The sequence below is a fragment of the Embleya hyalina genome, assembly GCF_003967355.1.
GTDB lineage: Bacteria > Actinomycetota > Actinomycetes > Streptomycetales > Streptomycetaceae > Embleya > Embleya hyalina.
Genome location: NZ_BIFH01000014.1, coordinates 457,138 through 512,686 on the forward strand (window position 1 = coordinate 457,138; position 55,549 = coordinate 512,686).

Consider the following 55,549-nt stretch of genomic DNA (forward strand, 5'->3'; position numbering starts at 1 on the left):
CTTGGGAGGGGACATGCCTCGACCACGTCGCCGACGTGCACCGCGGCGCTGGGGAGCGACACGGGCGACCGTGCAGGCCGGGTACGTGCCCGAGCGAGCGAAACACTCACACGGGTGTGGGGCGGCGGAGAAGCGCTCGGCGGCGATCGGCTAGTTCTGGCAAATGCTCGGGGGCCGACGGAATCCCGGATGGCGGATCCGGACGACGGATGACGCCTTCCGGCCGGTTGCCGATGATTAGCGGCGAAATATCGGGCAACTCTCAAGATCCGGCAACCGGGCCGGATCCGGAACACCGTGCGGACCGCCCCGGACCGGACGGGCGCACCGGACCGGGACGGGGCGTACCGAACCGTGCGGGGCGCACCGACCCGTACGGACGTACGGACCCAGGAGGCGACGTTGGCCGGCAGCACAGCGACGACCGGGCAGTCGAGCGGCGGCGGCGACGGGGCCTCGGGCGGAGGTTCCGGCGGCGGCTATTCGGAGAACCTCGGCCACGTCATCTTCATCACGGCCGCGGCCGCCATGGGTGGATTCCTTTTCGGCTACGACAGTTCGGTGATCAACGGCGCGGTCGAGGGCATCCGGGGCAAGTTCTCGCCGGGTTCGAGTCTGCTCGCCCAGGTGGTCGCCGCCGCCCTGATCGGTTGTGCGATCGGGGCCGCGATCGCCGGCCGGATCGCCGACCGGATCGGGCGCATCCGGGTGATGCAGATCGCCGCCGTGCTGTTCGCGGTCAGCGCGGTGGGATCCGCGCTGCCGTTCGCGCTGTGGGACCTGGCCCTGTGGCGCGTCCTGGGCGGTACGGCGATCGGGATGGCCTCGGTGATCGGTCCGGCGTACATCGCCGAGGTCGCCCCGCCGGCCTATCGCGGTCGGCTCGGCTCGTTCCAGCAGGCCGCCATCGTCACCGGCATCGCGGTCTCCCAGTTGGTCAACTGGGGCATCCTCAACCTGGCCGACGGCGACCAGCGCGGCGAGCTGATCTTCGGTCTGGAGGCGTGGCAGGTGATGCTCGGTGTGATGGTGCTGCCGGCCGTGCTGTACGGCCTGTTCACCTTCACCATCCCCGAGTCGCCGCGCTTCCTGCTCTCCGTCGGGCGGGAGGCGCAGGCGAGGAAGGTGCTCGCCGAGGTGGAGTCCGACCACGTCGACCTGGACGCGCGGGTGGCGGAGATCCGCGACGCGATGCGGCGCGAGCACAAGTCCACGTTCAAGGACCTGTTGGGCGGCGGCGGGTTCGTGTTCCTGCCGATCGTGTGGATCGGCATCGGGCTGTCGGTGTTCCAGCAGCTCGTCGGGATCAACGTGATCTTCTACTACTCGGCGTCGCTGTGGCAGTCGGTGGGCATCGACCCGAACAGCTCGTTCCTGTACTCGTTCACCACCTCGATCATCAACATCATCGGCACGATCATCGCCATCTCGCTGGTCGACCGGGTGGGCCGCAAGCCGCTCGCGCTGGTCGGTTCGACGGGTATGGCGATCTCGCTCGGCATGGTCGCGTGGGCCTTCTCGGCGCGCACGGGGCAGGGCAAGAGCATCAAACTCCCGGACACCGAGGGCACCGTCGCGCTGATCGCGGCCCACTCGTTCGTGTTGTTCTTCGCGCTGTCGTGGGGCGTGGTGGTGTGGGTCTTCCTGGGCGAGATGTTCCCGAACCGGATCCGCGCGGCGGCGCTGGGGGTGGCGGCGTCGGCGCAGTGGATCGCGAACTGGGTGATCACGGTGTCGTTTCCGACGTTGTCGGACTGGAATCTGTCGGCGACGTATGTGATGTACGCGTGCTTCGCGGTGTTGTCGATTCCGTTCGTGGTGAAGTTCGTGCCGGAGACGAAAGGGAAGACGTTGGAGGAAATGGGGTAGTGGCGGGGCGGTCGGTGGGCTCGCCGGGGGTCGGTGGTCAGTGGCGGGTTCGGGTTTGGGGTTGGGGTTGGGCTTGGGCTTGGGCTTTGGCTCGGGTTTGGGCTTGGGCTTCGGCTCGGGTTTGGGCTCGGGCTTGGGTTCGGGCTCAGCCGAGGTCGCGGCGGCGTAGGCCGGTCAGGCCCGCGATGGGCAGGACGGCCGCGAGGGCGAGCAGGTAGGCGTACGGCGTGGCGGTGACGTCGGCGCCGGGCAGCTTCGGCAGGTGGGCGAACGGTGATACGTCCAGGAGCGCCTGCGGCAGCTTCAGGGCCGGGCCGAGCCAGCCGAGCGCGATCACCAGGCCGACCAGGCCCCAGACCGCCGGGGTGAGGCGGGGCAGCGCGCCGACGATCAGGACGGCCAGGCCGGTCATCACCCACACGGCGGGCGTCTGGGCCAGGGTGGCGAGCAGGACGCGGGGGAGTTGGCCGGAAACGTCCCCCACGGTGATCCCGTACGACAGACCCATCGCGAGGCCGCCGGCGGCCAGGACGGCGGCCGCGCCGAGGTAGGCGATCACCAGGTGCCCCCCGGCCCAGCGCAGTCGGCCGACCGCGTTGGCGAGCAGTGGTTCGGCCCGGGCGGCGGTCTCCTCGTCGCGCAGGCGCAGGATCGAACCGGCCGCGAACACCACGCAGATCAGGCCGAGCAGGCCGATCAGGGTGGACAGGAACGCGTCGGTCAGGTCGACGTGTCCGCCCATGCGGCGGACCAGGTCACGGGTGCCGTCGTTGTCGCCGACGATGTCCTTGGCGCCGTCGGCGATGCCGCCGAACACCGCGCCGCCGAAGGCGAGGCCGATCGCCCAGGCCGCGAGGGTGCCGCGTTGCAGGCGCCAGGCGAGGCCGTACGCGCCGGCCAACGACGCGGGGGCGTGGGCCGGTCCGGGGCGTGGGCGGATGAAGCCGGCGCCGATGTCGCGCCGACCGGCGAGGGCGTACGCGAGCACGGCGCACCCGGCCGCGAGGGCGGCGGTGGGGAGCAGGGCCCACCAGCGGTCGCCGGCGAAGGGGCGGACGTTTTCGGCCCAGCCGAGCGGGGTCACCCACACGAGTGGATGGCTGCCCCCGTCGGCCGCGGGCCGCGCCGCGTCGCCCGCCGCGCGCAGGACGAAGGCGACGCCCAGGACGGCGACGGCGATGCCGCGGGCGAGGCGGGTGTTCTCGGTGAGTTGTGCGGACACCGCCGCGATGCCGGCGAAGGCCATCCCGGTCAGCGCCACGGACGTGCCGAACGCGAGGGAGCCGGCGGTGGATTGGCCGGCGCCGCGCAGGACGGCGGTACACAGGACCAGGAGCGCGAGGTTGGCCAGGGCGGCGCCGGTCAGGGCCGCGGTGAGGGGCGCACGGCGGCCGACCATCGCGGCGGACAGCGCCTCCTGGCGACCCGTCTCCTCCTCGTCGCGGGTGTGCCGGATCACCACGAGCAGGCTCATCAGGCCGGCGAGGAGGGCGAGGGTGGCGCCGACGCGCCAGACGGTGAGGGCGCCGTAGGAGTCGGCGTAGACCGCGCCGTAAAGGGCCCGGAACGAGCCGTTGGCGTTCATGTCGTGCGCGACGTCGGCGCGTTCGGCGGCGGTGTCGTACAGCTTCTCGAGGGAGCGTTCGGTGCTGGACAGGGTGCCGACCAGGGCCACCACCCAGACCGGGAGCAACACGCGGTCGCGGCGGAGGGCGAGGCGGACGAGGGTGGGGGTGCCGGCGAGGTGGCGGGCCGACGCGGTGGGGGTGGGGGCGACGGCGGTGGCGGTCATCGGGTCACCGCCGCGCTCTCGGCCGCGGGCCGGGTGTCCTCGGTGCGGTAGTGGCGCAGGAACAGCTCCTCCAGGGTGGGCGGGCTGCTGGTCAGGCCGCGTACGCCGATGTCGGCCAGCCGGCGCAGCACCGGGTTCAGGTGCTCGTTGTCCACCTGGAGGACGGTGTGCTCGGGGTCGACCCGCAGGTCGTGTACGCCCGGCAGGTCGGCCAGGCTGTCGGCCGGGCCGGTGAGTTGGGCGCGAACGGTGGTCCGGCTCAGGTGGCGCAGGTCGGTCAGCGAACCGGACTCGACGGTGCGTCCGTTGCGGATGATGCTGACCCGATCGCACAGCGCCTCGACCTCGGCCAGGATGTGGCTGGACAGCAGCACGGTGCGGCCGCGGTCGCGTTCCTCGGCGACGCAGGTGCGGAAGACCTCCTCCATCAGCGGGTCCAGGCCGGAGGTGGGCTCGTCCAGGATCAGGACGTCCACGTCGGAGGCGAACGCGGCGACCAGGGCCACCTTTTGCCGGTTGCCCTTCGAGTAGGCGCGGCCCTTCTTGGTCGGGTCGAGTTCGAACCGGTTCAGCAGGTCGGCGCGCCGGGCCGGGTCCAGGCCGCCGCGCAGCCGGCCGTACAGGTCGATCACCTCGCCGCCGCTGAGATTGCGCCAGAGGGTGACGTCGCCCGGCACGTAGGCGACCCGGCGATGCAGGGCCACCGCGTCGCGCCACGGGTCGCCGCCGAGGAGGGTGACGTCGCCCCGGTCGGCGCGGATCAGGCCGAGGAGGACGCGGATGGTCGTGGACTTGCCGGCGCCGTTGGGCCCGAGGAAGCCGTGTACCTCGCCGGTCGCGACCTGGAGATCCAGGCCGTCGAGGGCGTGCGTGCGTCCGAAGGACTTGTGCAGACCTGAGACGCTGATCGCCGTGTTCATGTTTCAGAACATACGCTTCCTTCAGAAAGTTGTGAAGTTAAGGAAAGTCAAGAATCATCAAGGGTGGAGCGGGGAGCGGCAGTGCGTTCCGTGGGTGCCCGGAGGGTGGTCGTAAGGTGAGCCGGATGCGAGAAGACGAGTCGGTGGCGAAGCGGGACGAGGCGGCCGTCGCGCGTTACGTCGAGCGCTTCGCGGGCGAGTTGACGGATGCCGGCATGCAGCGGATGGGCGCGCGCGTGTTCGCCGCGCTCCTGGCGGCCGACTCGGCGAGCATGACCTCGGCCGAACTCGCCGAGTCGTTGCGGATCAGTCCGGCGGCGGTGTCCTCGGCGATCGGCTATCTCACCCAGGTACGGATGGTCCACCGCGAACGCGAGCCGGGTTCGCGACGGGACCGATACCGCCTGCACGACGAACTCTGGTACGAGACCTACGGCGAACGGGACAAGCTCCTCGGCCGCTTCGAGGCGATCCTCCGCGACGGCGCCCAAAGCCTGGGCCCGGACACCCCCGCAGGCGTCCGAGCCCTCGAATCCGCAGAGTTCTTCGCCTTCCTCCAGGAAGAATTCGTCGGAGTAATGCAACGCTGGCGAGCCCGAACCCCCAAGTAGCCCCATCGCACAAACAACAACCCGCTCGCCGAACCCTCAGCCCGTCCGGCGTCTGAGGACGCCCAAGTGGGCACTGGGGAACGGCAACCGGGTGGCCGACCTTTCAGCCCGTCCGGCGTTTGAGGACGCCCGAGTGGGCACTCGGGAACGGCGACCGGGTGGCGGATCCTTCAGCCTGTCCGGCGTTTGAGGATGCCCAGTGGGCATTTGCGGGCGGCGACCGGGTGGCCGATCTTTCAGCCCGTCCGGCGTTTGAGGACGCCTGAGTGGGCACTCGGGAACGGCGACCGGGTGGCGGATCCTTCAGCCTGTCCGGCGTTTGAGGACGCCCGGGTGGGCACTCGCGAACGGCAACCCGGTTCGCCGAACGCAGCCCACCTCAGCCCGCCCGGCGCTTGAGGGCCCTCAGGGCGTGCCAGGCTCGATCGGCACGTTGGGACACTGCGCAGCCAGCCGCCGAAGCGTGTCGAGCTCGGTCGCGTCGACCGCCAAGTCGTACTTGGTCTTCACGGTCACCCAGTCCGTGAGGTACGTACAGCGCGCCCCCTCATACGGCGGCAGCCACGTGCTCGGGTCCTGATCGGCCTTGGAACGGTTGTACTTCGCCGTCACCGCGACCAGCGCCCGTGGCTGATCGAGGTCGTTGGCGTATGCCTCACGCTGCTTCGAGGTCCAGGCGGAGGCGCCGGAGTCCCACGCCTCGGCCAACGGCACCATGTGGTCGATGTCCAGGCCGGCCCCGCCGTCGACATAGGCGTCCTCGTAGTAGGAGTACCAACGGCCGCCGGCGAGCGCGCACTTGGCGCCGATCTCCGGCGGGAGTACGGCCTCGTCGATCAGCACCTCGGCGCGGGTCGTGCAACCGTTCTTGTCCGCGTCGATCCAGTGCCGGAACGCGGCGCGGTCGTAGCCGGAACGATCCTCCTCCGCGACCCGGAGACGGGCGATCGCGTCCTGCAGCGGGACGCGCGCGGCCGACGCCGTCGCGTTCCCGGTCGGCGCCGCCACGGCCGTGCCCGGCGTGAAGAGCAGTGCGCCGACGCTCGTTGCCGCGACCACGAGGGAAGCCATACGGCGCCCGGTGGTCCTCGTCCTCGTCACCGTCGTGGGAGTCATCGTCATCGTCTCGCCCCGGAGTCGTCGTGATCAGGTTCGGTCCTGTTGTAGCGACTGGCGGGACGGGATCTACGACGACGCGGACCGGGCCACTCGAAAGAGTGGAACCGGCATGGGCGAATCGGCTGTTCGGTAGTGTCGCGCCGTCTCGTCGTCCGATGCGAACAAGGGATGAGCCGATGAACGACGGTGCCGGATTCGCGGACATATCGCCGACCACCCTCGCCGACCTGCTCGGGCGCGCGCAGGTGATGGACATCGGGATCCGGCCGCTGTGGGATTCGATGCCGCGCGTCGCAGGCCCCGCGTTCACCGTGCGGTGTCCGCCGGGGGACAACCTGATGCTGCACGCGGCCATCCATCGCGCCGGGCCCGGTTCGATCGTCGTGGTCGAATCCGGCGACGTGGACTACGCGTTGGCCGGCGGGAACGTGTGTGCCGTCGCGCGGCGGCGGGGGATCGCGGCGTTCGTGGCCGACGGGGTGATCCGGGATCTGGCGGAGGTGCGGGAGATGGGCTTCCCGGTATTCGCCCGTGGCGTGATCCCGATCCCGGGCACGAAGGCGGCCGTCACACCGCTCGATACCCGGGTGCGCTGCGGCGGCGTCGACGTGGACCCCGGCGACATCGTGGTCGCCGACGAGGAGGGCATCGTGGTCGTCCCGGGCGCGCGACGGAAGCGGGTACTCCTCGACGCCCGACGCCGATCGGCCGCGGAAGCCGCCGAGACCCTCACCGACTGGGAGACGGCCCACCGCGCCCGCATCGACGCCCTGCTCACGGCGAACCAGCCGACCGACTGACCACGTGGCGGCAGGCCGCCTTCATGTCGTGGCGGAGCCGGGACGAGCGAACCGATCCCGTCGGAAAACACGCGGTCGACGCCCGGGGCGGGCCGGCCCCGTTCGACCCGGAGCGGATCCCCGACGCTCGGCGCTGCGTCGGGATCCACGGAACGGCGCCGCGTCGAGTCCGCGGGCGACGACCGTCTCGCTCACCTCGGAGGGTGACCGGCAGGCTGTACGACACGGGGGACGGGCGGCCGGTGTTCGATCACCCGGGGTGGTCCGCCGACCACCACTCCTGGGACGGACGCCGGCTCCACGGGTCCGAGTCACCGGGCCCCGGCCCCTCCGCGCCGACCGCCGCGCCGCACGCACTCTCGGGTCACTACCGGAGCTACACCCCCTGGCATCCGGTGTCGGCATCGTGCACCGGGCGAAACGCCCGCACACGATCGCCGCGACCGGAGTGGAAGCGCCCTGCGACGAACCGGAGTTCGTCCCGCTCGACGATGAGACGTTCCGCATCGGAGCCGACCCCCGGTTGCCCAAGCGCCCGACGGCCGGACCCGCCCTGGACGGCGCGGTGCTCCGAATCGACTTGGACGGGTGCCGCTACCCGCTCTCCTTCCGGGATCCGCCGGAGCCGTGGGAAGTGCTCGTCCGCAGCTCGTTCACCCGGAGTTGGAGGTGCGCGAGCAGCATGGCGTCGGCGTCGGCGAAATCCAGCCCGGAGACCTCGCGGATACGGCGCAGCCGATATCGCATGGTGTTGGGGTGGATGTGCAGGGCCTCCGCCGCGGTGTCGGTGGCTCCCGCCGCGGCGAGATAGGCGGCCAGGGTCGCCGCCAACGGACCGTCCCGGCCCTCCTCCCGGCGCAGCCGGCGCAGCGCGCCGCCGGCCTCCGGCAGGCCGAGCGCCTCGGTCGCGTCGGCGAGGTGCAGCAACAGCACCGCCAGCGCCATGTCCTCCACGGTGCGCACGGCCGGTCCGCGGACGGTCGGATGCCGCAGCGCCCGCAACGCGGCGTCCGCCTGCGCCCGTACGTCGGCGATCCGGCCCACCGATTCGGCCGGGCCGCCGACGGCGACCACGTAGTCACCGGCCAGTGGGGTCCGCGCGAGGAAGTCGCGGGCCAGGGCGACGGCCGACTCCAGGGCCGTGGCGTGTTCCGCGGGCCAGGCGGCCAGTACGTACACGACTCCGGTACCCGTCACCAGGGCTGAACGGGGGTGCACCGCCGCCAGAAAGTACTCCAGCGTGTCCGCGAACCGGCGCAGCTCGGCGGCGTCCAGCGCGTCGGAGCCCGTGCTCCCGGCCGGCCGCGGGGCCGCGGCCAGGACACAGATCGGGCCGGAGCCCAGCTGGAGCCGGCTCGCCTCCACCGGGTCGGCCGCCCCGCCGAGTACGGCGGCGGCCAGCTCGCCGCGCTGGCGGCGGGCGTAGCTGGTCTCCGTGCGCAGACCCACCAGTTGCAGTGCGACCAAGGGCGCGAATTCGCGCAACCGGGCCGTGGCCTCCTCGTCGAGCGGTCCGGTGACGGCGGCCCAGATGTAGCCGAGGACGTCCGAGCCGGCCCGGACCGCGATGGCCACCCGTGCCAGTCGATCGGCCCCGGTCGCCTCCATGTACACCGGTTCGGTGCCGGCGTGGAGCCGCTCGAACTCCTGACGCTCGCGCTGTTCCGCGAGCGTGCGCTGATGCACGGCCCGCCCCAGGATGGTCTCGATCCGCTCGGAGTCGGTCCGGTCCTGCCCGCGCGACCAGGCGACCAGCGCGGAGAAGCGGTCCTCGATGGTGACCGGGGCGCCGACGGCCTCGTAGACGGCGTTCGCCAAGGCGAACAGCTCCGCGCCGCTGTCGGCCGAGCGCACGCGTGTCCTCGCATCCGCGAGCAGTTGCTCGCGGACCGTCATCGCCACGTGCATCCAGGACGCGTCCCGGTTGACCTCGATGATCGCCGGCATGTCGTCGGCCGACGGCGGCACCGGAGCCTTCACCGCCAGCACCTCCGCGCCGGCCTGCCGCATCGCCGCGGTCAACTCGCGCAACTCGGCCTCCGTGGTCACGCCCACCCCCAACACCACGGACCCGGGTCCGAGCCGTGTCGGCGCCCCCGGGGCGTGAATGGCGACGTCGGTGAGCGGCCCGCCGCTGCCGGTCCCCTCCCGAACCAGGCGTAGCAGCGCGGGGCCGATGTCGTCCACGAGCCGACGGACAGGCGGAATCCCCCGAGCGTCGGACTCCCGCATGGTGCACTCCCGGCTCGACGGACTGTGGTGGGCGTCAAGTTTGGGAGACCCATATTGACGATGTCAACGATGATCCACGGTGTTCGGAGCGCGAGCATGACGGGAGAGCAGGACGGATCACCGGCACGAGGAGCACGGATGGCAGCGACGCAGACGCAGGCGGGCCGGGAACTGTTGGGGCTGTTCCCGCCGGGGACCACCCGGGACGGGAGCGGCGGACTGGTGATCGGCGGCGTATCGGCGGCCGAACTCGCCGAGTGCCACGGCACCCCCGCGCTGATCCTCGACGAGGCGTCGATCCGCGCCCGCGCCCGCCGATACGCCGACGGCCTGGCCGCCCGGTGGCCGAACTCCCGCGTCGTCTTCGCCTCCAAGGCATTCCCCTGCACCGCCGTCATACGGCTGCTCGCGGAGGAGGGCATCGGCATCGACGTGGCGGGCGGCGGCGAGCTGACCATCGCCCTCGCCGCGGGCGCGGACCCGGCCGGCCTGGTCGTACACGGCAACGCCAAGACCGAGGAGGAACTGCGCCTCGCCGTCGAGGCCGGTGCCGGGACGGTCGTCGTCGACAACTTCGACGACATCGACCGGCTGGAGAAGATCCTCGCCGGCACCGCGGCGGAACAGGGAGTACTGGTCCGGCTCACCCCCGGCATCCGCCCCGACACCCACGAGGCCGTGTCCACCGGACAGAACGGCTCCAAGTTCGGTCTGCCCCTGCCACAGGCCCGGGCGGCGATCGCGCGACTGCGCGGCAGCGACCGGCTGCGGCTGGACGGTGTCCACGTGCACGTCGGGTCGCAGATCCTGGACCTCGCACCCTTCGCGCAGGCCGTCGAAGCGGTCGCCGAACTCGGCGAGTTCGCCGTCTACGACCTGGGCGGCGGTCTCGGCTCCCGCTACACCTACGCCGACCGACCGCCCACGGTGGAGGCGTACCTCGACGCCGTCACCGACGTCGCCCGACGGCTGCTGCCCGCCGACGCCCGTATCGTCGTCGAGCCGGGCCGCTCGATGGTCGCCGAGTCCGGCGTCTCGCTGTATCGGGTCGTCTCCGTCAAGCGCGGCGACGGCCACACCTTCGTCGCCGTCGACGGCGGCATGGGCGACAACCTCGAAGTCTCCCTCTACCAGCAGCGCTTCGAGGCCGCCGTCGCCGACCGCCCGACGGGCGGGGGCGAGCTGTGCCGCCTGGTGGGCCGGCACTGCGAGTCCGGCGACACCCTCAGCGCGGGCGTCCCGCTGGCGGATCCGCGTGTGGGGGACCTGATCGCCGTGCCGGTCACCGGCGCCTACACCTACGCGCTGAGCAACAACTACAACGGCGCGCGCCGCCCGCCGGTGGTCTTCGTCCGCGACGGCGCGCACCGCGCCGTGGTGCGCCGCGAAACCTACGCCGACCTGATGCGCCGGGATCTGCCCTCGCGCGCTCCGCACCCGTGACGGTCGAACGCGCGGGTCGGGCATCGTGTGTGCCCATGGAAGAAGTCGAGAGCCCCCTTGGGCCCGAACCCCGGTCGAGGGCCGCCTACATGGTGTTGTCGGAGGTGGCGTGGAGCTACCGGGTGGACGGGGTCGAGCCGGCTGATCTACCGATGATCGCCGCCGAGGCAGTGGCGGTCGGGCTGGAGTCGCCGGCGTTGTGCGAGTTGGCGGGGCTGGGCCGGGGTGACGATGTTCGTGATCTGCGGGATCTGTTCGAGTAGGCGCTCGCGGAGGTGGGGATCGAACTGCCGACTCCCGGTCCGGCCTGGCGTTACGCGCTGCGGCGTCTGGCGGCCGGGATCGTCGACGAAGGTGTCTCCCTCGCCGAGGTGGCTCGGGGCGGTTGGTGGGATGTGGCGGCGGAGACCGAGGAGGAGCGGGTGTTCGTCTCGTTGATGCCGCAGTGTGCGTGTTGCGTGGAGTACACCCTGGGCTTCGACGAAGCGCGTTGGGCGAGCGAGGTGCGGGCGGCGGCGATCGTGCTGAACTCGTCGCCTGTTCGGGTCGGCCCGCTGCCCGGGTGTGATCAGGGCCGGGCTTCGCGGAGGTCTTCCCAGGACGGGTGATGGTGCATGGTGTCCCGGCCGCACGGGCAATGGAGGGCGGCTCGTCGGTCGAGGACGAAGACGATGCCGATCCAGTAGTGGCTGGAGGGCGCGCAGGCACCACCGGTAGGGGAGGGCTTCGTCGCCCGGGACCAGGCCGGCCAGGTAGGTGCCGAGGTTGGCGCCGAGCGGTACGAGGTTTATCGGTTGCGGAAGCAGGGTGTGCCGGACGCCCCGGTCGGTGAGGGTGAGGCCGGAGTCGTCGTCGGTGACCACGCCGATCGTCATGGGGCGGTCGAGTGCGGAAGGGTGTTCGTGCGGGCGCCGGAAGGTCGCGGACGTGCCGTTGGCCGCGACCACCTCCAGGTCCCCGTCGCGGTGGGCGCCGACGGGTGAGACGTGCATGATCGCGTCGATCCGGCCCAGGTACTCCGGGACTTCCTCGAACCAGCCGACCAGGTTGCGCTCGTCGTCGAACGCGCGGGGACGGGCGTGCCGGGCGCGCTCCAGGCCAGGGTCGTGTGGCCGCCCGGGACGCTCGGGAGGAGGTGGACGTCGGCCAGGGAGAGGCATTTCAGGAAGGAACGAGCGGTCTCGAAGGTCTGAAGCAGCCCGACCACTCTTTCGGGTGACATCAAGTGGGCACCGGTGGCGCAGGGTTGATTCTCGGACACGACAACTCCGTTTCGCTGGAATCGAATCGATCGGTGACTAGCGGCCGGCTCGGTCCGGCGGACCCGGTTGGACGAACTGCGTTTCATCTAGGACGAGTTCGCCCGAGATCACAGCTCGAACCCACTTGCCGCCACCACGTACGGGCCCCGACCCGAGCCCACATCCCATGGCCCAGACCAAAAACAACCCGCGCCCGCAGCAGTCCCGGTCGTCGGCGGGAGGCTCCACCCCGAGCGCGAACGGCGCACCGCCGTCAACCACTTCGACGACGACACCCTGATCGCCCACCACGCACGAGATGGACCGAGCCCCACCGGCATGCCGCACGGCATTCCCCACCAACTCGGACGCCACGAGCCGCAACACGTCAACGACGTTGCCCTGGCCGCATCCGGTACTCCACGCCGCCACGAACTCCCTTGCCGCAGAGGCAGCTTCCGGGCCAGGGGGCAGATCGATCCGGTGCACTCCCGTGCACAGGTTTGCGGATTGGGTCATAGCGCGCCGACTCCCCACTGTCAGTGGTGCCCAGGGCATCGCGATCTTGCTGCGCTTGGTGATGCTTCAAGCACAGGCGGTGACTTGAAAGAGACTGCACGCGCTCCGTCGCATGAGTCAAGCCACATGCTTGAATTATTCAGAAGTCATGCGAACGGGTGTCGACGCCGCTAGGCTCGCGCCGTCAGCGATGCTGCGCGGTTGCACAATGGGGTGGAAATCCTCGGATGGAAGGCGCTCGATGGCAGGCACGGGACCGGGCAATCTGAAGGCTCGACGAGAACTCGGGGCGCGACTTCGCAAGATCCGCGTGCGAATGGGACGCTCATCGGAGAGCGTGGGCAAGGCCATTGGCATCAGCCAGTCCACGCTCACGCGAACCGAAACCGGCGATCGGACCTGCACAGAACGAGAGTTCTATGCTCTGGTCGACTTCTTCGGGCTGGCCGGCGATGAACGCGAGGCGCTTGAGCTGACGGCAATGTCCGTCTGGAACGCGGATCCACCGTGGTGGTCACGCTTTGGCGACGTCATCTCAGCCAACTACGCCACGGTTCTCGAGTACGAGGACTGGGCCACCTTGCGCCAAGACTACCAACTTGCCGTCATGCCCCCGCTTTTGCAGACCGAGGCGTACGCGCGAGAGGTCACCGCCGTTGGGTTCAACGATCTGAACCCCGACCAGGTAGACGACTTGGTCGAGGTGCGTACGTGCCGTCAGCGCCGTGTCTATGAAGACCCATGCTTGGCTATAGAAGCCGTAATCACCCAAGCCGTGCTTGAGTTCGAAGTCGGCGGTAGCACCGAGCACGACGCGCAACTTCGACACCTGTTGGAGATGACTGCGTTGCCCCACGTGGAGGTGCGGGTGATTCCTTTCGCGGCAGGAGCTGGAGGGACCCAGTCGAACCCCTTCCAGATTCTCTCCTACGGTGAAGGTGAGCCCTCCGTGGCATTCGGACAGGGCGTCGGCGGGAGCACGTTCATGGACGATCCTCGTGACGTGCGACGGATCACTCGGCTCTTCAAGAACCTGGCCAGACACGCGCTGAGCCCGGAGGATAGCCGTGAACTGATTGCCACGATCAGAAAGAACTGACATGACCCTGCGTCACACTCGTCCTGAGGCCCGTCCCGCCTGGCGGAAGAGCTCGTACAGCCACAACGACGGCGACTGCGTCGAGACTGCCCCGGTTCGCGCTTCCGTTGCGATTCGCGACAGTAAGGACCTGAGTGTCGGTACTCTCGCCGTCCCCCATGACGCGTGGACGTACATGGTGGACGCTCTCAAGGGCTGACAGGTGGTTGGGTGCTTATGCCCCTTGTCTCCCGGTGCGCATCGGGGGACAAGGGGCGGTCGGGGGTGGGGCGTTGTGATCACGTGACCGTCAGGCGCCACAGGGATGTGGTTTCTGCGGTGCGGGCTGTGTGTAGGGGGGTTTTGGGGTTGGTTGCTCTTGGGTGTTGGGGCTTCGTTGTGATCCTGTCCCGCACCTTGAGGCCGGCTGCTTCGATGGTGGTGGGGACCTCGTCGGGTGTTCTGAGGCCGAGGTGTTCGGCGAGGTCGGAGAGGATCAGCCAGGCCTCGCCGCCCGGTTCGAGGTGGGAGGGCAGGTTGTTCAGGAAGGCTCGGAGCATGGTGCTGTTCGGGTCGTAGACGCCCTGCTCCAGTGCGGATGTCGGGTGGGCGGGGATCCAGGGTGGGTTGCAGACGACCAAGTCGGCGCGGCCTTCCGGGAAGAGGCAGGGGCCGACCACGTCGATGCGGTCCGTGAGGTCGAGTCGGCGGATGTTGTCCCGGGCGCAGGAGAGCGCGCGTGGATTGATGTCGGTGGCCAGCACACGGTCGATTCCTCGACGGGCCAGGACCGCGGCGAGTACGCCCGTTCCCGTGCCGAGGTCGAAGGCGGTGCGGCCGGGGCCGCCGCCGGGGAGCGGCGCTCGGGCGACCAGGTCGACGTACTCGCCCCTGATCGGGGAGAAGACGCCGTAGTGCGGGTGGATGCGGGCGGCGAGCGCCGGAACCTCCACGCCCTTCTCGCGCCACTGCCGTGCTCCGATCACGCCCAGCAGTTCGGCGAGCGAGACCACCGACGGCCCGTGCGGTGGGCCGTACGCCTCGGTGCACGCGCGACGGACGTCGGGGGCTCTGCGCAGCGCCAGGGAGTGGTCGTCCTCCAGCAGTACGAGGAGTTTGCCCAGTACCCGAGCCCGGTGACCTCGGGCGCGGCGGTGGAGACGGAAGGACTCGGCCGGGCTGTCACCCGAGCGGGGAGGCTTCCGGTCGAGACGGTGGTTCATCGCGCGCAGCAGTCCACGTGCGTTGTGGTAGTCGCCGCGCCACAACATCGCCGTGCCTTCGCAGGCCAGACGGTATGCGGTATCGGCTTTCATCCCGTCGTCCGCGACGACGACGCGTCGGGGAAGCGGTGCGGCGCTCTCGGAATGCCAACGGGCGGATCGGACCGTGTGGGCTTCGGTCCAGTGGATCGTGGACACCACGTACTCCTCGTGATCGAACGTGCGGGGGCACGAAGAGCACTTCGACGAGGAGCAGGGGAGAACGACGCGCGTGCCACGACGGCACAGGCGCGTGTATCGGGGCAGGCCGGCCTACCGCTTCCGCGTCGAAGCGCGAGAGGAGAAGTCGCCGAGAACCATGCCGAGCGTCACGACCGGCCCTTCCGGGGAGGTGGAGAGATGACAGGTGAGGCTCGCACGGTTCCCGACGCAGGGCAACCGGATTCGGGCCCGGGGCAGGGCGTCATCCGCTGCGCGGCCCCGGATGACGCCCCGTTCCGCTACCAGGTCTTGCCGGCCTGCTCGTTCGTGGTGCGGTTGATGCGGTTGAAGAGGTTGGTCAGGGCGATTTCCAGGGTGATCGCGCCCAGTTGCTCCTGGGTGAAGTGGCCGGCGGCGGCCTCCCAGACCTCGTCGGTGACGCCCGGGGCGCCGTCCTGGATCCGGGTGGCGGCCTCGGTCAACGCGAACGCCGCCCGCTCCTCGTCGGTGAAGAAGGGCGTCTCGCGCCAGGCGACCACGTGGTGCAGCCGCTCGTCCGACTCGCCGGCCTTCTTCGCCGCGTCGATCGAGGCGTACACGCACGGGCTACAGCCGTTGATCTGGCTGACCCGCAGATGGATCAGCGACAGCAGGCGCGGCTCGACACCCCCGGCGTGGATCGCCTTGAAAAGGTGTTGGAAAGCGGTGGTCAGGTCGGGGCTGGGCGCGCTCTTCAGCCGTGCTTCCATGGGTCCTGCTCCTTCATCGGTTACCTGCGCCCCCTCGGGCCCGTCATCACCCATGACGGAGCGGTTCCGAGGAAGGTAACGACATGTCAGGCACCAACCCCGACCACGATTCCGACCCCGGGCCCGGCACCACGGATGCGATGGTCGAGGCGTTCGAATCCCAGCGCGACCGGCTGCGCGCGGTCGCCTTTCGCATGCTCGGGTCGCACTCCGACGCGGAGGACGTGGTCCAGGAGACCTGGCTGCGGTTGTCCCGCCAGGACACGGCGAGCATCCACAACCTCGGCGGCTGGCTGACCACGGTGGTCGGCCGGATCAGCCTGGACTGGCTGCGTTCGCGGCAGGCCCGCCCCGAGGCGTCCTACGACGAGCGTTTGCCGGAGTTCGTCGTGACGATCGACGACGGTCCCGCGCCGGAGGAGGAGGCGGTGCTCGCCGACTCCGTCGGGCTCGCGCTCCTGGTCGTGCTCGAATCGTTGCGGCCGAGCGAACGGCTCGCGTTCGTGCTGCACGACCTGTTCGCGGTGCCGTTCGACGAGATCGGCAGGATCCTCGGCAAGTCCGCCGACGCCACGAAGATGATGGCCAGCCGGGCGCGCCGGAAGGTACAGGCGACCGAGCGGCCGGTGGACGGCGCGCGGGGGCAGCGCGAGGTGGTCCACGCGTTCCTCGCGGCGGCTCGTCACGGCGCCTTCGAGGAGTTGTTGCGCGTGCTCGATCCCGAGGTGCGGTTGGTCGTCGACACCCCCGGCGGTACGGTCGTCACCCTCGGCGCCACCAAGGTCGCGGCAGGCGCGCGACTGGCCGGGGGCGGGGTCACGCTGGGGCGGGCGGCGTTCGTCAACGGCCTCCCCGGGGTCGTTTCCTGGCACGAGGACGGCTCTCCGCTCTCGGTCCTCGCGTTCACCGTCGTCGACGACCGGATCACCGAGATCAGGGCCGTGGTCGACCCGGCCAAGCTGGCCCTGATGAACCTGCCCGATCCCAGGTGAGCCAGGGCGTTCCGACAACCGGGCAGGGGTCGGGTGGACGGACGGATGCACCGACCGAGCCCGTCCGCGACCGCGGACGGCGCCCACATCGGGACGCGGCGACGCGACGGAGGCCGGAATGGCCGCGACGTACACTCGCGGTGCGGGCGAGGCACCAGGCCGGGATTCCGGCACCGGTGCGAGGGAGGGGTCGGGATGTTCGGTTCGAAGAAGAGGAAGACGAAGCCCAACGACCTGATGGCGCGGCTCAGGCCCGACCTGAGTCGGGAATCGCTCGGCGTCGGGCCCGACTTCCCGGGCGTCGCCCCGAACCCGCTCCTGAGCGGTGAGGCACGAAAGCGCGATGCGGAACTGCGTGCGGGGGCGCTTGCGCTCGGCGTTCTCGTCGACTGGCGGGAGGTCAACAGCAATCCACGCGTGGTCCTGATGTTCGACGTGGAGACCGCCGACGGCATCTCGTTCCGAGGTATCGCGGACGAAGGTCTCACGATCACCGAGCTCACCCGACTCGCCCCGGGACAGACGTTGCCCGTGCGCTACCGGCCGGCCGTCATGGACCACTACGTCTCCCTCGCCCGGGACGCGGACCCCGCCCACGTGCGGCAGCTCTCCGACCGGATCGCCGGCCGCAAGCGGACCTGACCCGAAGCCATCGGCCGGCCGTTTGCGTCGGTCGGCGGTCCGTAAGGGTCGCCCGTCAGTTCGGGTTCGGGTCCGCCGTGCGGAACGGGCGAAAGAACGTGCGCAGTTCCTCGGCGTACAGCTCGGGCTCCTCGAACGCCGCGAAGTGGCCGCCGCGTTCGGCCTCGGTCACGCGCACGAGGTTCGTGGTGCGCTCCATCCAGGCGCGTGGCGGGCGGACCAGGTCGCCGGGGAAGAGCGTGAAGCCGGACGGGACTTCGACCCGACGGGCGAGTTGCGCGGGCGGGATCGAGTTGTTGGCGCGATACATCCGCATCGACGAGCCGATCGTTTCGGTGAGCCAGTAGATGGTGACGTTGGTCAGGATCTCGTCCCTGGTGAAGCCGCGCTCGATGTCGCCGTCGCAGTCGCTCCACGCGCGCAATTTCTCGACGATCCAGGCGGCGAGGCCGGCGGGCGAGTCGGTGAGGCCGACGGCGGCGGTCTGCGGCTTGGTCCGGTGCATCGCGGCGTAGGCGCCCTCGGCCGCGCCCCAGGCGGCGACCTCCCGGAACCACTCGCGCTCCTCGGGTGTGAACTCGGCGAGGTCGCCGGAGACGACGGGTACACCGGCGTCGGTGCGGTGTACGGCCACCACCCGGTCGGGGTGGTCGAGGGCGAGGTAGCGGGCGACGTGGCTGCCGATGTCCCCACCCGCCGCGCCGAATCGGGCGTAGCCGAGCCCGTCCATCAACTCGGCCCACAGACCGGCGACGGCGATGGAGTCGAGGGGCGGGCCGGTCGGGCGATCCGAATACCCGTAGCCCGGCATGTCCGGTACGACGACGTCGAACGCGTCGGCCGGATCGCCCCCGTGCGCGCCGGGATCGGTCAGCAGCGAAATCACCTTGGTGTAGCGCCAGAACGAATCGGGCCACCCGTGCCCGAGCACCAACGGCAACACGGGTCCGGTCGGCGCGACGGCCCGGGCATGCACGTAGTGGATCCCGAGTCCACCGACGGTTGCCCGATAGCGGGGCAGCCGGTTGAGCGCGGCCTCCTGCGCGTCCCAGTCGAACCCGTCCGCCCAGTAGTCCACCAACTCGCGGAGGTATCCGAGATCGACCCCGAGCCCCCAGCCGACCTCCTCCGGCGCATCCGGCCACCGCGTGCCCCGCAACCGCGCCCGAAGATCGGCGAGCACGGCGGGATCGGTGCGCCCGATGAATCGTTGCGGCTGGAACACCTCTTCATCCGACATGGCACGCATGCTAACTCCGCGACGATCATGCCCCGAAGCGGACACGCGCCCGCGCGCTCACGGGCCCGGCCGGTCGCGCTCACGTCAGCCGGTCGGCAAGGCACGCACCCTCTCCAGATTCGTTCGCACCAGCGCAATCGTCGGATGGCCTGGGCTCAGCACCCGTTCGCAGTCTCGCAGGGTGCGCTCGAACAGCGTGATCGCTCGGCCCGGGTCCCCCGCCTCCGCGTACGTACTCGCGAGGTTGTTGCGAGCCATGAGGGTGTCGGGGCCGTCGTTGCCCAGAACCCGTTCCCGGTCGGCGAGGGTGCGCTCGAACAGTCGGATCGCACGGCCGAGGTCACCCGACGTCCGGTACGCGTACGCGAGGTTGTTGCGGGACGAGAGTGTGAGCGGGTGGTCGTTCCCGAGCACCCGTTCACAGCCTTGTAAGGTGCGTTCCAAGAGCGGAATCGCATGGTGCGGATCGTTCGCGTCCTGGTACGAGTCGGCAAGATTGTTGCGGGCGGTCAGTGTGTCGGGGTGGTCGTCGCCGAGTATCCGTTCGCAATCCTGCAGGACACGTTCGCACAGCGGAATCGCGCGTCCAGGGTCGTGTGCTTCGCGGTATGCGTTCGCGAGGTTGTTGCGGGCGGCCAGTGTGTCGTGGTGGTGGTCGCCCAGTACCCGTTCCCGGTCGGCGAGAGCGTGCTCGAACAGTGTGATCGCTCGTGCCGGATCGCCTGCCTCCCGGTATGCGCCCGCGAGGTCGTTGCGGCAGGCCATCGTGTTGGGATGGTCGTTGCCCAGCGCTCGTTCGTGGTCGGCGAGGGTGCGCTCGAAGAGCCGGATCGCACGGTGGAGGTTGCCCGAATTCCGATACGCGTGAGCGAGGTTGTTGCAGGCGATCAAGGTGTGTGGGTGGTCGTTGCCCAGCAGTTGTCCGCTGTCTTTCACGGTGCGTTTCAGGAGTGGGATGGCACGCCGCGGGTCGTTCGCCGCTCGGTACGCGTTCGCGAGGTTGTTGCGGGCGGAAAGTGTGCTCGGGTGGTCGTTGCCCAGTACCCACTCATAGGCCTCCAGAATGCTTTCGTAGAGTGGGATTACCCGGCTCGGATTCCCCGTTGCCTGATATGCGCCCGCCAGGTTGCCGCGGGCAGCCAGGGTCTGGGGGTCCTCGTTGCCCAGCACTCGTTCACAGTCTTCCAGAACGCGTTCGTAGAGTGGGATCAACTCGCTCAGAGGGTTCCCGGCCGCTCGATATGCGTCCGCGAGGTTGCCCCGGGTGGCCATGGTGTCGGGGTGGTCGTTGCCCTGTAGTCGTTCCATCGCGGCGAGAGTGTGTTCATAGAGCGGAATCGCCTGCCCCGGGTTCGCCGCCGCCTGGTATGCGTCGGCGAGGTTGGTGCGGGAAGCCAGGGTGTAGCGATGGTCGTCGCCCAGCGCCCGCTGCCGGGCGGTGACGGCACGCCGGAAGGTGTGGATGGCGCTGTCCGTCGCGCCTTGTTCCAGGCGGTAGGCGGCGACGCGGTCGAGGATGCGGGCGGTGTGGGCGGTGTCCTGGTCGGGGGAGTGATGGTGGGTGAGGGTGTCGACGTGCGGCAGGAGGGCTCGATAGCAGGGCCAGTGCGCCGGATTCTTGGTGTCGTAGGGAAGGGCGAGGGCGAGGAGGACGGTGGCCCCGTCGCGGGCCCGGTCGATGGCCTCCGGCCGGCGGTGGGGGTCTTCCGGGTCCTGGGTGCGGGCCAGGGATTGGACCAGGCGGTGGATGGTCAGGGTGCCGTCGTGGTTGTCGGTGATCATGCCGTGGGCGACGAGTCGGCCGATGGCGGTGGTGAGTTCGGGTGGTTCGGCCAACGGGGCGAGGAGGTCCCTCGGGATGTGGTCGGGGGCGTACCAGGCCAGGATGCGCAGGATTTCGCCGGCGAGTGGGGTTTCGGCGAGGCGGTCCAGGGTGACGCGCCAGATTCGGGCGATGGTGCGGGTCGAGTCGCCGCCTTCGGCGGTGGCCGCGAACATCGTGGCGGGCCACCGCGCGAGCATGTCGAGGTAGGCGGTCGGGGTGGTGCCCGTTTCGGCGCAGTAGGCGGCGGCCTGTTCGACGGCCAGGGCGAGGTGGCCGAGTTCTTCGCACAGGGCGTCGGTGCCGTGCGTGCCTCGCGGCCCGTGGTGGGTGAGGATGCGGGTGAACAGGGCCGTCGCGTCGATGGGTTCGAGGACTTCGAGGCGGATGGTCCTCGCGTGGTGGTGCCAACCCGTGGCGCGACGGGTGGTGATCAGGACGCGACCGCCGGGGGTGCGGTCGACGAGTGGATGGATGTGGGACGGGTTCTCCACGTTGTCGAGGACGAGCAGCCACTCGTGGTTGTCGGTGAGCCAGCGGATGGCACGTTCCGTTTGCGACTCGGCGGGCAGCTGGGTCACACCGGGTTGTAGGGCTCGGGCGAGGGCGGCCAGGTCCGCGTCGACCCCCGCGGGGGTGTCGGCGGTGATCCACCATCGGACCGGTTCGCGGCGGCGGGCGGCCCAGTGTGCGGCGAGGGCGGACTTGCCGACGCCGCCGAGGCCGTGTACCGCGTGCACCACCACCTCGCCCGCCTTGCCGAACGCGGCCTCCAGCGCCGCGAGTTCGTGCTCACGACCGACGAACAGATCGGATCGGGGGATGTTCGAGACGCCGCTTCCGGGCGCGTCGTGCGGGATCGGCGCGTATGCCTCCGGGGGTAGCGCGTGTTCGGCGTGGATCGCGATCGAGTCGATGACGTTGCCGCCGGCTGCGATCGCGCCCCGGGTGGCGGACGTGCTCGGGGCCGGGACGGGTGCGTTGGGGGTGCGCCGTCGCCTTCGGCGTTCGGGCTTCACGGGCCGTGGTGCGCGGTCGAGCCTTCGACGTCTCCGCCGGCGGCGATCGAGCCGTCGCTTGCGGAGATTCCCGGGCCGGTGGGGGGAGTCGGTGATCCCGCGCCGGTGGCTGTGCCGCGTGCGGAGGCGTTGCGGATGTTTCCGCGTGCCGCGATCGAGCCGGTTTCCGCGTGAACCGGCTCCGAGGGGGACGGCCCCGGGCCGGGCGGTGTCGTTCGGACCTGCCACAGGGCGACGCCCAGCGCGGAGAGTGCGATCAGCGTGCCGATCACCCCGGCCCACTGGCTCGAACGCTCCAGGTCCGCGGCCGACATCCAGACCACCAGTGCGACCGCCGCGAGGCCGCCGACGACGGCCAACCCCCACCAACACACCTTCACCCACACCGTCATCGGGCCATCGTCCACCCCGGGCCGAGATCACGTCAGCCGAATCGGGCGTCGACCCGACTCGGCCGGCTATGTGCGGAAGCGGGTCCACAGGTTGGGGTAGCGGGTGGCCAGGGCGTCGTCGAATTCCAGGTTGACCGCGGTGCCGGCCGGGTCCACCGGTTGCGGCGGGAGGCCCACCGGCGGCATCCGGGCGCCGGTCATCTGTTCGTAGGCCTCGTCGGCGGCGTAGCCCAGGTCCTCGCCGTCGCCGTCGATGTCCGGGTCGAAGGTGTCGAGGAGGTCGGCCAGATCGTCGGGGTCGCGAAGGGCGCCCTCGAAGACGTCCCGGCCCTGGCCGATCAGCCAGCAGCGGAACGCGTCGAAGACGTCGTCGCTCGCGCCTTCGAGCAGGACCGCCGCCGCGCCCCACAGGTCCCAGCGATAGGCGCGGGTGTAGCGCGCCTCGAAGTGTTTGGCGAAGTCGCAGACGGAGTCGGGATCGAGCTGTGTCAGGCGCTCCACCAGCAGGTCGGCCTGCTCCTCGGGGTCGCCCTCGGCCGCCTCGCGCGTGGCGTCAATGAGTTCCCAGAACTCGCTCTCGTCCATCACGGTCGGATCATCGCACGCGCGAGGCCGATCGCCCGGGAGGACATGAAGGGCAATTCGGTCCGCCCGCCCGGGCCCGACCTCGGGCTCAACCGTCGGCGCGCGAGGCCGCTCCGGCCAGGATCACCGCCACGGTACGTCGGGCGAAATCCGGCTCGACCGGAACCTGGCGGAAGACCACCCGGAGCCAGGCGGCGCCGGCCAGCAGGTCCATCAGCAACATCGGGTCCGCGTCGGCGGCGAGTTCGCCCCGGGCGACGGCGCGCTCGAAGACGGGACGTTCGCGGGCCAGGCGGCCGGCGAAGAAGGCGCCGGCGTGTTCGGCGAGTTCGGCGCTGTGGGTGACCGCGCCCAGGGCGGCGACGGCGATGTCGGCCGTCGGCGGGGTGGTGAGCAGGGACACCATGCCGTCCAGCAGCGCCTCGAGGTCGCCCCGGAGGCTGCCGGTGTCGGGCATGGGGAACTCCAGGCGTCGGGCGCCGGCGAGCGCGGCGCCGAGGAGCGCCCCCTTCGACGGCCACCAGCGGTAGATCGTGGTCTTGTTCACCCCGGACCGCTCGGCGACTCCCTCGATGGTCAGGCCCTCGTAGCCCTTGTCGGCGAGGAGGTCGAGGGTGGCGTCGAAGATCGCCTGGGCCTTGCGCGGGCCGCCGCCGGACCCCGAGCCCGTGGCGGCGCCGGTGCCGCCGCCGGCGTCGGTGGGTTCCGCCGGGTGTCGTTCGTCGTTCATACCGGGAGACTAACAGCTTGAACACAACGCTACGTTGCGTTGTATTCTGCTGCTAGCGTGACGCCCATGAAGCCTGGGAATCACCACCCCGAACCCGCTCCCGAACCGGCGACGTCCACCACGCGCGTCTGGGAGATCGAGGAATCGCTGACCGTGCCGCTCGCGCCGGAGGCCGTGTACCCGATCGTCGCCGACGTCCGGCGGATGAAGGACTGGAGCCCGGAGGTCTTCGCCATCCGGCCCCGCGGGCGCGGCTTCGTCGGCTTCAACCGGCGGGGCCCGTGGGTCTGGTTCACCGTCTGCCGGATCGTGACCGCCGACCCGGGCCGGGAGTTCGCGTTCGACGTCACCTCCTTCGGCCTGCCCATCGCCCGCTGGGGCTATCGGCTCGCACCGGCGGAGGGGGGAGCGGCGACGCTGGTCACCGAGTACTGGATCGACCACCGCCGCGACGGATGGCGCCGCCGGGTCGCCGAGATACTCGGACTGGTCTTCACCGGAACCCCGGCCGCGAGGCGTGCCGAGCGCAACCGCCAGGGCATGCGCACGACGCTGCGCCGTCTCCGGGCCGCGTGCGGCGGCGCCCCCTGACCTCGTCGCCGGGGCGTGCCCTACCGCGCCCCGCCCGCCCCGTACAACCGCCGGATCCGTGCCGAGTCCGCCGGCACCTCCCCCGACAGCGTGAGAAAGTGCTCGATCTGCCAGGCGCGCGTCCGCTCCGCCTGTCGCACGGTCGGCGTCACCCACGGCGGGTAGACCCGAAAACCCCGCTTGCCCCCGACGCCGCCCACGGAGAGGATGCCGCGCTCCGCCAGGACCGCCGGCGGAAACACGAACTGCCCGACGTGTTCGCCCTGCCGGCAACCGATCACGACCAGGTCGATCGTGTCCTCGGCCGCCGACGGCTCGATCGGCCCGGCGGCCGAGCGCCGCCACAGGGTGACGAACAGCCCGACCTTGGTCGGCGTGGTCCTCGCGCTCCGAAAGCGGACTCGGGCACCGGCCACGGTGAGCGTGTACGCCCCGTATTCGGCGCTCTCCGGCTCGGCGACCGGCCGGCCGCACCCGAACCCGATCGGGTCGTAGACCATCTCCTTGGCGGCCGTCAGATCGGCGGGCAGGGACGACGACCCGTCGGTCGGCCAGGGCTCGCCTCTCGGGTCGGATCCGGCCGAAAGATCAGGGTTCGCAACCATTCGGGCATCCTGCCGGCATGCCCCGACACCCCGGGCGCCGACCTCCGGAGGCCGACCCCGGACGGTGTGATGCCCGGTGACCCAGACCTCGGGCCACCGGGCATCACAATCGGGGAAAGCGGTTGTACCGACTACCTATGTGCTACGTGCTACGTGCCGTCGGAGTCCGGCCTCAGCACGGTCCGAGGTCGACCCACACTCCCCACTGCCCGGTGGTTCCGGGGGTCTCGCCCTGGGTCCACCACTTGGCGCGGTAGGTGTGGCCCTGGTACGAGACCACGTTGCCGCCCACGTAGACGGTGCCGGCGTCCCAGGCGGGCGCGGAGCAGTTGCCCGGACCGCCGTCGCCGACCGTCAGCGTGTACGTGGTCGAGTGCACGACCGATCCCGTGCCCGTGATGGTGATCGGGTACGTGCCGGCCGCGGTGTTCCCCGAGACGGTGATCGTCGCGGTCGAGGAGGTGCCGCTCTGGACCGACGGCGGGCTGAAGCTCACGCTGATGCCCGACGGCGCGTTCGAGCTGAGCGTGACGTTCTGCGCCGTACCGCTGGAGGTGGTGGTGTTCACCGTCGTGGAGGCGGTGGCACCGGGCTGCGCGTTGCCGGAGGACGGCACGGCCGAGATGGTGAAGTCGTTGGTGGGCGTGGTGCCGCCGACCGCGGTCTTCCAGATCGTGTACGCGACACCGTCCGCGCTGCGGTTGAGCACCGTGGCGCTGATGTTGGAGGTGGTGTCACACGAGGAGTGGTAGCAGGAGTCGTAGGACTGGTTGGCCTGTCCGCCCCACTTCGTCGCCTGCGCCGAGGTCTTGCGCGCGTCGGCACCGGCCGCGTAGCCGGAGGTCGGGATGCCGGCCTGCTGGAAGGAGTAGTCGTCGGAGCGGCCCTGGCCCTCGACGTTCTCCTCCGGGCGCAGGTTCAGCGAGTCCCAGTACGCCTTCATCGGCGCGGCGGTGGCGGAGTTGATGTTGTTGATGAAGTAGCCGCCGTTGGGCGAGCCGACCATGTCGAAGTTGTAGTAGCCCTTGATCGCGGCGCGCTGCGTGGAGCCGAGCTGGCTGACGTAGAACTGCGAGCCCTGGAGGCCCTGTTCCTCGCCGGCCCACCAGCCGAAGCGCACGTGCTTGGTCAGGCTGGGGTTGGCCTGGGCGAGCGCGAGCGCGTTCTCCAGGAGGGTGGCGGAACCCGAACCGTTGTCGTTGATGCCGGGACCGGCACTGACGCTGTCCAGGTGGGCGCCGAACATGACGACCGAATCGGCGGGGCCGCCGGGCCAGTCGGCGATCAGGTTGTTGGAGCGGTACGTGCAGGAGGTGCAGGTCTGCTCGCTGACCTGGAAGCCGGCCGCCTGGAGCTTACCCTTCACGTACGCCACCGACGCGGTGTAACCGGCGCTGCCCGCACGGCGGTTGCCGCCGTTCTGGTTCGCGATCTGGTTGAGCTGCGTCAGGTGCGACTGCACGTTCGCGACGTTGATGTCCGGCGGGTCGCTCGGGTTGCCCGGCCCGCTGCCGACGGTCAACGCGTACTGCGCGGTGTGCGAGGTGGACGAACCCGTGCCCGTGACGGTGATCGAGCTGGTGCCCGCGCTCGCCGACGCGCTCGCCGACAGGGTCAGCACGGAGGACTGGCCCGTGCCGATGGTCGCCGGGTTGAACGATCCGGTGACGCCGGCCGGGAGGGGGCCGGTGGTCAGGGTGACGTTCTGCGCCGGACCCGAGACCAGGGTGGCGGTCACGGTGGTGGTCGTGGTGCCGCCGGGCGTCACGCTGCCGCTGGTCGGGCTGACCGCGAGGCTGAAGTCCGGAACCGGGTCGCCGGTGCAGGTCGGGTCACCGGTCTGGGCCGGCACGCTGATCGCGTCCCACGCCGCCTTGGTCTTCTTGAAGAGGTCACACGTGGGGTCGAGGGTCTTGGCCGCGGTGAGCGTCGCGGTCCGGTAGCGCTTGTAGGTCATGCCGCTGGTCTTGAGCAGCATGCCGCCGTAGAAGACCTTGCCGGCCTTCTGGATGCCGACCCCGGTCAGCGTGGTGTTGTTGCAGGTGGGGCTGCCGGGCTTGCCCGGGCCGTTGGCCGCGGTGCCCTCGGCGAGCAGGTAGAACCAGTGGTTCATCGGTCCGGCCGCCGCGTGCTCCTCGGTGTTGGGAATCGAGGCGCTGTAGCAGTCCGGGTCGCCGTTGGTGGACGGCTTGTACATGTAGCGGATCGGGCCCTGGCCCACGAGGTTGACGGTCTCGCCGACGGTGTAGTCGGGCGCGTCGTAGGGGGAGGGCTCGTTCGTGTACGCCTCGGTCAGCGCGCCCATGATGTCGCCGGTGGCCTCGCCGAGTCCGGCCTCGCCGCTGGTGCTGCCCGGGGTGAACTGGTCGATGCCGTGCCCGAATTCGTGGCCGACCACGTCCATCGAGCCGATCCACTGGTTGCTCTGGTTGTGCCCGATCGAGATGGACGAGCCGTCCCAGTAGGCGTTGACGTCGTTCAGGCCGACCTTGACCGGCCAACTGCCGCCGTTGCCGTTGTGGCCGTTGCGACCCAGCCAGTCCTTGAGCATGTTCCATTCCTTCTGCGCCGCCCACATGACGTCGACGCAGCCGGTTTCCTTGCTCGATGCCTGACCGTTGCCCCACGAGTCGGTGGACTTCGAGAAGACCTGGCCGGAACTGTAGTCGGCGCAGGTCAGACCGGGGCGGTTGGGGTCGCGCAGGGAGTACGAACCACCGGAGTTGGTGGTGTCGATGGCGAGCGGGTTGGGACCGTTCCACTGGCTGTTGCCGGTGCCCGCCTTGACCTCGTCGGTCGTGTCCAGCACCTTGCCGGTGGTCGCGTCGACGAACACGTGCAGCCGGCTGGGCGCGGTCGCGGTACGACCCGCCACCACCGTTTCCCAGGCCAGCGCGCTCTTGTCGTCCTTGACCCGGACGACGAGGCGGTGCGATTCGACCTTGTCCACGACGGGGAGTTGGGCCCGGGACGTGGCCTCGGCGGCACTGGCCGCCACCGTCGGTTGGGTGGTCACGGAAATGCGCGCGTCGGTCGACGCCTGGGTCGCGTGCACGCGGCCCTTGCCGTCGGCCATGACCACCGCGTCGCCGCCGACGACCGGCAGGCCGCGGTAGGTGCGCTGGTACGCGACCGAGTACAGGTCGTTGATCCACGGGGTGACGACCTGGCGTTCGTACTGCTCGTCGGGACCCTTGGCGAGGGCGTCCAGGCCGCTTGCGGCCGCCCGGTCGGCGGCGGACACCGCGAGTGCCTGCGGGTTGGCGGGGGGAGGGGACGGGTCGGCGACGGCCGGTGTTCCGGCCGCGCCGATCGCCAAGCCGGCGAGCATGGCCAGGACGGTCCCGGCCGTGGTCGTTCTGCGATTCATCGAGGCTCCTTGGGAGGGGACATGCCTCGACCACGTCGCCGGCTTGCGCCGCGTACGCCTCGTGAGCGACGCGGGCGACCGTGCAGGCCGGGTTCGTGCCCGAGCGAGCGAAACACTCACACGGGTGTGGGGACTTGGTGAAGTGATCGGCAACGGCCGGCAAATTCCGGCAAACGCCAAGCAGACCCCGGGAGTCGCGGGAGTGCCTGGTCGCCCGGTCGGGCGGCGGTGCGATGCCCCGACGAGTGCGCCGACGACCGTTCAGTGACCCGGCATCTGCTCCAAGAGGTCGCGCACCTCCGGCAGATCGCTCCAATGCTGGGTCAGACGACGGCGCAGGCCCAGTAGTTCCCGATTTGTGGTCGCGGTGCCCAGACCGGCGGCCTCGTGGATGACCGGGGCCGCGGTGATCACCGCCGCGTCGGGTCGGCCGGCGCACGCGAGCGCGTCGGCCAGCCGTACGGTCAGCAACACCCGGGCGGGGCGCAGCGGAACGGGCAGCAGGTCCAACGCGGCCTCCACCGACTGGACCGCAGAGCGGGCCGAGGCGAGATCGCCGGTACGCGCGGCCAGATCGCGCAGCGCGCCGCCGATGGTGGCCTCCATGCGCAGTCGGCCGGCCAGTCCGGTCAACCACGGTGCCTCGGCGCGGTCGCGTTCGTCGAACCGGTTGATCTGCCGATGCGCGGTGGCGATCTCCTGGCGACACTCGCCGATGTCGCCGCCGAGTGCGTGGCCGCGGGCCTGGTAGAGCTTGGCGAGTGTGGTGATCCAGGCCCGGCCGGTGTCCACCGCCTCCAGCGCGCGGGCGTAGGCCAGTGCGGCCGTCGCGTCGCCGTCGAGGCGGGCCAGCGAGCACACGTCGCCGAGCAGCGAGGCGCGGGCACCCGGACTCTCGCAGACGTCCGCCCAGTTGAGGCCGCGGTCGTACCAGGCCATGCCGATCACGCTCTGGCCCTGCTGCATCCGGAAACGCCCGGCGAGTTGGGCGTAGTCGGCGGCCAGACGCAGCTGCGCGTGCGGCGAACGGCCCTGCGCGTTCAGGGATTCGGCCCAGCTGACGATGCGGCGCAGCACGTACTCGACGGAGCCGACCAGGCCGGTGGTGGTGCCGCCGTGCAGGCCGGCCTGGGTGTAGCCGCCGAGCAGGGCGGTGAGTACGTGGACCACGTCGGGGTCGACGCCGGTCGGGTTGTTGCCGTCGATGCCGGCGAGGATGGTGAGCGCGTCGGCGTACGGCGGGACCTCGCACTCGTGGCAGCCGTCCTTGCCGTGCAGGGGGCAGGGCAGGCCGTGGTAGGGCAGCCGATCGGGCCAGAACCGGTCGGCCAGGGGGGCGAGTCCGGCCGGCGCCTCGCCGCCGGGTATCACCGAGAAGTGCGTGCGGTGCAGCGCGGGCGGCGGGATGGCTCGGCTGGTCAGGAGGGCGGACAGGTCGCCGCCGGTGTCGAGGAGATCGTCGAGCCGGCGCGGCAGACCGGCCGGCGGCTCGCGCAGGCCCGCCTCCAGCTTGCTGATCAGGCTGTGGTGATAGCCGACGCGCAGCCCGAGCTGCTGCTGGGTCATCCCGGCGAGGCGGCGCCGGGTCCGCAGCGTGCGGCCGAACTCCGCCCACAACGGTGTGGACGCGACCTTTAGAGGTGTGGACGCGACCTGTGTGGTGACGGGTGCGTTCGGGAGCCTGTTCACGTTCGTCCTCCCCGAGGTAACTCCGGATGGTCGACGGTTGGTCACTGCCCGGAGCAGGGTGACAGACGCGAGTGCGAGTTGTCTGCGATGGAACGAGGCATTCCGCTTTTGGCGTGTGGTGGGGGTGGGGTCGGGTGGGGGGTGGGTGGCACGGGACGCGGTGTGACATATCACCCCGGGTTGTCGGGGGCGGGGTCGGTGGGGGCGTGTGACCGGGGCGGGTGGCGAGGTTGGCCTCGAACGCCGGCCGGGCTGATTTGGCCTCGTGCGGATTTGGCGTTGCGCGCGGGTTGGGCTGTTGGCCTCAAGTGCCGGCCGGGCTGATTTGGCCTCGTGCGCCGGTTGGGCTGGTGTGGCCTCACGTGCCGGTTGGGCCGGGTGGCCTCGAACGCCGGCCGGGCTGATTGGGGCTCATGCGCCGGCCGGGTTGGTCCGGCCTCCTGTGTCGGTTGGGCCGGGTGGCCTCGAACGCCGGCCGGGCTGATTCGGCCTCGTGCCGATTTGGCCTCAAACGCTGGCCGGGCTGATGTGGCCTCACGTGCCGGTTGGGCCCGGTGGCCTCGAACGCCGGCCGGGCTGTTTGGGGCTCATGCGCCGGCCGGGTTGGTCCGGCCTCGTGTGTCGGTTGGGCCGGGTGGCCTCAAACGCCGGCCGGGCTGATTTGGTCTCGCGCCGATTTGGCCTCGAACGCCGGCCGGGCTGTTTGGGTTGGTTGGGTCGAGTGGGCCAGCGGCTTTTGGATTCGGTTGGGTCGGGTGGGCTCGCGGGTTGGTTGGGTTCGATTGGGGTGGGTGGTTCGCGGGTTGGTTGGGGTTGGTGGGGGTGGGCTGGAATGGGGCTTGTGGTTGGTGGGGTGGTTAGGCCGTGGGGGTGGCTTTTGGGGGGAGGTTTGTCAGGAGGCCGTCCCTCGCGCCCGGGCCCGGGGTTGCCTTCAGGGTTTCGGGGGTCAGGGGTTCCCGGCAGGCGGAGCAGATGTGGATCGCGGTCGTGGGGTGGCCGCAGGGGGTGTGGGTGACGATCACCGGGGGGCCGTCGGGGGCGGCCCACTCGTCGCCCCATTGGCGCATGGCGTTGAGTACCGGCCACAGGGCGCGGCCCTTGTCGGTCAGGCGGTAGTCGTAGCGGACCGGCTTGTCCTGGTAGGCCGCGCGTTCGAGGATGCCGTGCTCGATCAGGTGCTCCAGGCGCTGGGTGAGCACGTTGCGCGAGATGCCGAGCCGGTCGTGGAAGTCGTCGAAGCGGCTCACGCCGAAGAAGGCGTCCCGCACGATCAGCATCGTCCACCACTCGCCGCCCACCTCGAGGAACTGGGCGACGGAGCAGTGCATCTCCTGGAAGCTCTTGCGGCGCATGGCGTCAGTGTAATGGGTGGGTTGCATGATTGTACTTAGTTAGTTGCTTTATAGAACTTACTCGTTCTAGGTTGGCCGAGTTGCTTCATGGGACTTGGTCGTCCGGTGACCTGGAAGGGGCTCTCGTCATGGCCGGTAGTGCTTCGGATCGACCGCCGCGCGCGTTTGCGGCGGTGTTGGTGTGTGCGGGCGTGGTGCTCGTCAACCTGGACCTGTTCATCGTCAACGTCGCGATGCCCTCGCTGGCCGAGACCTGGTCGGGCTCCTCGCTCGCCGACCTGTCCTGGGTGCTGAACGCCTACACGGTCGTCTTCGCCGCCCTCCTCGTGCCGGCCGGGCGGTTGTCCGATCGGATCGGGCACCGTCGTGCGTTCCTGGCCGGCGTCGCGGTCTTCACCCTGGCCTCGGCGCTGTGCGCCGCCGCGCCGGAGTTGGCGGTCCTGGTGGTCGCCCGACTCGGCCAAGCGGTCGGCGCCGCGCTGTTGATGCCCGCGTCGCTGGGGTTGTTGCTCACGTCGTACCCGCCCGAACGTCGCGGTACGGTGATCCGGGCCTGGGCCGCGATCGGCGGAATCGCCGCCGCGGTGGGCCCGGTTCTGGGTGGCCTGTTGCTCGAACCCGGTTGGCGCTGGGTCTTCGTGGTCAACCTGCCGATCGGCGTGCTGACGCTGGTATTCGGTGCGCGCCGACTGCCCGACCCCGCGCCGACCGATCGTGGGCCGCTGCCCGACCTGGTGGGGGCCACGCTGCTGACCGCCGCGATCGGCGCGTTGTCGCTGGGCGTGGTGCGGGCGCCGGACTGGGGCTGGTGGTCCGGCCGTACGGTCGGCGTGTGGGTGGCCACCCTGGTGCTGGTGGCCGGTTTTCTGGTGCGCAACGGGCGGCACCCGCGTCCGGTGGTCGAGGGCGCGCTGGTGCGGAATCGGGTCTACGCGGTCTCCGGGGTGGCCAACATCCTGTTCGGCGTCGCGTTCGCCGGGATGCTGATCTCCGCCACGATGTGGATGCAGACCGTGTGGGGTTGGAGCGCGCTGCGGACCGGCCTCGGGACCGTTCCCGGGCCGCTGTGCGTGCCGTTCGTGACGATTCTGGCCGGGCGCTACGTGGCCCGGGTCGGACCGGGGCCGCTGGTCGTGCTCGGCGGAATCTCGTTCAGCGCGGGTTTGGGTTGGTGGATCCTCCGACTCGAACCGCACGCGCACTACGCGAGCGACTTCCTGCCCGGCTCGATCCTCGGCGGCATCGGCGTCGGGCTGGTCCTGCCGACCCTGATCGCCACCGCGACCGGTGCGCTGACCCCGGATCGGTTCGCCACCGGCTCGGGAGTGATCACCATGCTGCGGCAGGTCGGTGCGGCGCTGGGGGTCGCGGTGTTCGTCGCGGCGGTCGGCGCGCCGGCCACGCTCGACGGCTACGACCGGGCCTGGTACATCCTCGGCGGCGCGACGCTGCTCACCGCGCTCGCCGCCCTGTTCCTGCCCCGCGCGGGTCGCGGCGCGGGCGCGGGCGCGGGGGCCGGGCGGGCCTCGGGAGCGGCGGAGGTTTCGGCCGGATCGGCGGCTTCGGCGGCTTCGGCGACGGTGAACTGACGAGAGCGGGTGCGGGAGCGCGGGGTGCGTGGGCGGTATAGCGGAGTCGGGCGGGTCCGCTCGGTCCGGGCTCCCGCCCCGGTCGGGCCTCGCGCTCGGGTCGGGGCCGGCGCCTCGGTCAGGTTTCCTTTGTTGTCTTGGCGGCCTTGGCGGCTCGTTTCGCCTCCTGCTTGTGGGCGCGGACCTTGGCCAGGGAGTCGGGGCCCGTGATGTCGGCCACCGAGCGGTAGGAGCCGACCTCTCCGTAGGCGCCGGCCGCCTCGCGCCAGCCCTTGGGGGTGACGCCGTATTGCTTGCCGAGCAGGGCCAGGAAGATCTGTGCCTTCTGCTTTCCGAAACCGGGCAGTTCCTGGAGCCGCTTCAGCAGGTCGGCGCCGGTCTTCGCGTCGGCCCAGACCGCGCTCGCGTCGCCGTCGTAGTGTTCGACCAGGTACCGGCACAACTGCTGGACGCGGTGGGCCATCGAGCCGGGATAGCGGTGTACGGCGGGCTTTTCGACGAAGAGCGCGGTGAAGGCGTCCGGGTCGTAGGCGGCGATCTCGTGCGCGTCCAGGTCGGTGCCGCCCAGGCGGCGGGAGATGGTGTACGGGCCGGTGAAGGCCCACTCCATCGGGATCTGCTGGTCCAGCAACATGCCGGTCAGCGCCGCCAACGCACTGCGTCCCAACAACTCGTCGGCCTCGTCCTGCTGGGCGAGGTGCACTGTCGTGTTCATCCCCCGATGATCCCCCGGCCGGCCCCGGACCCGCACCCGGACTCGCCGCCGACCGGGGTTCTCGGTCAGCTCAGGGTCGTTGTCACCGCCGGGACGGCGGCTCGGGTGACGGCCTCGATCTGGGACACACCTTCGTCCATGGTCGGTTGGTCGTCGGAGAGGACGGCGATCAGCAGCGGCCGGCCGGCGTGGGTGATCTGGCCGATGCTGTTGATCACCCACAGGCCGGTGGCATCGCGGGGGAGCCAGCCGTTCTTGAGCGCCGGGGTGGTGGCGGGGTCGGCGGCGACGGACACACCCCAGGTCTGGTCGTCCTCGACGGAGGTCATCAGGTCGGCGATGTAGGCCCGGGAGTCGGCGTCGAGGGGTGAGTCGGCGGTGGTGATCGCGGCCAGGAGGCGGACCTGGTCGGCGGCGGTCGTCGTGGTCAACCCCCAGGAGGCTCCGGCCGGTTCGGTCTCGGTCAGGCCCAGGACGGCGTTGGCGGCGCGCAGTCCGGCGGCACCGCCGACGGCGGACCACAGGGTGTCGGCGGCGTCGTTGTCGCTGTTCTCGATCATGGCCTCGGCCGTGGCCCGTTCGGCGGCGGTCAGCGTGCGGTCGTCGTGCCCGGCCCGGAGCAGCAGCGCGGCCAGGATGTCGACCTTGACGATGCTCGCGGTGACGTAGGCGCGGTCCTCCCGATAGCCGGCGATCGTGCCGTCGGCCGGGTCGAGGATGGCGACCGACAGGTTTCCCGTGGTCGCGGGCAGCGCGGCGGCGAGCACGTCGGCGGCGGCCGGCCCGGCGGGCGGTCGCGGGTCGGCGGCGCGGGCCACGTCGGTGGGTGCGGCGGTGGGGCTGTCCGACGGTGGCAAGGCGGGCTCCGTGTGCTCGGGCGGTGTCGCCGATGTCGCCGGGGCCGCCCCGGCGTTCGCGGTCGGCTCGGCGGCGAACGAGGCCGGCTCCGCGCGGCCGGGCGAGACGACCGGCCACAGCAGGGTCGCACAGACCAGGACGATCGTGACGGGTGCGACGACGGCTCGGCCGCGGCCGATCGGGCGGCGGCGGGTGCGCTCGTGAGCGGGGCTCATGCTCCACACGCTGACGGGCGGGCCTGTGCGGTGGCTGAGACGCGGATGAAGACTGGATGAGAGTGACGGCGATCGCCACCATGATGTTCCGATGGACCACACGACGTATCACGGCACGGTGGGCGGTCGCGATCGCCCGCTCCACCTCGACCTGTTCGACCCCGGGCGGCCCCGGAGCCTGTCGCCGACGGCGGACGCTTCGCACGAGTCAGCGGCATGACGGTGCGGTTTCGGTTCGTGTTGCGGCCCGTGGCGGCGGTGCGGCCATGGGGGGACGAGGCGCCCCGGTTGGGCTGGTTCATCCTGACGGACGGCTGGTACTGGATCGAGGCGGGCGGCCACGAACTGCTGCGCTACGCGGACTCGGCGGGGGCCGGGGCGTTCGCCGATCCGGACGCGGTGCGCGAACCACCGTACGTCGACTATCACGTGGTCCGGCTCTGGGAGGACCTGGTCGACCTGATGCCCCGGATCATGGAGCCCGTACCGCCGGACCTGGCCGACTTCGTGCCGGATCGGCGGCTCCGGGCCGAGGGGCCGGCCGCGCCCGGTGTCGAGGCGGCGATCTCCTGGGCCGAGGGGCACGTGTTGGACATGGGCCACCTGCGGGCGGCACCGGACATCCGGTTCCGACGCGCGGTGTCGGGCGGGGGCGACACGATGACGATCACCTGGGCCCACGCGCCCGACCCGGACGACGACGACCCGATCCGGTTCACCGCGCCGGCCACCGGTCGGGTCACCGTGCCCACGGAGGACTTCACCGCCGCCGTGACGGCCTTCGACCGCGAGCTGTTCACCACGATGGAGGAACGGGTCGCGGCCCTGGAGGCATCCGGCCCACCCCCGGGCGTCGAACTCGACACGATCCACCTCCGCCGCGAACAACACGACCGCGCCACCTGGTTGCCCCGAGCCCTGAACCGCACCCCCGACACCGACTGGCCCGCGGTCCGCTCCGGCGCCGAACTCCTCGGCCGATCGACCAGGAGGCCGGCGAACCGGACCTGAGACCGACCGCGCCCGAGGCCGGTCGCTCGACGCACGCCGGCGGTTGCCCCGCTGCCCGCCGACAAGGAGGATCGTGCGATGCCCGTTCCGCCACCCCACCTCGACCCCGACTCGGCGACACGATGGCGGCACGCCCGCGCCCGGGCCGTGGACCACCTCCTGACGGCCGTGGCCGGCTCCAGCCGGGTCGACGAACTCGTACTGCGCGGGAGCGTGTTGCTCAAGGCGTGGTACGGCCCGGCGGCCCGCGAGCCGGGCGACCTCGACTTCGTGGTGACGACGAAGGGGTGGGGACCGGAGGACGGCCGCACCGACCGGATGTTCGCCGAGATCGCGCGTCGCGCCGAGGAGTCGTCCGGGATGGATGAGTCCGGCGTACGGGTGGTCGCGACCCGGGCGCTGGACGAAACGCTCCGGGCCTACGACCGCGCGCCCGGCCGCCGACTCGGACTCCCGTGGCGGGCCGAAGGGTTGCCGGGCGGCACGGTGTACCTCGACTTCGTCTTCGGCGAACGGTTGCCGAGTGAGCCGGAATTGGTCGAGATCCCGCGCTCCGACGGGACCGGTGCACATCTGCTGGTCGGCGCCACCCCCGAACAGTCGTTGGCCTGGAAGCTGTTGTGGTTGGTCGAGGACGACCCCCCGCGCCCGCGGGATCTCTACGACGCGGTATTGCTCGCGGAGCACGTGCCGTTGCCCGTCCGGCTGCTGCGGGACACGTTCATGGTGTTCGATCCCGGTTACGGCGGACACCCGTTCACCGTGGATCTGCTCCGCCCGGATCGGGTGAAGCCGTTCGAACCGGACCACGGTCACCCCGAGTCGATCGGCGGAGAGCTGTCGGTTCGGTTGGTGCGGGCGTTGGCGCCGACCTTCGCAGCGCGAGGCGGGGCCGGCGCGAGTGGGTACACCCGGGCCGTGCGGCGGATGGGTTCCTGGATCGAGAAGTGTCGGGCGCTGCGCGGGGACCCGCGGGCGCTGCTGGATGTGATCACGGCCGACTCGTGGCACCTGGACTCGGCCCTGGTGGTGTACCGCGAGGTGATGGGGTCGAGAACCTGCGACCTGGTCGAGGCCGCGCGGGTGGTGACCGGCCACTGGGACGGGCGGCCGGCGCAGGTCGGACACGAGCGGTGGCATCCGTATGTGGTCGAGGAGGCCTTCGAGCGGTTGGGCTAGGCGTGGGGTGGGGGTTGGGTGAGGAGTTCGAGGGAGCGTTCGCGCATTTCGATTTTGCGGATCTTGCCGGTCACCGTCATGGGGAACGCGTCGACCAGGTGGACGTAGCGCGGGATCTTGTAGTGGGCCAGCCGGCCGGCGCAGAACTCGCGGAGGGCGTCGGCGGTCAACTCCGGGGCGCCCGGGCGGAGTTTGATCCAGGCCATCAGTTCCTCGCCGTAGCGGGCGTCCGGGACGCCGACGACCTGGACGTCCTCGACGTCCGGGTGCCCGTACAGGAACTCCTCGATCTCGCGCGGGTATACGTTCTCGCCGCCGCGGATCACCATGTCCTTGATCCGGCCGACGATGGAGACGTAGCCGTCCGCGTCCATGGTCGCCAGGTCGCCGGTGTGCATCCAGCCGTCGGCGTCGATCACCTCGGCGGTGCGCTCGGGGTCGCGCCAGTAGCCCAGCATCACCGAGTAGCCGCGCGTACAGAACTCGCCGGGGGAGCCCTCGGGGACGGTCGCGCCCGTGGTCGGGTCGACCACCTTGATCTCCAGGTGCGGGTGGACCCGGCCGACCGTACCGACCCGGCGCTCCAGCGAGTCGTCGCGACGGGTCTGGGTGGACACCGGCGAGGTCTCGGTCATCCCGTAGCAGATGGTCACCTCGGTCATGCCCATCCGGTCGATCACCCGCTTCATCACCTCCACCGGACACGGTGAACCGGCCATCACGCCGGTGCGCAGCGAGGAGAGGTCGTACTTGCCCGCCTCGAAGTCGGGCAGGGCGAGTTCGGCGATGAACATCGTCGGCACGCCGTACAGGACCGTGCAGCGCTCCTCGTGCACGGCGCGCAGCGTGGCGGCCGGGTCGAACAGCGCGGCCGGGATCACCATGCACGCGCCGTGGCTGGTCGCGCCGAGATTGCCCATCACCATGCCGAAGCAGTGGTAGAAGGGCACCGGCAGGCACACCCGGTCGGCGGCGGTCCAGCCCTGGATCTCGGCGACCAGGAAGCCGTTGCCGAGGATGTTGCGGTGGGAGAGGGTGGCGCCCTTCGGGAAGCCGGTGGTGCCGGAGGTGTACTGGATGTTGATCGGATCCTCGGGACGCAGCGTGGCCTCGCGGGCGCGCAACCGGTCGAGCGAGACGTCGGCGCCCTCGGCGAGCAGGGCCGGCCAGTCCGGGGTGTCGATGTGGACGACACGTTCCAGGTCGGGGCAGGTGGGGCGGACCTCGGCGACCATCGCGGGGTAGTCGCTGGTCTTCACGCGCGAGGCGGCGATCAGGAGCCTGGTGCCGGATTGGGCGAGCGCGTATTCGATCTCGTGCACCCGGTAGGCCGGGTTGAGGTTGACCAGGATCGCGCCGACGCGGGCGGTGGCGTACTGGACGAGGGTCCATTCGGCGCAGTTGGGCGACCAGATGCCGACGCGGTCGCCCGCCTCGATGCCGACGCCGATCAGGGCGCGGGCGAGGTTGTCGACGGCGGTGTCGAACTCCGCGTAGGTCCAGCGCCGGTCGCTCGCGCATTCGACGAGGGCGTCGTGGTCCGGGTACGCGGCGGCGATCCGGGCCAGGTTGGCGCCGATGGTCTCGTGGGGCAGCTGCGGCGTGCGCTCTCCCTGGCGGAAGGACGGGGGGATTTCGGCCTGTGGCGGGGCGGGCACGGGGGTGGTCATCGCGGGTCACCTGCCTGGACGGGGTGGGTGGGGACTCGTGGTGCGGGGGTGCCGTGGGCGCGTGTGGTGGGTGGCGGGGCCGGGTTTTCGGGGTGGGGCGCCTGTGTGTGGTCGCGAGGGTAGGCGGGGGTGGGCGGGGGCGGCGAGCGGAGTACCCCCGAATGGGGGTGATGCCGGGCCGGGCTCGGCAGTACGGTGCCCGGGCGCGGTGTGGGTGTGCCCCGGATGGGTACGACGCGAGCCTGAGTGTGGGGAGGGGCCATGGGCGGACCGGCGGGCTCGGTCGAGGATCCGTTGGCGCGGGCCGTCGAGCGGTTTCGGGCGCGGACCGGGGTGGACGTGGCGTTCGCCGGGCCGTGTCCGAATACGGCGGACCGGCTGGTGATCTCGTACCTGAGCGGCACCTCGACGCGCGTGCTGGCCGGGTTGACGGTGGTCGCCGGGAGCGGGGTCGGCGGCAAGGCGATCGCCACGCGGCGGCCGGTGCGGGTGGTGGACTATGTCGCGGCGTCGGCGATCAGCCACGAGTACGACCGGGCGGTCACGACGGAGGGGGTGCGGGCGGTCTTCGCGGTGCCGGTGCCTGCCGGCGGGCGGGGTGTGGTGGCGGCGGTGCTGTATGGGGCGTTGCGGCGGCCGTCGGACTTCGGGGACGGCATTTTGACCACGGCCTGTGACGCCGCGCGGGATGTGGGGCACGAGATCGCGGTGGCGCGTGAGGTCGAGCAACGGATGGCGCGGGCGGCGGAGTTGCCGGGGTGGGCGGCGCTGGAGATCCGGCTGGCCCATGCGGACCTGCTGGCGCTGGCGGGGGCGGCCGCGGTCGACGATCCGGTGCTGGGGGAGCGGCTGCGGGCGGTGTGTGGGCGGTTGGCGCGGACGGCTGCCGCCGCCGCTGTCGCCGGTGGGGAGGGCGGGGGCGCGGTGCGGGCGGCGGGGCCGCGGTTGACGGTGCGGGAGATGGATGTGTTGGCCCTGGTGGGGGTGGGGCGGACCAACGCGGAGGTGGCGCAGGCGCTGGGGGTGGGGGCGGAGACGGTGAAGAGCTACCTGCGGTCCGCGATGCGCAAGCTCGGGGCGCACAACCGGGTGGAGGCGGTCGTCGCCGCGCGTGCGGCGGGCCTGTTGCCGTAGCTCGTGCGGGTGGCCGGGGGTGGCCGGGGGTGGTCGCGGGCCCTCACCCGACGGAGGCCGGCCTCTCGCCCCGACCGTCCTCAAACGCCGGACGGGCTGGATTTGCCCGGTCCTGTGTGTGGGTTGCGGTCGTGCTTTGGTCGGGTTTTTTGTCCTCAAACGCCGGACGGGCTGGGTTTGCTTGGCTCGGGCGGGCCGGGTGCGGCTATGCGGACCACGGTTACGGTGAGCACTGATGCCGATACCTGGTAGACGGTGATTACGTTGCCGCACGTGACCTCGCGATGGTCCTTGTGATACGTCCCGGGCGACGCGGGCCATGCCGTCGTCAAGGTCCCGGCGTTGGCTCGGGGCGAGGTTGGCCCGGTCCCTTTTGGAGGTCGGACTGTAGTTCGTGTGCGGCTTCGTCCTCCGCTTCGATCTCGGGGGTGCGAGCCCACCTGTACAGCGTCGGATGCATGTCTCGCGCCGGCGTGTTCTCGATCTCCTCGGTGAAGGCGTCGCGCCGGTCCTCGGGCAAGGCCGCGCGAATGCCGGCGGTGGTGGCCGGCAGCACGACGAGCCGGTCCCCGACCGTGGTCCGGAAGTGCCGGCCGTCCGGCTCCGGTCCGTCGTCCCGAGGCTGGGGTGTGCCGTCGTTCATGTGGTCCTCTCCATGACCGGGGTCGAATGCTCTCGGTGTGCTTGCGTATGCAGTGTGTGAGAGAGAGTGCGGGTTGCGTGAGTCCCGAAGCGATGGTGGGGGGAATTGGGGGAGACGGTAGTTTTGGGGATGGTCCGGGGGGCCTTTGGTGTTTGGTGTGTAGCGGATTGGTGCTCGGGGAGTTTGCCCCGATCGAGTACTCGTGGAGGGACGCCATGTCCTTGTTGACCGTGTGGCCTGAGGACGATGCCGCCGAGGTGGTCGTGCGGACCTCGGAGCCGGGGGAGATCGCTCGGGCCCTGGAGCCGATCGGGGTTCGGTTCGAGCGGTGGACGGCCGATGTGGCCCTGCCCGACGGGGCTACGCAGGATCAGGTGATCGCTGCCTACAAGACCGAGGTGGATCGCATCACCGCGGCCGAGGGGTACATCCTCGTGGATGTGATTCGGCTCCAGCCGTCCGACGATCCGGAGTGGCCGGCCAAGGCCGCCGGCGCGCGGGCGAAGTTTTTGACCGAGCACACGCATGAGGACGACGAGGTGCGCTTCTTCGTCGAAGGGGCCGGCATCTTCTACCTCCACATCGCCGGCCGGGTGCACGCGGTGTTGTGCGAGGCGGGCGATCTGCTCTCGGTGCCCAAGGGCATCACGCACTGGTTCGACATGGGCGTGGAGCCGTCGGTCGCCGCGATCCGGTTCTTCCACGACGAGGACGGCTGGGTCGGCGACTTCACCGGTGACCCGATCGCCTCGCGCTTCCCGGACTTCGACGAGATCCGGGCCGGGTACGCCGCGTGAGTTCAGGCACGAACCCGGTCGACGCTCCGCTGACGGTGGTCGTCGACATCGAGGGCACCACCAGCGCCACCGGCTTCATCACCGAGCAGCTGTATCCGTACTCCCGCGTGCACTTCGGCCGTTGGCTGGACGAGCACGGCGACCACCCCGACGTGGTGCGTGCCGTCGAGGCCGTGCGCGAGTCGATCGGCGAGCCGGACGCGGACGACCGGCGGATCGTCGAGGCGTTGAACGGTTGGCTCGATCGGGACGAGAAGGTCACGCCGCTCAAGGCGCTCCAGGGCCTGATCTGGGCCGAGGGCTTCGCGTCCGGCGAACTCACCTCCCACTTCTACCCGGACGCCATCCCGGCGCTGCGCGCGTGGCACGCGGCCGGGCATCGGCTGTACATCTTCTCCTCGGGTTCGGTCGCCGCGCAGCGTGCGTGGTTCGGCAGTTCGCCCGAGGGGTCGCTGCTGCCGCTGTTCTCGGGGCACTTCGACACGGAGAACGCCGGCCCGAAGCGGGTCGCCGACTCGTACCGCACGATCGCGGCGGAGATCGGCGAGTCGCGGCCGGAGCGTCTGGTCTTCCTGTCCGACGTGGTCGACGAGTTGGACGCGGCGCGCGAGGCCGGATGGTGGACCGTCGGCGTGCGCCGGCCGGACGCCGACGAGCCGTACTACGATCGGGGCGTGGGCGATCACCCGGAGACGGCCACCTTCGCCCGGTTGGATCTGACCGGCGATCGGCCGATCCTGCGCGAACCCTGAGCGGTGGGCGGGACAAGGGCGGTCGGCGGCACGAACTCCCGTGCCGCCGAACGCCCTTCGGTGAACAACCGGACTCAGCCGAAGCGCTCCACCCGGATCCGGGTCGTCGGTACGCCCGCCGCGGTGAGCAGTCGGCCCGCGTGTTCGGCGAATCCGGTCGAGCCGCAGACGAAGACCTCGTAGCGCTCGTCCGCGACGGCCGCCGCCGCGTGCGGGGCGAGCGTGTCCGCGGCGAGCCGGCCCACCGGATGCGGATACCCGGGCGGCGCCGCGCGGCTGTACAGGACGGTGTGCTCCTCGCCCGGCAGCGGGGCCAACTCCGCCGCGTACAAAAGGTCTTGCGGCGTACGGGCGCACGCGACCAGGCGCAGCGGCACGGTCAGCGCGCGGCGGCGCCGGTGGCGGACCATCGCCATCAGCGGGACCAGGCCCGACCCGCCCGCCACAAGCAGCACCGGCCGATCGCCCGGCCAGGCGAAGAACCCGCCCAGTGGACCGCGTACCTCCAGCGTGTCGCCGGGCCGGGCCACGTCGTGCACGAAACCGGACACCTCGCCGCCCGGCATGCGGTCGACGGTGAACTCGATGTGCCCCTCGTCGTCCGGCGCGGACGCGACCGAGTAGTGCCGCTGCGCGGTGTAGCCGTCGGCGGCGGTCAACCGCAACATGTAGTGCTGGCCCGCCACATGCGCGTGCCAGACCGGCAGCGCCAGGCGCACGGTCACCGCGTTGGGCGTCTCGCGCCGTACCTCGACCACGGTCGCGCTCTGCCAGTCCACGCTGCCGCGCAGGCTCGGCGCGGCCCGGCCGGGGGCGGCGAACGCGGGGATCGGCGGGAGGTTCACCGGGCCCGCCGGGATCGAATCAGTCACCGGAGTAGCGCTCCTCTGCCCACGGGTCGCCGCGATGGTGGTAGCCGTTGACCTCCCAGAAGCCCGGCTCGTCGTGGTCCAGCAGGCGCAGGCCCGCGATCCACTTGACGCTCTTCCAGAAGTACAGGTGCGGCACCAGCAGTCGCGCCGGCCCGCCGTGTGCCGGGGTCAGCGGCTCGCCCTCGAAGTCGAAGGCGATCCAGGCCCGGCCGCCGGTCAGGTCGGCGAGGGCCAGATTGGTGGTGTAGCCGGTGTGCGAGAAGGCCACCGCGTGGGTGGCGCCGGCGCGCGGTCCGGCCTCGGCCAGGAACGCGTCCAGCGAAACGCCGGTGAAGTCGGTGCTCAGCTTCGACCAGGACGTGACGCAGTGGATCGGCCCGTCGTACCTCTCCCGGGGCAGCGCGCGGGCCTGGTCCCAACTCCACGAGCGCGGCCGGTCGACCAACCCGTCGATCCGGAACGACCAGTCGGCCGGCGCCAGTTCGGGGGTGACCTCGGCGGAGAGTACGGGGAAGTCGTGGCGCGCGTCGTACTGCCCCGGGGGCAGTCGCGGATCGCGCTCGGCGGCGGTGTGCCGGCCGACGAAGCCACGCGTGGTGGAACTCATGGCGCCTTCTCCCATCACGTCGTTCGACTCGGGCCGCCGGCCCGCTTCCGCAGCGCTCCCGCGAGCGCCTCGACCTCCTCGATCGCCGAGCCCTCGTCGATCGTAAGCAACCGCCGGTCGCGCAGTACGATCCGACCGTCGATCACCGTGTCCCGCACGTCGGCGGGCCCGGCCGCGTAGGCGAGCATCGACCACGGGTCGTGCCGGGGCGTCAGGTGCGGCCGGTTCAGGTCGAGTACCACCAGGTCGGCCGCCTTGCCCACCTCGATCGACCCGGTCAGCGCGCCGATCCCGATCGCCCGCGCGCCGTCGACGGTGGCCATCCGCACCGCCGTGCGCGCGCCGACCAGGGTCGGGTCGGGCGCCGCGCCGGAACCGACCCGGTGCAGCGTCGCCGCCGCGCGGATCGGGCCGAACAGGTCGAGCGCGTTGGCGCTGACCGCGCCGTCCGTACCCAACCCCACCGGCACGCCGGCCGCCAGCAGTTCGGGCAGTCGGGCCACCCCGGAGGCCAGTTTGAGGTTGGACACCGGGCAGTGCGCGACACTCGCACCGGAGTCGGCGATCAACCCGATCTCCTCGTCGGTGAGGTGCACCGCGTGCGCGAGCAGCGTGCCGGGGCCCAACAGCCCCAGATGGTGCAGGAGTTCCACCGGTCGGCGGCCGTGCCGCCGCCGCACGGTCTGTGCCTCGGCCGCGTTCTCCGCCGCGTGGATGTGCAGCAACGCGCCGTGCTCGCGGGCCAGTTCGGCCACCGCGAGGAGCCGGTCCGGGTCCAGCGTGTACGTGCTGTGCGGCGTCACGCAGCGGATCGCCGTCCGGGCCAGCAACTCCGGCGCGAGCCGCAGTCGGGCCGCGAAGTCGAGCCCGTCGGGCGGCCCCGGCACGTCCATGAACGTCGGCCCCGTCACCAGCCGAAAGCCCGCGTCGGCGGCGGCCTCCAGGCCCGCCTCGGGAAACCAGTACATGTCCATCGCCGTGGTCACGCCCGCCCGGATCGACTCGGCCAGCGCCAGTCGCACGGCGGCGCGCACCACCTCGGCGGACAACACCGCGCTCTCCGCGGCGACCAACCGGTCCAGGAACACCTGGAGGTCGACGTCGTCGGCCGTACCCCGGAACAGCGTCATCGCCGCATGGGAATGCGCGTTGACCAGCCCCGGCAACACCAGGCACCCCCGCGCGTCCAGGGTCGGCGCACCCGGGAAACGCGCCCCCAACCCGGCCGCCGGGCCCACCGCGACGATCCGCCGGTCGGCGATCGCCACCGCGCCGTCGGGCACATACGTGTCGGCGGCGTCGGCGGTGAGCACCGCGCCGCCGGTGACCAGCAGATCGATCACGCGCCGTCCGCCGCCTCGTCCTCGGCCAGCCGGTACAGCGCGTCCAACGCCACCACCACGCCCCGCTCGACGCCCTCGGCGACCACCGTGCGATGCGGGTCGTAGGTCGACGCGCCGGACTCGTCGACCAGATCGTCGGCCGCGATGCCGTCCACGACCAGCACCCCGCCGGCCCGGTGCCCGCCCAGCGCGGCCCAGACCAACAGCGCCGACAACTCCATCTCGATCGCCAGCACACCCGCCGCCTGATACGGCTTCATCGGCAGTTCCAACACACCCGGCATGAACGCCGCGCGGGTCCACACCGTGCCCCGGTGGTGCGGAGCCGCGTGCGCGCGGGCCGCGCCCTGGAGCGCGAGCACCACCTCCGGCGTCGCGGACGCCGGGAACTCGGCGGGCACCAACTGCTGGGTGACCCCGTCGTCGCGGACCGCGCCGGTGGCTATCACCAGGTCCCCGTCGTGCACCCCGCGCGCCATCGCGCCCGCGGTGCCGAGCCGGACGAAGGTGCGCACCCCCGCCTCGGCCAACTCGCCGAACAGGCAGACCGCGCCGGGCCCGCCCACGCCGTGCGAGGACACCACCACGGGCAGCCCGCGCCAGTTGCCCGCGTAGCTGACGTACTCCCGGTTGGCGCCGATCCGCCGCGCGTCGTCGAGGCGTTCGGCGACCAGCGCGGCCCGGGCGGGATCGCCGACGACGAGCGCGTGCGCGGGCAGCCCGCTGCTGGGGATCCGGGTGATCGGCAGCACGGCGGGGCGGGTGGTGGTGGTCATGAGGGCGACTCCGTGGTGGTGCGCGCGATGCGGCGTGGACGGGGGATGCGGCCGGTGAGCCGGCCCGGCGGCGCGCCGCCGCGCCGGCCGCGCGAACGGGTGGCCAGGAACAGCGCGACCAGGGTCATCACGTAGGGCGCGGCGTCGGCGGCCTGCTGGGGCATGCCCTCGCCCTGGAGCCGGAAGCCGATCGCCTCGACCAGCCCGAACAGGATGCCGGCGAGCAGCACCCCGACCGGCAGCGCCCGGCCGAGCATCACCGCGACCACGGCGATCCACCCGCGACCGGCGGTCATGTTCTCCGAGAACAGGGTCACGTTGCCCAACGCGAGCTGCGCGCCCGCGAGTCCGCACAGCGCGCCCGAGGTCAGGATCGCGGCGTAGCGGTAGCGGGCCACGCTCACCCCGAGCGACTGGGCCGCCTCCGGAGCCTCGCCGACGCCGCGCAGCCGCACACCCCACGGGTGCCGGGACAGCAGGACGGCGATCACCACGACCGCGACCCAGGACAGGTACACCAGCGGCGAGTGGCCGGACAGCGCCCGACCGACGAAGGGCACCGACTCCAGGCCGGGGATGTCCACCGGCCGCAGGCCCTGGAGGTCGGGGTCGCCGAAGGTGCCCTGCTTGCCGAAGACGGTACGCAGGAGGAAGCCGGTCAGGCCGACCGCGAGCAGGTTCAGCGCGATGCACAGCACCACCGCGTCGGCGCCGAGGGTGACCGCGCCGATGGCGAGCAGCAGGGAGAAGACCATCGCGGCCAGGACCGCGGAGATCACCCCGATCCACACGCTGCCGCCGAACCAGCTGCCGGTGACGGCGGCGAAGCAGCCGATCAGCATGGTGCCTTCGAGGGACACGTTGAACACGCCCGCGCGTTCGCACAGCGCGCCGCCGAGGGCGGCGAACAGGATCGGGGTGAGGGCGCGCAGGGCGGAGAAGATCAGTTCGGCGTCGAAGGACATGGTCACTTACCTCCGTCGCCGCGCGCGGGGGCGGGCGCGGTCGTTTCGGGATCCGGCGGCGATGCGGTGGCGGGTGGTCCCGGGTCGGCCCCGCGCCCGAGTCGGCGCAACCAACCGCCCTTGCGGAACACCCCGCCGCGCACGGCCAGGAAGATGATCACGACGGCCTGGAGCACCGAGGTCAACTGCTGCGGCACGGCGGTCTCCTGCTCCATGCCGAAGCCGCCGATGGTCAGCGCGCCGAAGAAGAAGCCGGCCGCGACCGTGCCCAGCGGGGAGGCGGCGGCGAGCAGCGCGGCGAGCAGCCCCGTCCAGGTGTGGCCGGGTGTGGTCAGTGAGCCGTCGACCAGCCGGTACGGGAAGCCGAGTACGGCGATCGCGCCGACCAGGCCGGCGAGCGACCCGGAGGCGAACATCAGCCGCAGGGTCAGCCGGGCCCGGTCCACCCCGGCGTAGCCGGCGAAGCGCGCACCCAGGCCGGTCATCCGCACCTCGTAGCCGGCCGCGGTGCGGTGGTCGACCACGAAGTAGACCAGCGCGGCGAGCCCGATCAGCACGATGCCCACGCTGACCCCGGTGCCGGCGCCGGATCCGGCGGCGAACTCGGGCAGCTTGACGCCCTCGGGCAGCCGATCGGTCTGCGGGATGCCGGAGCCCTTCTGGAGCAGGGGGAAGCGCACCATGTAAGACACGAACGACATCGCCGGGTAGCTCAGCAACAGGCTGCTGACCAACAGCGGGACGCCGCAGCGGGTCTCCAGGACGGCGGCGAGCGCGGCCCACAGACCGCCCGCGAGCATGCCCGCGAGCAGGGCCAGGACCACGGTGATCGCGCTGGGGAAGGGCGAGTACAGGCCGACCGAGACGGCGGCCAGGCCGCCCAGGACGAGTTGGCCGTCGCCGCCGAGGTTGACCAGGCCCGCGCGCAGCGGGATGGCCAGCGCCAGGGCCAGGCCGACGATCGGGATGCTCTCGCCGAGCGTGTCGCCGATGCCCTCGGAGCCGAACGCCCCGGTGAATACCGCGCGATAGGCGGTGAACGGGTCGGCGCCGGTGCCGGCCAGGATGATCGCGCCGAGCAGCAGCGCGGCCACGATGGACCCGGTGACCGGGGAGAGCACCGCGCCACGCAGGCGCAGGGCGGCGTACCGGGCCGGTCCGGGGGCGTGCTCGATGGCCGTACCGGCCTTGATGGCAGTCATGTCTGATAACCCGTCAGGCCAGGTGGGCGGTGGTCGGTGCGGGGTCGGAATCGGGGCCCGGGTCGGGGTCGACGGTCGCCTCGATCGTGCCGCCCGCCATGGCCAGGCCGATCCGGTGCGGGTCGGCCTCGGCGCGCGGGAGTTCGGCGACGACGCGGCCCTCGTACATGACCAGGACCCGGTCGGCCAGTGCCAGGATCTCGCTCAGCTCGGCGGAGACGAGCAGTACGCCGTGGCCGGCGTCGCGATACTCCACCAGGCGCGCGTGGATGTTCTCGATCGAGCCGATGTCCACGCCCCGGGTGGGCTGTTCGACCAGGAGCAGCGGTGCGTCGTGGGTGATCTCCCGGCCCAGGATGGCCTTTTGCTGGTTGCCGCCGGACAGGGTGCCGATGGTCACCGCGGGGGAGGCGGCCTTGACCCCGAAGCGCTCGATCACCCGCGTCGCGTGTTCGCGGATCGCGCTCCGGCGCAGGAAGCCGCCTCGGGTGACGAGCGGCGCGGTGCGGTGGAATCCCATCGCCAGGTTGTCCGCCAGCGAGGCGTCGCGCGCGGCGCCGACCGTGGCCCGGTCCTCGGGGACGTAGGCCAGACCGGCCGCACGCCGCCGCTGTACCGAGGCGCCGCTCACGTCCCGACCGGCCACCAGTACCCGACCCTCGGTCGCGGGCCGCAACCCGGCCAGGGCCTCGACCAACTCGCTCTGCCCGTTGCCCGCCACGCCCGCCACGCCGACGATCTCGCCGGCCCGTACGGTCAGCGACACGTCCTCGACCAGCGGTTTGGCGCCGCGCCCGGCCGACACGGTGAGCCCGCGCACCTCCAGCACGTCGGCGGCCGGGACGCCGGCCGGGTGGGTGCGGTCCAGGTCGATCCGCCGGCCCGTCATGGCCAGCGCGATCTCGGCCGGCGTGGTCTCGGCGGTGGCGAGGCGGGCGGTGACCCGGCCGTCGCGCAGCACGGTGACGCGGTCGGCGACCGCCATCACCTCGCCCAGTTTGTGGGTGACGAGCAACACGGTGCGCCCGGAGCGGGCGAGGCCGCGGATCACCTCCAGGAGGCGATCGGCCTCGGCGGGGGTGAGTACGGCGGTGGGCTCGTCCAGGATCAGCACGCGCGCGTCGCGGTAGAGCAGCTTGAGGATCTCCACCCGCTGCTGCACGCCGACCGGCAGGTCGGCGACGCGCGCGTCGGGCGGTACGCGCAGGCCGTGCGTCTCGACCAGTTCGGCGACCCGGGCCCGGGCGGCGGCCCGGTCGACCAGGCCGCGTCGGGTCGGCTCGTCGCCGTAGACCACGTTCTCGGTGACGGTCAGGGAAGGGAAGAGCTTGAACCCCTGGTGCACCATGCCCAGTCCGGCCGCGATCGCCTGGACCGGCGAGCCGAAGGAGTGCTCGGCGCCGCGCAGCAGGATGCGGCCGGCGTCCGGGCGTTGCAGGCCGTACAGGATCGACATCAGGGTCGACTTGCCCGCGCCGTTCTCGCCCATGACGGCGTGGATCTCGCCGGTCTCCACGCGCAGATCCACCCGGTCGTTGGCCAGCACGCCGGGGAAGCGCCGGACGATGCCGCGCATCTCGACCTCGGCGAAGTCACCGGGGGCGGCGGCGTGCTGATCGTTCATCGGGCGTCTCTCCGGTGGGAAGGGGGCGGTGGGGCGGGCGTTCGCCGGGGTCGGGCGCGGTGTGCGTCGCGCCCGACCCCGGCTCGCGGCCCGGGCTACTTGGCGGCGGCCGGGTCGGCCACGGTGACGGTGCCCGCCACGATCCGGTCGCGCAGGTCCTGGACGGTCTTGATCACCTCGGGACGCTGGGCGATCAGGCACTGCGAGGTCTCCACGCCGCTCTCCAGGCCGGTGAGGGTGATGCCGCCCTCCTTGAGACCGTAGGAGGTGACGCCGCCGGGCTTGCCGCCGACGATCTGCTCGACGCCCTTGTCCACCGCGACGTCGGTGCGCTTGATCACGTTGTCCACGACCGTGCCGGGTGCCGCCGAGCACTGGTTGACGTCCACGCCGAACGCCTGGAGGCCGGCCGACTTGGCCGCGTTGAACACGCCGAGGTTGCCCGCGGCGGAGGCGGCGCCCATCACCTGGTCGACGTCCTTGGCCTTGAGCGACGCGGTCTGCTCGCCGGCTCGGGCCGGGTCGTTGAACGGCTTCTGGCCGCCGACGAAGAGCTGGGTGAAGGAGCTTGCCGGGTTGGTCTGCTTGGCGCCCGCCCCGAACGGGTCGGAGAAGCGGCGGATCTGCGGGCTGTCCAGCGCGACCACCGCGCCGACCTTGCCGCTCTTGGTCAGCAGGCCCGCCTCGGCGCCGGCGAGGAAGGTGCCCTCGTGCTCGCGGAAGGTGGCGCAGGTGATGTTCGGGTACGGCTTGGTGGTGCACGAGTCCACGAACAGGAACTGCTGCTTCGGGTTGGCCTCGGCCTGCTGGGCCAGCACGTCGGCGAACTCGAAGCCGACCGCCACCACGACGGCGGGCTTCTGCCGGACCGCGGCCTCGACGTTCTGCTGGATCGCGCTGGTGTCCTTGCTCTCCAGGACGGTCGCGGTGCCGCCGGCCTTCTTGGCCGCGTTCTGCGCGCCGGTGGCGGCCAGCTTCAGGAAGTCGTTGACGCCGATCGGCTCCGGGGTGACCAGCACCACGTTCTTGCCGGCGCCGCCGCCCGTGCCGCCGGCGGCCGGGGTGTTGCCCTTGTCCTTGTCGGCGGAGGCGTTGCACGCGGTGGCGGCCAGCGCGGTGCCGACGAGGAGACCGGCCACGGCGAGGCGGTGGCGGAAGGTGTTGCGGTACATGAGCGTCCTTGGGAGGAGTGTCGACGCCGGTGGTGCCGTGTGGCGTCGGTGGTTCGGGGACGGAAACCTCGCGATCCCGGATTCGGGTCCCGGGATCGCCGGTGCTGTGGGATCAGCGGACGATGCGGTGCGAACGGCGCGGGCTTGCCGGTGCGGGACGACCGGTCAGTGGGAGCACCGACAACAGCGGTCGGTGCGGCGCGCACCGGCGTCGAGGACGCCGCGCTCGTCGGGCGAAAGGGGCGGACGGTGACACGCCATGGAGCAGCCGCGGCACTCGATGCGTACGTTGTCACAACGCCACGTTTCGGCCACAGCCGGCTCCTTTCCGATCGAACCAGACACGCTCGAATGTCGATGTGATGATCACATGTGACTGGTTTCGGGGGGAGGTTAGCACCCTCACCAGGCACTTCTCTCACTTGTTCAGGATGTGGACAGATTGTCCATGATGTGGCCGATGGGTGGGTCGTGGGATACGCGTGTTCGTCCCGGATGGCGGGTGTGGGTCTGCCGGGCACCGGGCGGCGACGTAGCATCCGTGGTGCCGGACCGCGCGGTTGCCCGCGTCCGCCGCCGCACCGCGGCCTGCCTGCGGGCCGGTGTTCGCGCCGCCCGCGCGGCGCTCGTCCCACCCGCCCGGAAAGGACCCCCGATGGCCTCCGAGATACGCTCGCTCGCCTGGCACGACACCGGCCTGCGGCTGCTCGACCAGACCGCGCTGCCGCAGCGCGTCGTGTACCTCGACATCACCGAGGTGGACGCGCTGATCGACGCGATCCGCCGACTCGCGGTGCGCGGCGCCCCGGCGCTCGGTGCGGCGGGCGCGTACGGCGTCGCGGTGGCGATGCGGCAGGGTGGGCGGGAGGGCTGGGACGCGGCGCGACTGGCCGCGGAGATCGGGCGGATCCGGGACGCCCGGCCGACCGCGGTCAACCTCGCCGGCGGCGTGGACCGGGTGTTGCCGTTCGCGGCCGAGGGTGTGGAGGCGGTGCTCGCCGAGGCGGACGCGGTGGTCCGGGAGGACGTCGAGGCCAATCACGCGATCGGCCGGCACGGCGCCGACTGGATCCTGTCCCGGGTCGGACGTCGTCCGCTGCGGGTGCTCACCCACTGCAACACCGGATCGCTGGCCACCGCCGGGTGGGGGACCGCGCTGGGCATCGTGCGCGAACTGCACGCGCGCGGCGTGTTGGAGGTCGTGTACGTCGACGAGACCCGCCCGCTGCTCCAGGGATCCCGGTTGACCGCCTGGGAGTTGGCCCAGGAGGGCATCGCGCACCTGGTCCAGCCGGACGGCGCGGCGGCGAGCACGATCCTGCGCGGGTTGGTGGACGTCGCGGTGATCGGGGCGGACCGGATCGCGGCCAACGGCGACACGGCGAACAAGATCGGGTCCGTGGGCGTGGCGCTGGCCTGCGCCGACGCGGGCATCCCGTTCGTGGTCGCGGCACCGCTGACCACCTTCGACGACGCGACGGCGCACGGGGACGAGATCACCATCGAGGAGCGGCCCGAGTCGGAGGTGTTGGAGGTGGCCGGCGTGCGGGTCGCACCGGTCGAATCGCGGGCGTTCAACCCGGCGTTCGACGTCACGCCGGCGCGGTTGATCAGCGTGATCGTGAACGAGGCGGGTGTGCGGGAGTACTGAGCGCGGCCCCGGCGCCGATGCGCCCGGAGGGTCGGGTGTCGATCCGCGCCGGGCGACGACGGCCGACCCATCCGTTTCGCGCGGCTCGCTCCATCCACATCCGTCCCGATCCGGGGTCGGCCCGCCCCGGGTGCGAGGATGGCTCGTCGGCCCCGGCCCCGAGGCCCGGACCGGCCCCCACCCACCGCAACCTCGTGAACGACACAGTGAGGAACCTCCCATGACGACCCCCGACGCCGGAATCCCCGCCTCGGTCTCGGATCCCGTCCACGCCGCCGGGGCCATCCTCGCCCGGGAGGCCGCGCGCTTCGCCGGACTCGGCTGGATGCGCGGTACCTCCGGCAATCTGTCCGTGGTGCTCTCCCGCGACCCGCTGCGGCTCGCGGTCACCGCCTCCGGCCTGGACAAGGGCGAACTGGCGACGGACGACCTGGTCGTGGTGGACGCGACCGGCACACCGGTTCCCGAGGCGGCGAGCACCCCGCCGCGCCGACCGTCCGCCGAGGCCGGCCTGCACGCCCGGGTGGTCGCGCTGACCGGGGCCGGCGCGGTCTTCCACGTGCACACCCTGGCCGCGGTGCGCGCGGGCAAGCGCTGGCCGGCCGGGATCGAACTGCGCGACCTGGAAATGCTCAAGGGCATCGGCCGTTCCGCGCACGACGAGACGGTCACCATCCCGGTGATCGACAACAGCCAGGACATGACCGAACTCGGCGACCGTCTGGAGGCGGCCCTGGTCCCCGGCGTGCCCGCGGTCGTCGTCGCCTCGCACGGGATGTACGTCTGGGGCGAGACCCCGATCCAGGCCCGCCACCACGTCGAGATCGTCGAGTGGCTCCTCGAATACCGCATGGCCGAGGACTGAGCCTCGACGAACGGCCCCGCGGCCCCATCCGGACTCCGGACCCGAATCCCGAAGTCCGGAACGCGGCCGGGCCGGCGGGCAGCCCACGCGATCCCGGGGTTCGGGTTACGTGCGGCCGCGGGTCTGGCCGTCGTAGCGCAGGATCGGGCTGTCCTCGCGCAGCAGGCGTTGACGATAGGCGACGGCCAGCCAGGCGGCCTCGCGGTAGGCGGCCTCCAACTCGTGATACACCGTGTCGATCAGCGCGGGCGCGGGGCCGTTCTCGGTGCGAAAGGCCAGGAACAGCCGTACCGCGAGCGGATCCCCGGCCAGCGGACGCACCGCCATGTCGGGACGCGGACGGGAGGTGGGCTGGCAGGGCGTGACCACCTCGCCGATCGCGACCAGGGAGGCCGCGGTCAGGTAATCCCCGTGCAGGATCCGGGGGTTGATGCCCGCTTCGGACAACACCTCGCGCAGGCCCTCCCATTCGCCGTCCACACTCGGATCGACCATCCACTGGTCGTCGGCCAACTCGGCGAGTTTGACCTCCGGTTCGGTCACCGCCGGATGATCCGGGGACAGGGCGATGAACTGCGGTTCCCGTTCGACGAGTACGCGGCGGCGCATCCCGTCCGGGACGCGCAGCGGGAAGCCCTCGACCTCGTGCACGAACGCCACGTCGAGCTGGCCGGCGGCGACCATCCCGAGCAGCGTGCTCGCCGATACGTCCACCCGGAGATAGGTGTCGGTGGTGGGCAGGCGCAGCCGAAGTCGGCGCAACCAGTCGGCGATCACCCGGTTCGCGGTGCCGCCGATGCGCAGGTTCGGCCCGGCGGTGCGGACCGCCTCGGCCTGGGTGTCGATGACCAAAGCGCTCATCTCGGCCATGATGGGTCGGGCCCGGTGCAGCATCGTGAGGCCGAGGGGGGTGGGTCGGCTGCCGGTCCGGTCGCGCACGAACAGGGGGGCGCCCAGGGCGTTTTCGATGCGTCTTAGCTGGGCGGTCAACGAGGGCTGGGTCATGCCGAGCAACCTGGCCGCCGCGTGCAGGCTGCCGGTGTCGCCGATGGCACACAGTGCGCGGAGGTGCCTCACCTCGAGCTCCATGATGCGGAGGATAGGACGCTCCACCGAGGTCGTACCAGACACGTGTGGACGCGAGATCGACCGCGGGCGGTGAATCCGCCGTAACACGATGCGTGGATGGCCGGTAACGGTGCGGGAACGGGGGGCGATGCCGCGGGGACGGTGCGGGAACGGCACGGGAACGGGCGGTGATACGACCGTGCTATCGCCGATTGTCATCATCCGGGCCGGACCGGGCGCCCATGAGACTCGTTTCCGCACCGAACTGGTCTTCGGCACCCAAGGAGCACCGCCATGTCCCCTGCGCGTCCCCGAACCCCCCGTAAGACCGTGATCACCGCCATCCTCGGCCTCGGCCTCGCGGCCGGAGTGATCGCCGCCCCCGCGGCGTCGGCCGGCCCCAGCGATGTGGCGGCCCCCCTTCGCCACTCCGCGAACTACACCGGCAACGAGGATCAGGCGCAGAACCAGGCGTTCCTCGACGCGGTGATGCGGTCGGTGGCCGCCAAGCGCGCCGCCGCACCGGGCGCCGCCGTGGTCACCGTCACCTACAGCTCGTCCAGCGCACCCACGTTCCGCACCCAGATCGCGCGCTCCGCGCAGATATGGAACAGCTCGGTCACCAACGTCCGCCTCCAGGAGGGCAGCAACCCCGACTTCCGGTACTACGAGGGCAACGACTCGCGCGGTTCCTACGCGAGCACCGACGGCCACGGTGGGGGCTACATCTTCCTCGACTACCGGCAGAACCAGCAGTACAACTCGACCCGGGTCACCGCCCACGAGACCGGCCACGTCCTGGGCCTGCCGGACCACTACTCCGGGCCGTGCAGCGAACTGATGTCCGGTGGTGGCCCCGGCACCTCCTGCACCAACCCGAACCCGAACGCTCAGGAACGCGCGCGCGTCAACGCCCTTTGGCGCAACGGCCTGGCGGCCCTTTCCGCGAAGTCCTGATCCGGCTCGCGGCGCCCACCGGGTTCCTCCCCGGCTCCCTTCCCCTGGGCGCCGCGTCGTCCCCAGAACCGGCACCCGATCGTCGCTGCCGCGACGGTCGGGTGCCGTTCCATTGCGCCCGGGGCGGGGCCGCGAGGGCGGTTCCGCGGGAGGATGGGGGGATGGAGAACCCGGTGCCGCTCGTGGTCGTGGATTCGGCGAATGTGGTGGGAGCCGTGCCGGACGGGTGGTGGCGGGATCGGGTGGGGGCCACCGAGCGGTTGCGGGACTCGTTGGTGGCGGTGGCTTCGACGGGGGTGCCGGCCGGCGCGTCCGTTCCGGAGTGGGCTTGTGCGGGCCCCGTCGAGGTGGTGTTGGTTGTCGAGGGGGCGGCCGGCGGGGTTGTCGGGGTGGAGGGTGTGCGGGTCGTGCGGGCGGTGGGCAGCGGGGACGATCGGGTGGTCGACGTCGTCGCGGCCGAGCCCGGGCGTCGACGCCTCGTGGTGACCGCCGATCGGGGCCTTCGGGCGCGCGTACGGCCCCTCGGCGCCGAGGTGGTCGGGCCTCGCGCGGTGCGGCCGTAGGCGCGGGCGCCGGATATTGTGGGGTGTGGTGGTTCGGGTGCCGCCTTGGATACGGGTCAGTGGCGGAGGACTGGGTGACCACCAATCGGGTGCGTAAAGGTGTGATTCGGGGGCGGATGGCCGCCTCCGGCGAGTCGTATGTCGTGGCGGCGCGGCGGATGGCCGTGCCGCGTGGGGCCAAGGCGCCCGACGCACAAACCGCGGCGGCGTTGCGTACCCGGTATTGGGAGCCCGCGGAGAGCCTCGATCTGCCCTGCCCCTGTGGCGGCACCTGTGCGCCCGGCGAACGGTGTGCCCGCTGCCACGCGACCTTCCGGCACGTGGCCCGGGTGCCCGGCAGCCGGGTCGACGTGGAGGCGTGGCAGGACCGCTACGACTGCACCGGTTGCGCCGCCACCCACTCCTTCGTCGTGACCCTGCCCGACCGTCCCTGGGGCGTCGTGCGGACGATTCCACAACGCGCCGGTCGGGATCCGATCGTGCGGGTGGAGCCGT

52 protein-coding genes (1 of these 52 cut by a window edge) are annotated in these 55,549 nt (G+C 71.4%); 23 read left to right on the forward strand and 29 right to left on the reverse strand.

The features are described from left to right. Window positions 1-402: 402 nt before the first annotated feature. Window positions 403-1,869 carry a sugar porter family MFS transporter gene (locus EMA17_RS06315; protein WP_126635902.1) on the forward strand — a complete coding sequence of 489 codons (1,467 nt, stop codon included), beginning with the start codon at window positions 403-405 and terminating at the stop codon, window positions 1,867-1,869. 145 nt (window positions 1,870-2,014) lie between these two features. On the opposite strand, the gene EMA17_RS06320 is transcribed toward EMA17_RS06315, so the two are convergent. Beyond that, the gene (locus tag EMA17_RS06320; protein WP_126635903.1) at window positions 2,015-3,661 is read right to left on the reverse strand and encodes an ABC transporter permease; all 1,647 of its coding nucleotides are present in this window, start codon (window positions 3,659-3,661) and stop codon (window positions 2,015-2,017) included. After that, on the reverse strand, window positions 3,658-4,581 hold the full coding sequence (locus EMA17_RS06325) for an ABC transporter ATP-binding protein (RefSeq protein WP_126635904.1): 924 nt from the start codon (window positions 4,579-4,581) through the stop codon (window positions 3,658-3,660). Before EMA17_RS06325 ends, EMA17_RS06320 begins: the two co-directional genes overlap by 4 nt. 125 nt (window positions 4,582-4,706) lie before the next feature. On the opposite strand from EMA17_RS06325, the gene EMA17_RS06330 reads away from it, so the two are divergent. After that, the gene (locus tag EMA17_RS06330) at window positions 4,707-5,192 is read left to right on the forward strand and encodes a GbsR/MarR family transcriptional regulator (RefSeq protein ID WP_126635905.1); all 486 of its coding nucleotides are present in this window, start codon (window positions 4,707-4,709) and stop codon (window positions 5,190-5,192) included. A gap of 405 nt (window positions 5,193-5,597) precedes the next feature. On the opposite strand, the gene EMA17_RS06335 is transcribed toward EMA17_RS06330, so the two are convergent. Then, window positions 5,598-6,263, reverse strand: a complete 666-nt coding sequence (locus EMA17_RS06335; protein ID WP_126635906.1) for an HNH endonuclease family protein — start codon at window positions 6,261-6,263, stop codon at window positions 5,598-5,600. A 224-nt stretch (window positions 6,264-6,487) separates the two neighbouring features. Here EMA17_RS06335 and EMA17_RS06340 point away from each other — a divergent pair, with 224 nt between their 5' ends. Continuing rightward, entirely contained in the window at window positions 6,488-7,111 is a 624-nt protein-coding gene (locus tag EMA17_RS06340) for an RraA family protein (protein WP_126635907.1), read from the forward strand. A 594-nt stretch (window positions 7,112-7,705) separates the two neighbouring features. Here the strand turns inward: EMA17_RS06340 and EMA17_RS06345 are convergent. After that, window positions 7,706-9,298, reverse strand: coding sequence for a helix-turn-helix domain-containing protein (locus tag EMA17_RS06345; RefSeq protein ID WP_246126482.1), 1,593 nt, complete (start codon window positions 9,296-9,298; stop codon window positions 7,706-7,708). Window positions 9,299-9,481: 183 nt separating this feature from the next. On the opposite strand from EMA17_RS06345, the gene lysA reads away from it, so the two are divergent. The 4 genes from lysA to EMA17_RS06365 all read left to right on the forward strand — a co-directional run bounded on the left by lysA (window position 9,482) and on the right by EMA17_RS06365 (window position 11,979). Beyond that, window positions 9,482-10,786 (forward strand): diaminopimelate decarboxylase, encoded by a 1,305-nt coding sequence (lysA, locus tag EMA17_RS06350; protein WP_126635909.1) that lies wholly within the window; start codon window positions 9,482-9,484, stop codon window positions 10,784-10,786. A 35-nt stretch (window positions 10,787-10,821) separates the two neighbouring features. After that, window positions 10,822-11,049, forward strand: a complete 228-nt coding sequence (locus EMA17_RS06355; protein ID WP_126635910.1) for a hypothetical protein — start codon at window positions 10,822-10,824, stop codon at window positions 11,047-11,049. Window positions 11,050-11,061: 12 nt separating this feature from the next. Then, entirely contained in the window at window positions 11,062-11,394 is a 333-nt protein-coding gene (locus tag EMA17_RS06360) for a hypothetical protein (protein WP_126635911.1), read from the forward strand. Window positions 11,395-11,772: 378 nt separating this feature from the next. Beyond that, complete coding sequence (locus EMA17_RS06365) at window positions 11,773-11,979, forward strand: hypothetical protein (RefSeq protein ID WP_126635912.1); 207 nt, start codon at window positions 11,773-11,775, stop codon at window positions 11,977-11,979. Window positions 11,980-12,084: 105 nt separating this feature from the next. On the opposite strand, the gene EMA17_RS55930 is transcribed toward EMA17_RS06365, so the two are convergent. Further along, window positions 12,085-12,585, reverse strand: coding sequence for an ATP-binding protein (locus EMA17_RS55930; RefSeq protein ID WP_126635913.1), 501 nt, complete (start codon window positions 12,583-12,585; stop codon window positions 12,085-12,087). 202 nt (window positions 12,586-12,787) lie between these two features. On the opposite strand from EMA17_RS55930, the gene EMA17_RS06375 reads away from it, so the two are divergent. Both EMA17_RS06375 and EMA17_RS06380 read left to right on the forward strand, forming a co-directional pair. Further along, window positions 12,788-13,645 (forward strand): helix-turn-helix domain-containing protein, encoded by an 858-nt coding sequence (locus EMA17_RS06375; protein ID WP_126635914.1) that lies wholly within the window; start codon window positions 12,788-12,790, stop codon window positions 13,643-13,645. A 1-nt stretch (window position 13,646) separates the two neighbouring features. Next, window positions 13,647-13,844, forward strand: a complete 198-nt coding sequence (locus EMA17_RS06380) for a DUF397 domain-containing protein (protein ID WP_126635915.1) — start codon at window positions 13,647-13,649, stop codon at window positions 13,842-13,844. A 79-nt stretch (window positions 13,845-13,923) separates the two neighbouring features. Here EMA17_RS06380 and EMA17_RS06385 read toward each other — a convergent pair whose 3' ends face one another. Continuing rightward, the gene (locus EMA17_RS06385) at window positions 13,924-15,045 is read right to left on the reverse strand and encodes a methyltransferase (protein WP_126635916.1); all 1,122 of its coding nucleotides are present in this window, start codon (window positions 15,043-15,045) and stop codon (window positions 13,924-13,926) included. 302 nt (window positions 15,046-15,347) lie between these two features. Beyond that, window positions 15,348-15,797 (reverse strand): carboxymuconolactone decarboxylase family protein, encoded by a 450-nt coding sequence (locus tag EMA17_RS06390; protein ID WP_126635917.1) that lies wholly within the window; start codon window positions 15,795-15,797, stop codon window positions 15,348-15,350. A gap of 83 nt (window positions 15,798-15,880) precedes the next feature. On the opposite strand from EMA17_RS06390, the gene EMA17_RS06395 reads away from it, so the two are divergent. Then, window positions 15,881-16,789: a sigma-70 family RNA polymerase sigma factor gene (locus EMA17_RS06395; RefSeq protein ID WP_126635918.1), complete on the forward strand. Its 909-nt coding sequence runs from the start codon at window positions 15,881-15,883 to the stop codon at window positions 16,787-16,789. Window positions 16,790-16,984: 195 nt separating this feature from the next. After that, entirely contained in the window at window positions 16,985-17,431 is a 447-nt protein-coding gene (locus tag EMA17_RS06400; RefSeq protein WP_126635919.1) for a hypothetical protein, read from the forward strand. Between the two features lie 55 nt (window positions 17,432-17,486). Here EMA17_RS06400 and EMA17_RS06405 read toward each other — a convergent pair whose 3' ends face one another. The 5 genes from EMA17_RS06405 to EMA17_RS06430 form a co-directional block, all read right to left on the reverse strand. Beyond that, the gene (locus tag EMA17_RS06405) at window positions 17,487-18,671 is read right to left on the reverse strand and encodes an epoxide hydrolase family protein (protein WP_126635920.1); all 1,185 of its coding nucleotides are present in this window, start codon (window positions 18,669-18,671) and stop codon (window positions 17,487-17,489) included. 84 nt (window positions 18,672-18,755) lie between these two features. After that, window positions 18,756-21,512: an FxSxx-COOH system tetratricopeptide repeat protein gene (gene fxsT, locus EMA17_RS51635; RefSeq protein ID WP_160161329.1), complete on the reverse strand. Its 2,757-nt coding sequence runs from the start codon at window positions 21,510-21,512 to the stop codon at window positions 18,756-18,758. Continuing rightward, window positions 21,509-21,904 carry a hypothetical protein gene (locus EMA17_RS51640; protein WP_160161330.1) on the reverse strand — a complete coding sequence of 132 codons (396 nt, stop codon included), beginning with the start codon at window positions 21,902-21,904 and terminating at the stop codon, window positions 21,509-21,511. The genes fxsT and EMA17_RS51640 overlap by 4 nt, the downstream gene beginning before the upstream one ends. 66 nt (window positions 21,905-21,970) lie before the next feature. Then, window positions 21,971-22,489: a DUF4240 domain-containing protein gene (locus tag EMA17_RS06425; protein ID WP_126636125.1), complete on the reverse strand. Its 519-nt coding sequence runs from the start codon at window positions 22,487-22,489 to the stop codon at window positions 21,971-21,973. Between the two features lie 88 nt (window positions 22,490-22,577). Beyond that, window positions 22,578-23,219, reverse strand: coding sequence for a TetR/AcrR family transcriptional regulator (locus tag EMA17_RS06430; RefSeq protein ID WP_126635921.1), 642 nt, complete (start codon window positions 23,217-23,219; stop codon window positions 22,578-22,580). 66 nt (window positions 23,220-23,285) lie between these two features. Between EMA17_RS06430 and EMA17_RS06435 the strand changes: the two genes are divergently transcribed. Further along, a complete protein-coding gene (locus EMA17_RS06435) occupies window positions 23,286-23,810 on the forward strand; it encodes an SRPBCC family protein (RefSeq protein WP_126635922.1) in 525 nt (174 codons plus the stop codon). Between the two features lie 20 nt (window positions 23,811-23,830). Here the strand turns inward: EMA17_RS06435 and EMA17_RS06440 are convergent, their stop codons facing one another. From EMA17_RS06440 to EMA17_RS06455, 4 genes are all read right to left on the reverse strand, one after another. After that, window positions 23,831-24,415, reverse strand: a complete 585-nt coding sequence (locus EMA17_RS06440) for a MepB family protein (RefSeq protein WP_126635923.1) — start codon at window positions 24,413-24,415, stop codon at window positions 23,831-23,833. A 172-nt stretch (window positions 24,416-24,587) separates the two neighbouring features. Next, window positions 24,588-27,785 (reverse strand): M28 family peptidase, encoded by a 3,198-nt coding sequence (locus EMA17_RS06445; RefSeq protein ID WP_126635924.1) that lies wholly within the window; start codon window positions 27,783-27,785, stop codon window positions 24,588-24,590. A 261-nt stretch (window positions 27,786-28,046) separates the two neighbouring features. Further along, window positions 28,047-29,474 (reverse strand): helix-turn-helix domain-containing protein, encoded by a 1,428-nt coding sequence (locus tag EMA17_RS06450; protein ID WP_371862965.1) that lies wholly within the window; start codon window positions 29,472-29,474, stop codon window positions 28,047-28,049. 857 nt (window positions 29,475-30,331) lie between these two features. Then, entirely contained in the window at window positions 30,332-30,826 is a 495-nt protein-coding gene (locus EMA17_RS06455; RefSeq protein ID WP_126635926.1) for a winged helix-turn-helix transcriptional regulator, read from the reverse strand. 128 nt (window positions 30,827-30,954) lie between these two features. Between EMA17_RS06455 and EMA17_RS06460 the strand changes: the two genes are divergently transcribed. After that, window positions 30,955-32,415 carry an MFS transporter gene (locus EMA17_RS06460; RefSeq protein ID WP_126635927.1) on the forward strand — a complete coding sequence of 487 codons (1,461 nt, stop codon included), beginning with the start codon at window positions 30,955-30,957 and terminating at the stop codon, window positions 32,413-32,415. A gap of 118 nt (window positions 32,416-32,533) precedes the next feature. Here the strand turns inward: EMA17_RS06460 and EMA17_RS06465 are convergent, their stop codons facing one another. Then, window positions 32,534-33,130 (reverse strand): HhH-GPD-type base excision DNA repair protein, encoded by a 597-nt coding sequence (locus EMA17_RS06465; RefSeq protein ID WP_126635928.1) that lies wholly within the window; start codon window positions 33,128-33,130, stop codon window positions 32,534-32,536. A 65-nt stretch (window positions 33,131-33,195) separates the two neighbouring features. Next, window positions 33,196-34,203: a serine hydrolase gene (locus tag EMA17_RS06470; RefSeq protein WP_170222114.1), complete on the reverse strand. Its 1,008-nt coding sequence runs from the start codon at window positions 34,201-34,203 to the stop codon at window positions 33,196-33,198. A gap of 216 nt (window positions 34,204-34,419) precedes the next feature. On the opposite strand from EMA17_RS06470, the gene EMA17_RS06475 reads away from it, so the two are divergent. Together EMA17_RS06475 and EMA17_RS06480 are read left to right on the forward strand one after the other, a co-directional pair. Next, window positions 34,420-35,214, forward strand: a complete 795-nt coding sequence (locus EMA17_RS06475; protein ID WP_126635929.1) for a DUF5984 family protein — start codon at window positions 34,420-34,422, stop codon at window positions 35,212-35,214. A gap of 78 nt (window positions 35,215-35,292) precedes the next feature. Beyond that, the gene (locus EMA17_RS06480; RefSeq protein ID WP_126635930.1) at window positions 35,293-36,393 is read left to right on the forward strand and encodes a nucleotidyl transferase AbiEii/AbiGii toxin family protein; all 1,101 of its coding nucleotides are present in this window, start codon (window positions 35,293-35,295) and stop codon (window positions 36,391-36,393) included. Here the strand turns inward: EMA17_RS06480 and EMA17_RS06485 are convergent. Next, on the reverse strand, window positions 36,390-38,063 hold the full coding sequence (locus EMA17_RS06485) for an AMP-binding protein (RefSeq protein ID WP_246126483.1): 1,674 nt from the start codon (window positions 38,061-38,063) through the stop codon (window positions 36,390-36,392). The two genes, EMA17_RS06480 and EMA17_RS06485, sit on opposite strands and share 4 nt — an antisense overlap. Before the next feature lie 261 nt (window positions 38,064-38,324). On the opposite strand from EMA17_RS06485, the gene EMA17_RS06490 reads away from it, so the two are divergent. Then, window positions 38,325-39,197: a helix-turn-helix domain-containing protein gene (locus EMA17_RS06490; RefSeq protein ID WP_126635931.1), complete on the forward strand. Its 873-nt coding sequence runs from the start codon at window positions 38,325-38,327 to the stop codon at window positions 39,195-39,197. 328 nt (window positions 39,198-39,525) lie between these two features. On the opposite strand, the gene EMA17_RS06495 is transcribed toward EMA17_RS06490, so the two are convergent. Then, entirely contained in the window at window positions 39,526-39,840 is a 315-nt protein-coding gene (locus tag EMA17_RS06495; protein ID WP_126635932.1) for a hypothetical protein, read from the reverse strand. Between the two features lie 215 nt (window positions 39,841-40,055). Here EMA17_RS06495 and EMA17_RS06500 point away from each other — a divergent pair, with 215 nt between their 5' ends. Together EMA17_RS06500 and mtnC are read left to right on the forward strand one after the other, a co-directional pair. Beyond that, complete coding sequence (locus EMA17_RS06500; protein WP_126635933.1) at window positions 40,056-40,637, forward strand: 1,2-dihydroxy-3-keto-5-methylthiopentene dioxygenase; 582 nt, start codon at window positions 40,056-40,058, stop codon at window positions 40,635-40,637. Then, window positions 40,634-41,389 (forward strand): acireductone synthase, encoded by a 756-nt coding sequence (gene mtnC / locus EMA17_RS06505; protein WP_126635934.1) that lies wholly within the window; start codon window positions 40,634-40,636, stop codon window positions 41,387-41,389. Before EMA17_RS06500 ends, mtnC begins: the two co-directional genes overlap by 4 nt. Before the next feature lie 74 nt (window positions 41,390-41,463). Here the strand turns inward: mtnC and EMA17_RS06510 are convergent, their stop codons facing one another. The 8 genes from EMA17_RS06510 to EMA17_RS06545 all read right to left on the reverse strand — a co-directional run bounded on the left by EMA17_RS06510 (window position 41,464) and on the right by EMA17_RS06545 (window position 49,950). Beyond that, on the reverse strand, window positions 41,464-42,261 hold the full coding sequence (locus EMA17_RS06510) for a ferredoxin reductase (protein WP_246126484.1): 798 nt from the start codon (window positions 42,259-42,261) through the stop codon (window positions 41,464-41,466). Continuing rightward, window positions 42,254-42,868: a sulfite oxidase-like oxidoreductase gene (locus EMA17_RS06515; RefSeq protein WP_126635935.1), complete on the reverse strand. Its 615-nt coding sequence runs from the start codon at window positions 42,866-42,868 to the stop codon at window positions 42,254-42,256. The genes EMA17_RS06510 and EMA17_RS06515 overlap by 8 nt, the downstream gene beginning before the upstream one ends. A 14-nt stretch (window positions 42,869-42,882) precedes the next feature. Next, entirely contained in the window at window positions 42,883-44,211 is a 1,329-nt protein-coding gene (locus EMA17_RS06520; protein ID WP_126635936.1) for an amidohydrolase family protein, read from the reverse strand. Beyond that, entirely contained in the window at window positions 44,208-44,987 is a 780-nt protein-coding gene (locus tag EMA17_RS06525) for a nucleoside phosphorylase (protein ID WP_126635937.1), read from the reverse strand. Before EMA17_RS06525 ends, EMA17_RS06520 begins: the two co-directional genes overlap by 4 nt. After that, window positions 44,984-45,952 (reverse strand): ABC transporter permease, encoded by a 969-nt coding sequence (locus EMA17_RS06530; protein ID WP_126635938.1) that lies wholly within the window; start codon window positions 45,950-45,952, stop codon window positions 44,984-44,986. The genes EMA17_RS06525 and EMA17_RS06530 overlap by 4 nt, the downstream gene beginning before the upstream one ends. A gap of 2 nt (window positions 45,953-45,954) precedes the next feature. Beyond that, on the reverse strand, window positions 45,955-47,154 hold the full coding sequence (locus tag EMA17_RS06535; RefSeq protein ID WP_246126485.1) for an ABC transporter permease: 1,200 nt from the start codon (window positions 47,152-47,154) through the stop codon (window positions 45,955-45,957). 13 nt (window positions 47,155-47,167) lie between these two features. Then, complete coding sequence (locus tag EMA17_RS06540) at window positions 47,168-48,778, reverse strand: ABC transporter ATP-binding protein (RefSeq protein WP_174861315.1); 1,611 nt, start codon at window positions 48,776-48,778, stop codon at window positions 47,168-47,170. Between the two features lie 95 nt (window positions 48,779-48,873). Then, a complete protein-coding gene (locus EMA17_RS06545; RefSeq protein ID WP_126635939.1) occupies window positions 48,874-49,950 on the reverse strand; it encodes a BMP family ABC transporter substrate-binding protein in 1,077 nt (358 codons plus the stop codon). 655 nt (window positions 49,951-50,605) lie between these two features. Between EMA17_RS06545 and mtnA the strand changes: the two genes are divergently transcribed. Beyond that, window positions 50,606-51,601 (forward strand): S-methyl-5-thioribose-1-phosphate isomerase, encoded by a 996-nt coding sequence (mtnA, locus tag EMA17_RS06550; protein ID WP_126635940.1) that lies wholly within the window; start codon window positions 50,606-50,608, stop codon window positions 51,599-51,601. Window positions 51,602-51,821: 220 nt separating this feature from the next. Continuing rightward, complete coding sequence (gene mtnB / locus EMA17_RS06555; RefSeq protein WP_126635941.1) at window positions 51,822-52,466, forward strand: methylthioribulose 1-phosphate dehydratase; 645 nt, start codon at window positions 51,822-51,824, stop codon at window positions 52,464-52,466. Window positions 52,467-52,571: 105 nt separating this feature from the next. Here mtnB and EMA17_RS06560 read toward each other — a convergent pair whose 3' ends face one another. Beyond that, a complete protein-coding gene (locus EMA17_RS06560) occupies window positions 52,572-53,555 on the reverse strand; it encodes a LysR family transcriptional regulator (RefSeq protein WP_126635942.1) in 984 nt (327 codons plus the stop codon). A 273-nt stretch (window positions 53,556-53,828) separates the two neighbouring features. Between EMA17_RS06560 and snpA the strand changes: the two genes are divergently transcribed. The 3 genes from snpA to EMA17_RS06575 form a co-directional block, all read left to right on the forward strand. Beyond that, a complete protein-coding gene (gene snpA, locus EMA17_RS06565) occupies window positions 53,829-54,491 on the forward strand; it encodes a snapalysin (RefSeq protein ID WP_174861316.1) in 663 nt (220 codons plus the stop codon). A 161-nt stretch (window positions 54,492-54,652) separates the two neighbouring features. Beyond that, the gene (locus EMA17_RS06570) at window positions 54,653-55,054 is read left to right on the forward strand and encodes an NTP pyrophosphohydrolase (protein ID WP_126635943.1); all 402 of its coding nucleotides are present in this window, start codon (window positions 54,653-54,655) and stop codon (window positions 55,052-55,054) included. 74 nt (window positions 55,055-55,128) lie between these two features. Then, on the forward strand, window positions 55,129-55,549 hold the 5' portion of the coding sequence (locus EMA17_RS06575) for a hypothetical protein (protein ID WP_126635944.1). 35 nt of this gene lie beyond the right edge of the window; 421 of the gene's 456 nt are visible here — the first part of the coding sequence; it begins with the start codon at window positions 55,129-55,131; the stop codon falls past the right edge of the window.

What these genes read in the sequence shown, in the direction of transcription:
- EMA17_RS06320 (WP_126635903.1), bottom strand. Translation starts at nt 3,661, where the DNA reads ATGACCGCCACCGCCGTCGCCCCCACCCCCACCGCGTCGGCCCGCCAC.
- EMA17_RS06325 (WP_126635904.1), bottom strand. Translation starts at nt 4,581, where the DNA reads ATGAACACGGCGATCAGCGTCTCAGGTCTGCACAAGTCCTTCGGACGC.
- EMA17_RS06330 (WP_126635905.1), top strand. Translation starts at nt 4,707, where the DNA reads ATGCGAGAAGACGAGTCGGTGGCGAAGCGGGACGAGGCGGCCGTCGCG.
- EMA17_RS06335 (WP_126635906.1), bottom strand. Translation starts at nt 6,263, where the DNA reads ATGGCTTCCCTCGTGGTCGCGGCAACGAGCGTCGGCGCACTGCTCTTC.
- EMA17_RS06340 (WP_126635907.1), top strand. Translation starts at nt 6,488, where the DNA reads ATGAACGACGGTGCCGGATTCGCGGACATATCGCCGACCACCCTCGCC.
- lysA (WP_126635909.1), top strand. Translation starts at nt 9,482, where the DNA reads ATGGCAGCGACGCAGACGCAGGCGGGCCGGGAACTGTTGGGGCTGTTC.
- EMA17_RS06355 (WP_126635910.1), top strand. Translation starts at nt 10,822, where the DNA reads ATGGAAGAAGTCGAGAGCCCCCTTGGGCCCGAACCCCGGTCGAGGGCC.
- EMA17_RS55930 (WP_126635913.1), bottom strand. Translation starts at nt 12,585, where the DNA reads ATGCCCTGGGCACCACTGACAGTGGGGAGTCGGCGCGCTATGACCCAA.
- EMA17_RS06375 (WP_126635914.1), top strand. Translation starts at nt 12,788, where the DNA reads ATGGCAGGCACGGGACCGGGCAATCTGAAGGCTCGACGAGAACTCGGG.
- EMA17_RS06380 (WP_126635915.1), top strand. Translation starts at nt 13,647, where the DNA reads ATGACCCTGCGTCACACTCGTCCTGAGGCCCGTCCCGCCTGGCGGAAG.
- EMA17_RS06390 (WP_126635917.1), bottom strand. Translation starts at nt 15,797, where the DNA reads ATGGAAGCACGGCTGAAGAGCGCGCCCAGCCCCGACCTGACCACCGCT.
- EMA17_RS06395 (WP_126635918.1), top strand. Translation starts at nt 15,881, where the DNA reads ATGTCAGGCACCAACCCCGACCACGATTCCGACCCCGGGCCCGGCACC.
- EMA17_RS06400 (WP_126635919.1), top strand. Translation starts at nt 16,985, where the DNA reads ATGTTCGGTTCGAAGAAGAGGAAGACGAAGCCCAACGACCTGATGGCG.
- EMA17_RS06405 (WP_126635920.1), bottom strand. Translation starts at nt 18,671, where the DNA reads ATGTCGGATGAAGAGGTGTTCCAGCCGCAACGATTCATCGGGCGCACC.
- EMA17_RS51640 (WP_160161330.1), bottom strand. Translation starts at nt 21,904, where the DNA reads ATGACGGTGTGGGTGAAGGTGTGTTGGTGGGGGTTGGCCGTCGTCGGC.
- EMA17_RS06425 (WP_126636125.1), bottom strand. Translation starts at nt 22,489, where the DNA reads ATGGACGAGAGCGAGTTCTGGGAACTCATTGACGCCACGCGCGAGGCG.
- EMA17_RS06430 (WP_126635921.1), bottom strand. Translation starts at nt 23,219, where the DNA reads ATGAACGACGAACGACACCCGGCGGAACCCACCGACGCCGGCGGCGGC.
- EMA17_RS06435 (WP_126635922.1), top strand. Translation starts at nt 23,286, where the DNA reads ATGAAGCCTGGGAATCACCACCCCGAACCCGCTCCCGAACCGGCGACG.
- EMA17_RS06440 (WP_126635923.1), bottom strand. Translation starts at nt 24,415, where the DNA reads ATGGTTGCGAACCCTGATCTTTCGGCCGGATCCGACCCGAGAGGCGAG.
- EMA17_RS06445 (WP_126635924.1), bottom strand. Translation starts at nt 27,785, where the DNA reads ATGAATCGCAGAACGACCACGGCCGGGACCGTCCTGGCCATGCTCGCC.
- EMA17_RS06455 (WP_126635926.1), bottom strand. Translation starts at nt 30,826, where the DNA reads ATGCGCCGCAAGAGCTTCCAGGAGATGCACTGCTCCGTCGCCCAGTTC.
- EMA17_RS06460 (WP_126635927.1), top strand. Translation starts at nt 30,955, where the DNA reads ATGGCCGGTAGTGCTTCGGATCGACCGCCGCGCGCGTTTGCGGCGGTG.
- EMA17_RS06465 (WP_126635928.1), bottom strand. Translation starts at nt 33,130, where the DNA reads ATGAACACGACAGTGCACCTCGCCCAGCAGGACGAGGCCGACGAGTTG.
- EMA17_RS06470 (WP_170222114.1), bottom strand. Translation starts at nt 34,203, where the DNA reads ATGAGCCCCGCTCACGAGCGCACCCGCCGCCGCCCGATCGGCCGCGGC.
- EMA17_RS06475 (WP_126635929.1), top strand. Translation starts at nt 34,420, where the DNA reads ATGACGGTGCGGTTTCGGTTCGTGTTGCGGCCCGTGGCGGCGGTGCGG.
- EMA17_RS06480 (WP_126635930.1), top strand. Translation starts at nt 35,293, where the DNA reads ATGCCCGTTCCGCCACCCCACCTCGACCCCGACTCGGCGACACGATGG.
- EMA17_RS06485 (WP_246126483.1), bottom strand. Translation starts at nt 38,063, where the DNA reads ATGACCACCCCCGTGCCCGCCCCGCCACAGGCCGAAATCCCCCCGTCC.
- EMA17_RS06490 (WP_126635931.1), top strand. Translation starts at nt 38,325, where the DNA reads ATGGGCGGACCGGCGGGCTCGGTCGAGGATCCGTTGGCGCGGGCCGTC.
- EMA17_RS06495 (WP_126635932.1), bottom strand. Translation starts at nt 39,840, where the DNA reads ATGAACGACGGCACACCCCAGCCTCGGGACGACGGACCGGAGCCGGAC.
- EMA17_RS06500 (WP_126635933.1), top strand. Translation starts at nt 40,056, where the DNA reads ATGTCCTTGTTGACCGTGTGGCCTGAGGACGATGCCGCCGAGGTGGTC.
- EMA17_RS06515 (WP_126635935.1), bottom strand. Translation starts at nt 42,868, where the DNA reads ATGAGTTCCACCACGCGTGGCTTCGTCGGCCGGCACACCGCCGCCGAG.
- EMA17_RS06525 (WP_126635937.1), bottom strand. Translation starts at nt 44,987, where the DNA reads ATGACCACCACCACCCGCCCCGCCGTGCTGCCGATCACCCGGATCCCC.
- EMA17_RS06530 (WP_126635938.1), bottom strand. Translation starts at nt 45,952, where the DNA reads ATGTCCTTCGACGCCGAACTGATCTTCTCCGCCCTGCGCGCCCTCACC.
- EMA17_RS06535 (WP_246126485.1), bottom strand. Translation starts at nt 47,154, where the DNA reads ATGACTGCCATCAAGGCCGGTACGGCCATCGAGCACGCCCCCGGACCG.
- EMA17_RS06540 (WP_174861315.1), bottom strand. Translation starts at nt 48,778, where the DNA reads ATGAACGATCAGCACGCCGCCGCCCCCGGTGACTTCGCCGAGGTCGAG.
- EMA17_RS06545 (WP_126635939.1), bottom strand. Translation starts at nt 49,950, where the DNA reads ATGTACCGCAACACCTTCCGCCACCGCCTCGCCGTGGCCGGTCTCCTC.
- mtnA (WP_126635940.1), top strand. Translation starts at nt 50,606, where the DNA reads ATGGCCTCCGAGATACGCTCGCTCGCCTGGCACGACACCGGCCTGCGG.
- mtnB (WP_126635941.1), top strand. Translation starts at nt 51,822, where the DNA reads ATGACGACCCCCGACGCCGGAATCCCCGCCTCGGTCTCGGATCCCGTC.
- EMA17_RS06560 (WP_126635942.1), bottom strand. Translation starts at nt 53,555, where the DNA reads ATGGAGCTCGAGGTGAGGCACCTCCGCGCACTGTGTGCCATCGGCGAC.
- snpA (WP_174861316.1), top strand. Translation starts at nt 53,829, where the DNA reads ATGTCCCCTGCGCGTCCCCGAACCCCCCGTAAGACCGTGATCACCGCC.
- EMA17_RS06570 (WP_126635943.1), top strand. Translation starts at nt 54,653, where the DNA reads ATGGAGAACCCGGTGCCGCTCGTGGTCGTGGATTCGGCGAATGTGGTG.